The sequence below is a fragment of the Streptomyces sp. NRRL F-5727 genome (assembly GCF_000719555.1).
In the GTDB taxonomy this organism is placed as follows: domain Bacteria; phylum Actinomycetota; class Actinomycetes; order Streptomycetales; family Streptomycetaceae; genus Streptomyces.
The window spans coordinates 280,077-337,747 of sequence record NZ_JOGX01000001.1 but is presented as its reverse complement, the minus strand read 5'-3'; the positions used below and the strand labels follow the sequence as shown (position 1 = coordinate 337,747).

General features: G+C 72.0%; 45 protein-coding genes (2 of these 45 cut by a window edge). 25 read left to right on the top strand and 20 right to left on the bottom strand.

All coding sequences use genetic code 11. From position 1 onward, the window contains the following. The 3 genes from IF73_RS0101555 to IF73_RS0101545 all read left to right on the top strand — a co-directional run. Positions 1-276: the end of an ABC transporter permease gene (locus IF73_RS0101555; protein WP_031002555.1), read on the top strand. It extends 840 nt beyond the left edge of the window; the window shows 276 of its 1,116 coding nt (coding positions 841-1,116); its start codon lies beyond the left edge, outside the window; the stop codon is at positions 274-276. Continuing rightward, positions 273-1,271, top strand: a complete 999-nt coding sequence (gene yjfF / locus IF73_RS0101550) for a galactofuranose ABC transporter, permease protein YjfF (protein WP_031002553.1) — start codon at positions 273-275, stop codon at positions 1,269-1,271. The genes IF73_RS0101555 and yjfF overlap by 4 nt, the downstream gene beginning before the upstream one ends. A 77-nt stretch (positions 1,272-1,348) precedes the next feature. Further along, positions 1,349-2,416, top strand: coding sequence for an aldose epimerase family protein (locus tag IF73_RS0101545; protein ID WP_078867891.1), 1,068 nt, complete (start codon positions 1,349-1,351; stop codon positions 2,414-2,416). A gap of 71 nt (positions 2,417-2,487) precedes the next feature. Here the strand turns inward: IF73_RS0101545 and mmsB are convergent, their stop codons facing one another. From mmsB to chvE, 3 genes are read right to left on the bottom strand one after another with little or no spacing between them, the layout of a single operon-like run. After that, positions 2,488-3,732, bottom strand: a complete 1,245-nt coding sequence (gene mmsB / locus IF73_RS0101540) for a multiple monosaccharide ABC transporter permease (RefSeq protein ID WP_031002549.1) — start codon at positions 3,730-3,732, stop codon at positions 2,488-2,490. Next, positions 3,729-5,300 carry a multiple monosaccharide ABC transporter ATP-binding protein gene (gene mmsA / locus IF73_RS0101535; protein ID WP_037878038.1) on the bottom strand — a complete coding sequence of 524 codons (1,572 nt, stop codon included), beginning with the start codon at positions 5,298-5,300 and terminating at the stop codon, positions 3,729-3,731. The genes mmsB and mmsA overlap by 4 nt, the downstream gene beginning before the upstream one ends. A 14-nt stretch (positions 5,301-5,314) precedes the next feature. Beyond that, the gene (gene chvE / locus IF73_RS0101530; RefSeq protein WP_031002545.1) at positions 5,315-6,424 is read right to left on the bottom strand and encodes a multiple monosaccharide ABC transporter substrate-binding protein; all 1,110 of its coding nucleotides are present in this window, start codon (positions 6,422-6,424) and stop codon (positions 5,315-5,317) included. 223 nt (positions 6,425-6,647) lie between these two features. On the opposite strand from chvE, the gene IF73_RS0101525 reads away from it, so the two are divergent. The 4 genes from IF73_RS0101525 (at position 6,648) to araD (ending at position 12,994) form a co-directional block, all read left to right on the top strand. Beyond that, positions 6,648-7,694, top strand: coding sequence for a LacI family DNA-binding transcriptional regulator (locus IF73_RS0101525; RefSeq protein ID WP_031002542.1), 1,047 nt, complete (start codon positions 6,648-6,650; stop codon positions 7,692-7,694). 1,271 nt (positions 7,695-8,965) lie between these two features. Next, positions 8,966-10,672, top strand: coding sequence for a ribulokinase (gene araB / locus IF73_RS0101520; RefSeq protein ID WP_031002540.1), 1,707 nt, complete (start codon positions 8,966-8,968; stop codon positions 10,670-10,672). Positions 10,673-10,736: 64 nt separating this feature from the next. After that, positions 10,737-12,245 (top strand): L-arabinose isomerase, encoded by a 1,509-nt coding sequence (gene araA / locus IF73_RS0101515; RefSeq protein ID WP_031002539.1) that lies wholly within the window; start codon positions 10,737-10,739, stop codon positions 12,243-12,245. A gap of 35 nt (positions 12,246-12,280) precedes the next feature. Continuing rightward, the gene (araD, locus tag IF73_RS0101510; RefSeq protein WP_031002537.1) at positions 12,281-12,994 is read left to right on the top strand and encodes an L-ribulose-5-phosphate 4-epimerase AraD; all 714 of its coding nucleotides are present in this window, start codon (positions 12,281-12,283) and stop codon (positions 12,992-12,994) included. A 73-nt stretch (positions 12,995-13,067) separates the two neighbouring features. Here araD and IF73_RS0101505 read toward each other — a convergent pair whose 3' ends face one another. The 3 genes from IF73_RS0101505 to IF73_RS0101495 form a co-directional block, all read right to left on the bottom strand. Next, positions 13,068-14,525 (bottom strand): endo-1,4-beta-xylanase, encoded by a 1,458-nt coding sequence (locus IF73_RS0101505; RefSeq protein WP_031002535.1) that lies wholly within the window; start codon positions 14,523-14,525, stop codon positions 13,068-13,070. A gap of 403 nt (positions 14,526-14,928) precedes the next feature. Beyond that, a complete protein-coding gene (locus IF73_RS0101500) occupies positions 14,929-16,392 on the bottom strand; it encodes a glycoside hydrolase family 43 protein (protein WP_031002533.1) in 1,464 nt (487 codons plus the stop codon). A 149-nt stretch (positions 16,393-16,541) separates the two neighbouring features. Next, the gene (locus IF73_RS0101495) at positions 16,542-17,555 is read right to left on the bottom strand and encodes a LacI family DNA-binding transcriptional regulator (RefSeq protein WP_031002521.1); all 1,014 of its coding nucleotides are present in this window, start codon (positions 17,553-17,555) and stop codon (positions 16,542-16,544) included. A gap of 233 nt (positions 17,556-17,788) precedes the next feature. Between IF73_RS0101495 and IF73_RS0101490 the strand changes: the two genes are divergently transcribed. The 12 genes from IF73_RS0101490 (at position 17,789) to IF73_RS0101435 (ending at position 34,414) form a co-directional block, all read left to right on the top strand. Next, a complete protein-coding gene (locus IF73_RS0101490) occupies positions 17,789-19,081 on the top strand; it encodes an extracellular solute-binding protein (RefSeq protein ID WP_031002519.1) in 1,293 nt (430 codons plus the stop codon). Positions 19,082-19,157: 76 nt separating this feature from the next. Then, a complete protein-coding gene (locus tag IF73_RS0101485; protein ID WP_234338132.1) occupies positions 19,158-20,066 on the top strand; it encodes a carbohydrate ABC transporter permease in 909 nt (302 codons plus the stop codon). After that, positions 20,063-20,893: a carbohydrate ABC transporter permease gene (locus tag IF73_RS0101480; RefSeq protein ID WP_031002515.1), complete on the top strand. Its 831-nt coding sequence runs from the start codon at positions 20,063-20,065 to the stop codon at positions 20,891-20,893. Before IF73_RS0101485 ends, IF73_RS0101480 begins: the two co-directional genes overlap by 4 nt. Before the next feature lie 37 nt (positions 20,894-20,930). Beyond that, positions 20,931-22,316, top strand: a complete 1,386-nt coding sequence (locus IF73_RS0101475; protein ID WP_031002513.1) for a glycoside hydrolase family 30 protein — start codon at positions 20,931-20,933, stop codon at positions 22,314-22,316. Between the two features lie 26 nt (positions 22,317-22,342). Further along, positions 22,343-23,383, top strand: coding sequence for an endo-1,4-beta-xylanase (locus tag IF73_RS0101470; RefSeq protein WP_031002511.1), 1,041 nt, complete (start codon positions 22,343-22,345; stop codon positions 23,381-23,383). Beyond that, complete coding sequence (locus tag IF73_RS0101465) at positions 23,380-24,426, top strand: Gfo/Idh/MocA family protein (RefSeq protein ID WP_031002509.1); 1,047 nt, start codon at positions 23,380-23,382, stop codon at positions 24,424-24,426. Before IF73_RS0101470 ends, IF73_RS0101465 begins: the two co-directional genes overlap by 4 nt. Further along, entirely contained in the window at positions 24,423-25,283 is an 861-nt protein-coding gene (locus tag IF73_RS0101460) for a PmoA family protein (RefSeq protein ID WP_031002508.1), read from the top strand. The genes IF73_RS0101465 and IF73_RS0101460 overlap by 4 nt, the downstream gene beginning before the upstream one ends. Beyond that, positions 25,280-25,987, top strand: a complete 708-nt coding sequence (locus IF73_RS0101455) for a cupin domain-containing protein (RefSeq protein WP_031002506.1) — start codon at positions 25,280-25,282, stop codon at positions 25,985-25,987. Before IF73_RS0101460 ends, IF73_RS0101455 begins: the two co-directional genes overlap by 4 nt. Next, positions 25,987-27,465: a non-reducing end alpha-L-arabinofuranosidase family hydrolase gene (locus IF73_RS0101450; protein ID WP_031002504.1), complete on the top strand. Its 1,479-nt coding sequence runs from the start codon at positions 25,987-25,989 to the stop codon at positions 27,463-27,465. Before IF73_RS0101455 ends, IF73_RS0101450 begins: the two co-directional genes overlap by 1 nt. A gap of 140 nt (positions 27,466-27,605) precedes the next feature. Beyond that, positions 27,606-29,180 carry a sigma-70 family RNA polymerase sigma factor gene (locus IF73_RS0101445; RefSeq protein ID WP_031002502.1) on the top strand — a complete coding sequence of 525 codons (1,575 nt, stop codon included), beginning with the start codon at positions 27,606-27,608 and terminating at the stop codon, positions 29,178-29,180. Positions 29,181-29,338: 158 nt separating this feature from the next. Beyond that, the gene (locus IF73_RS0101440) at positions 29,339-31,747 is read left to right on the top strand and encodes a non-reducing end alpha-L-arabinofuranosidase family hydrolase (RefSeq protein WP_051716468.1); all 2,409 of its coding nucleotides are present in this window, start codon (positions 29,339-29,341) and stop codon (positions 31,745-31,747) included. Between the two features lie 39 nt (positions 31,748-31,786). Further along, on the top strand, positions 31,787-34,414 hold the full coding sequence (locus tag IF73_RS0101435) for an RICIN domain-containing protein (RefSeq protein WP_031002499.1): 2,628 nt from the start codon (positions 31,787-31,789) through the stop codon (positions 34,412-34,414). 96 nt (positions 34,415-34,510) lie between these two features. On the opposite strand, the gene IF73_RS0101430 is transcribed toward IF73_RS0101435, so the two are convergent. Both IF73_RS0101430 and IF73_RS0101425 read right to left on the bottom strand, forming a co-directional pair. Continuing rightward, positions 34,511-35,167 (bottom strand): DUF1326 domain-containing protein, encoded by a 657-nt coding sequence (locus IF73_RS0101430; RefSeq protein WP_031002497.1) that lies wholly within the window; start codon positions 35,165-35,167, stop codon positions 34,511-34,513. Positions 35,168-35,316: 149 nt separating this feature from the next. Next, positions 35,317-36,153, bottom strand: a complete 837-nt coding sequence (locus IF73_RS0101425) for a DUF2182 domain-containing protein (RefSeq protein ID WP_031002495.1) — start codon at positions 36,151-36,153, stop codon at positions 35,317-35,319. A 160-nt stretch (positions 36,154-36,313) separates the two neighbouring features. Here IF73_RS0101425 and IF73_RS0101420 point away from each other — a divergent pair, with 160 nt between their 5' ends. Beyond that, complete coding sequence (locus IF73_RS0101420; RefSeq protein WP_234338129.1) at positions 36,314-37,498, top strand: carboxylate-amine ligase; 1,185 nt, start codon at positions 36,314-36,316, stop codon at positions 37,496-37,498. A gap of 37 nt (positions 37,499-37,535) precedes the next feature. Here the strand turns inward: IF73_RS0101420 and IF73_RS0101415 are convergent, their stop codons facing one another. Genes IF73_RS0101415 through IF73_RS0101405 form a run of 3 tightly spaced genes read right to left on the bottom strand, consistent with a single transcriptional unit; the run spans position 37,536 to position 40,094 of the window. Next, positions 37,536-38,531: a PHP domain-containing protein gene (locus IF73_RS0101415; RefSeq protein WP_031002491.1), complete on the bottom strand. Its 996-nt coding sequence runs from the start codon at positions 38,529-38,531 to the stop codon at positions 37,536-37,538. Continuing rightward, positions 38,528-39,421, bottom strand: a complete 894-nt coding sequence (locus IF73_RS0101410) for an SDR family oxidoreductase (protein WP_031002489.1) — start codon at positions 39,419-39,421, stop codon at positions 38,528-38,530. The genes IF73_RS0101415 and IF73_RS0101410 overlap by 4 nt, the downstream gene beginning before the upstream one ends. Positions 39,422-39,458: 37 nt before the next feature. Further along, positions 39,459-40,094, bottom strand: coding sequence for a flavodoxin family protein (locus IF73_RS0101405; RefSeq protein WP_031002487.1), 636 nt, complete (start codon positions 40,092-40,094; stop codon positions 39,459-39,461). A 507-nt stretch (positions 40,095-40,601) separates the two neighbouring features. Here IF73_RS0101405 and IF73_RS0101400 point away from each other — a divergent pair. Further along, positions 40,602-41,801 carry a S8 family peptidase gene (locus IF73_RS0101400; protein WP_031002486.1) on the top strand — a complete coding sequence of 400 codons (1,200 nt, stop codon included), beginning with the start codon at positions 40,602-40,604 and terminating at the stop codon, positions 41,799-41,801. Between the two features lie 128 nt (positions 41,802-41,929). On the opposite strand, the gene IF73_RS0101395 is transcribed toward IF73_RS0101400, so the two are convergent. Both IF73_RS0101395 and IF73_RS0101390 read right to left on the bottom strand, forming a co-directional pair. Further along, positions 41,930-43,330, bottom strand: coding sequence for a chloride channel protein (locus IF73_RS0101395; protein WP_031002484.1), 1,401 nt, complete (start codon positions 43,328-43,330; stop codon positions 41,930-41,932). A gap of 34 nt (positions 43,331-43,364) precedes the next feature. Continuing rightward, positions 43,365-43,937, bottom strand: coding sequence for a potassium channel family protein (locus IF73_RS0101390; protein WP_031002482.1), 573 nt, complete (start codon positions 43,935-43,937; stop codon positions 43,365-43,367). A gap of 1,031 nt (positions 43,938-44,968) precedes the next feature. Here IF73_RS0101390 and IF73_RS0101380 point away from each other — a divergent pair. Further along, positions 44,969-46,006, top strand: coding sequence for a permease (locus IF73_RS0101380; protein WP_031002480.1), 1,038 nt, complete (start codon positions 44,969-44,971; stop codon positions 46,004-46,006). Further along, entirely contained in the window at positions 46,003-46,833 is an 831-nt protein-coding gene (locus tag IF73_RS0101375) for a TIGR03943 family putative permease subunit (RefSeq protein ID WP_051716467.1), read from the top strand. The genes IF73_RS0101380 and IF73_RS0101375 overlap by 4 nt, the downstream gene beginning before the upstream one ends. Before the next feature lie 64 nt (positions 46,834-46,897). Here the strand turns inward: IF73_RS0101375 and IF73_RS0101370 are convergent, their stop codons facing one another. The 5 genes from IF73_RS0101370 to IF73_RS0101350 all read right to left on the bottom strand — a co-directional run bounded on the left by IF73_RS0101370 (position 46,898) and on the right by IF73_RS0101350 (position 51,748). Then, on the bottom strand, positions 46,898-47,632 hold the full coding sequence (locus IF73_RS0101370; RefSeq protein WP_051716466.1) for a class I SAM-dependent methyltransferase: 735 nt from the start codon (positions 47,630-47,632) through the stop codon (positions 46,898-46,900). Positions 47,633-48,357: 725 nt separating this feature from the next. Continuing rightward, positions 48,358-48,528: a hypothetical protein gene (locus tag IF73_RS0101365; protein WP_158821894.1), complete on the bottom strand. Its 171-nt coding sequence runs from the start codon at positions 48,526-48,528 to the stop codon at positions 48,358-48,360. A 184-nt stretch (positions 48,529-48,712) separates the two neighbouring features. Continuing rightward, the gene (locus tag IF73_RS0101360; RefSeq protein WP_031002471.1) at positions 48,713-49,897 is read right to left on the bottom strand and encodes a lanthionine synthetase C family protein; all 1,185 of its coding nucleotides are present in this window, start codon (positions 49,895-49,897) and stop codon (positions 48,713-48,715) included. Between the two features lie 4 nt (positions 49,898-49,901). Beyond that, positions 49,902-51,464 carry a protein kinase domain-containing protein gene (locus IF73_RS37360; protein ID WP_031002469.1) on the bottom strand — a complete coding sequence of 521 codons (1,563 nt, stop codon included), beginning with the start codon at positions 51,462-51,464 and terminating at the stop codon, positions 49,902-49,904. Between the two features lie 59 nt (positions 51,465-51,523). Further along, positions 51,524-51,748, bottom strand: coding sequence for a hypothetical protein (locus IF73_RS0101350; RefSeq protein WP_031002467.1), 225 nt, complete (start codon positions 51,746-51,748; stop codon positions 51,524-51,526). A 509-nt stretch (positions 51,749-52,257) separates the two neighbouring features. On the opposite strand from IF73_RS0101350, the gene IF73_RS0101345 reads away from it, so the two are divergent. Together IF73_RS0101345 and IF73_RS37355 are read left to right on the top strand one after the other, a co-directional pair. Continuing rightward, complete coding sequence (locus IF73_RS0101345) at positions 52,258-52,512, top strand: hypothetical protein (RefSeq protein ID WP_031002465.1); 255 nt, start codon at positions 52,258-52,260, stop codon at positions 52,510-52,512. 285 nt (positions 52,513-52,797) lie between these two features. Then, the gene (locus tag IF73_RS37355) at positions 52,798-55,194 is read left to right on the top strand and encodes a SpoIIE family protein phosphatase (RefSeq protein WP_078867890.1); all 2,397 of its coding nucleotides are present in this window, start codon (positions 52,798-52,800) and stop codon (positions 55,192-55,194) included. An 86-nt stretch (positions 55,195-55,280) separates the two neighbouring features. Here IF73_RS37355 and IF73_RS0101335 read toward each other — a convergent pair whose 3' ends face one another. Both IF73_RS0101335 and IF73_RS0101330 read right to left on the bottom strand, forming a co-directional pair. Beyond that, positions 55,281-56,372 carry a PP2C family protein-serine/threonine phosphatase gene (locus tag IF73_RS0101335; RefSeq protein WP_051716465.1) on the bottom strand — a complete coding sequence of 364 codons (1,092 nt, stop codon included), beginning with the start codon at positions 56,370-56,372 and terminating at the stop codon, positions 55,281-55,283. A gap of 166 nt (positions 56,373-56,538) precedes the next feature. Beyond that, positions 56,539-57,671: the 3' portion of a cation:proton antiporter gene (locus IF73_RS0101330; RefSeq protein WP_031002459.1), read on the bottom strand. It continues 94 nt past the right edge of the window; 1,133 of the gene's 1,227 nt are visible here — the last part of the coding sequence; its start codon lies off the right edge, out of view; its stop codon occupies positions 56,539-56,541.

Here is a 57,671-nt window from a genome sequence, read left to right as displayed (position 1 = left end):
GTCATCGGCGGCACCGCGCTGACCGGCGGCCGCTTCTCCCTCGGCGGCACCGTCCTCGGCGCGCTGATCATCCAGACCCTGTCGACCACCATCTACACCCTCGGCGTACCGCCGGAGACCACCCTCGTCTTCAAGGCCCTGGTCGTCATCGTCGTGTGTCTCGTCCAGTCGCCCGCGTTCCGCGCGCGGCTCTCACGCCGTCGCCGGACGGCCGCCCCGGACCCGGCCCCCGCGGCCGGCGACCTGACGGCCCGTCGGCAGGAGGTCCACTCGTGAGCACCACCCTCAGCAAGCCGCTCCACCGCTTCTCGGCACGCCACGCCGCCCGCCTCCCGCTCATGGTGACGGCCACGCTCCTGGTCGCGATGTTCACGGTCGGCTCCGTGCAGTACGAAGGCTTCTTCTCCGCGCAGGTCCTGCTCAACGTCCTGATCGACAACGGCTTCCTGCTCGTCGTGGCGATCGGAATGACGTTCGTCATCCTCACCGGCGGGATCGACCTGTCCGTCGGCTCCATGGTCGCCCTGTCGACCATGCTGACCGCCTGGCTCGTCGAACAGAACGGCCTGCCACTCGCCCTGGCGGTCCCGGTGGTCCTGCTCGTGGGAGCCGGCGGCGGCGCACTCATGGGCTGGGTGATCCACGCCTTCGAGATCCAGCCCTTCATCGTCACCCTCGCGGGCATGTTCCTCGCCCGCGGCCTCTGCTACATGATCAGCACCGAGTCCATCTCGATCACCGACCCGACGACCACCCGGATCGCGCAGACCCGGGTGCTGCTGCCCGGCGGCCTGTTCGTCTCGCCCGCCGTGGTCATCGCCCTGGTCGTGCTGGCGCTCGCCTTCGTCGTCCTCCACTACACCCGCTTCGGCCGCACGGTCTACGCCCTGGGCGGCAACGAGTCCTCGACCCGTCTCATGGGCCTGCCGGTGGGACGCACCAAGGTCATGGTGTACGCCGTGAGCGGCCTGTGCTCCGCCCTCGGCGGCCTGCTGCTGACCTTCTACATGCTGTCCGGCTACGCCCTGCACGCCGTAGGCATGGAACTCGACGCCATCGCCGCCGCCGTCATCGGCGGGACGCTGCTGACCGGCGGTTCCGGCTTCGTCCTGGGCACCGCGCTGGGCGTGACGGTCCTCGGTCTGATCCAGACCGTCATCAGCTTCCAGGGCACCCTCAGCTCGTGGTGGACCCGTATCGTCATCGGCGGTCTGCTGTTCGTCTTCATCCTCCTCCAGCGCCTCTTCGGCGGCTCCCGCCAGGCGGAATAGCCCCCGGGCCACCGAGGGGGCAGGGTTCTCTCCCTGCCCCCTTTTCGGCTGCGCCCCCTCGCGACCAAGGAACCCCCATGAACCCAGCCCCGTCCGCTCTCACCGGAGTCCCCCCGCTCCGCCACGACGACCCGCACGCCGGCGAACGATGGACCTTCGGCTTCCCCGGCGGGCTCACGGCGGAGGTGCACACCCGCGGCGCCCGCCTCCACGGACTGTGGGCGCCGGACCGCCACGGCACCCCGGCCGACGTCGTCCTCGCTCCCCGCGACCCGGCCGAGACGGCCACCACCGCCCGGTACTTCGGCTCCACCGTCGGCCGCTACGCCAACCGCATCGCCCACGGCCGCTTCACCCTGGACGGGACGCCGTACCAGCTGACCACACAGGAGAACGGCCACTGCCTGCACGGCGGGACCGACGGCTTCGACACCCGGCTCTGGGAGGCCGAGAGCGTGCACACCCCGGAGTGGACCGGTGTGCTCCTGCGCCTCCACAGCCCGGACGGCGACCAGGGCTTCCCCGGGAACCTGGACGTCACCGTCAGCTGTCTCATCGGGCGCGACGACGAACTCGCCTTCTCCTACACGGCGGTCACCGACACCGCCACCCCCGTCAACCTGACCAACCACGCCTACTTCAACCTCGACGGCGAGGACGCCGGCGACGTCCTCGGCCACGAACTGACCGTCGACGCCTCCCACTACACCCCGGTCGACGGCGACCTCATACCCCGCGGGGACCACCTCCCCGTCTCCGGCACCGCCTTCGACCTCCGCCGGCCGCTCAGGCTCGCCGACGCCCTGGCCCGCCCCGGCGCGCCCGGCGGATACGACCACAACTTCGTCCTCGACCCGCACGGCGCCGGGCCGCTGCGCCGGGCCGCCGTCCTGTACGCGCCGGCCACGGGCCGCCGGATGGAGGTCCTGACCACGGAGCCGGGCATCCAGGTCTACAGCGCGGGGCAGTTCGACGGAACGGTCCTCGGCAAGAGCGGTACGCCCTACCGGGCGGGCGCCGGCATCGCGCTGGAGACCCAGCACTTCCCGGACTCCCCGAACCGTCCCGGCGACCCGTCCACGGTGCTGCGACCGGGGGAGGAGTACACGTCGAGGACGGTCCTGCGGTTCTCCACGCGCGACTGACCGCGTACGTACGCACACGGCTGTGCCCGCCGGCGGGGATGCCGGCGGGCACAGCCGTGTCAGGAGCGGCGTCAGGCGCCCGCCCTGCGCTTGTTCCACACGTCGAAGCCGACCGCCGCGAGCAGCACGAGGCCCTTGATGACCTGCTGCCAGTCGGTGCCCACGCCGACGAGGTTCATGCCGTTGTTGAGCACGCCGAGGACCAGGCCGCCGATGATGGCGCCGAGGACGGTTCCGACGCCCCCGCTCATCGACGCCCCGCCGATGAACGCGGCGGCGATGGCCTCCAGTTCGAAGTTCACGCCCGCCTTCGGCGAGGCCGCGTTGAAGCGCGCCGCGAAGACGAGTCCGGCGAGCGCCGCCAGCATGCCCATGTTGAGGAAGACCGCGAAGGTCACCTTCCGGTCCTTGACCCCGGACAGCTTCGCGGCGGGCAGGTTGCCCCCGATCGCGTACACATGGCGGCCGATCACCGCGTTGCGCATCACGTAGCCGAAGCCGACGAGCAGGACGGCCAGGATCAGCAGGACCACGGGGGCGCCCTTGTAGCTGGCGAGCAGCAGGGTGGTGAGCAGGACCGCGGCGACCAGCGCGGTCACCTTGAGCGCGAACAGGCCCGTGGGGAGCGTCTCCAGGGCGAACTCCCGCTGGCGGCGGCGGTCCCGGACCTCCTGGAAGACCACGTAGGCGATCAGGCCCAGGCCGAGGAGCAGGGTCAGGTTGTGGTAGTTCGTCCGCGGCCCGACCTCCGGCAGGAAGCCGTTGGCGACCTTCTGCAGCCCGTCCGGGAACGGGCCGAGGGTCTGCCCCTTGAGGAAGATCTCCGTGAGCCCGCGGAAGAGCAGCATGCCGGCGAGGGTCACGATGAACGACGGTATGCCGACGTACGCGATGAAGAACCCCTGCAGCGCGCCGGCGACGGCTCCCAGGAGCAGGGTGAGGAGCACCGCGACCGGCCAGGAGACGTGGTGCTCGACCATGAGCACCGCCCCGACACCGCCCACCAGGGCCATCAGCGAGCCCACCGACAGGTCGATGTGCCCGGAGATGATGACGATCATCATGCCGATGGCCAGGATGAGGATGTAGCTGTTCTGCAGGACCAGGTTGGAGACGTTGCGCGGCAGCAGCAGGTCGCCGCCCGTCCAGATCTGGAACAGCAGCACGATCAGACCGAGCGCGAAGAGCATGCCGTACTGGCGCATGTTCCGCCGGACGCCGTCGAGGAGCGTCCGGAGCACCGGTGTCCCGGTGGACGGGGAACCGCCGCCCGGGGGTGCCGGGGTGGTCGTCTTTGTACCGACTTCGGTGCTCATGCCTGGTGTCCTTCGGTGGAGGCGGTGCCCGCGGTGGCCGCCGGCGGTGCGGGGGAGCTCTGCGTCATGTGCCGCATCAGCACTTCCTGGGTGGCGTCCGCGCGGCCGACCTCGCCGGTCAGCCGCCCGGCGGCCATGGTGTAGATGCGGTCGCACATGCCGAGCAGTTCGGGCAGTTCGGAGGAGATGAGGAGGATCGCCTTGCCTTCGGCGGCGAGCCGGTCGATCACGGTGTAGATCTCGTACTTGGCTCCCACGTCGACCCCGCGCGTGGGCTCGTCGAGGACGAGGACGTCCGGTCCGGCGAGGATCCACTTGCTGAGGACGACCTTCTGCTGGTTGCCGCCGGACAGGCGGCCGACCGGTTCGAGGACGTTCGGAGCCTTGATGTTCATGGTCCGCCGGTACCGTTCGGCCACCCGGCGCTCCTCGTGCCCGTCGACGATCCCGCGGCGGGCGAGGGAGCCGAGCGACGCGAGCGAGATGTTCCGGCTCACCGAGTCCCCGAGGTCGAGACCGTAGTGCTTGCGGTCCTCGGTGACGTACGCGATGCCGTGGGCGACCGCCTCGGGAACCGTACGTGTCGCCACCTCGCGCCCGTCCTTGAGCACGGTGCCCCGCTCGTAGCGTCCGTAGGAACGCCCGAAGACGCTCATGGCGAGTTCGGTCCGGCCGGCCCCCATGAGTCCCGCGACGCCGACGATCTCCCCGCGGCGGACCTGGAGCGACACGCCGTCGACGACCTTGCGGCCGCGGTCGAGCGGGTGGCGCACGGTCCAGTCGCGCACCTCCAGGACGGGGGTGGCGTCGGCCGGGCCCCGGTACGGCGTGCGGTCGGGGAAGCGGCTGTCGAGGTCCCGCCCCACCATGCCGCGGATGATGCGCTCCTCGGTGGTGGCCGGGTCCCGGACGTCGAGGGTCTCGATGGAGCGCCCGTCGCGCAGGATGGTGACGGAGTCGGCGATCCGGGCGATCTCGTTGAGCTTGTGCGAGATCAGGATCGAGGTGATGCCCTGGCCCTTCAGCTCCCGCATCAGCCCCAGGAGCTTCGCGCTGTCCTCGTCGTTGAGCGCCGCCGTGGGCTCGTCGAGGATCAGCAGGCGGACGTCCTTCGCCAGCGCCTTCGCGATCTCGACGAGCTGCTGCTTGCCGACGCCGATGTCGGCGACCCGGGTCTCGGGGTGTTCGTCGAGCCCGACCCGGCGGAGCAGTCCGGACGCGCGGCGCAGCGCCTCGCGCCAGTCGATGATCCCGCGCCGGGACGGTTCGTTGCCGAGGAAGATGTTCTCGGCGATCGACAGGTGGGGGACGAGCGCCAGCTCCTGGTGGATGATGACGATGCCGTGGCGCTCGCTGGCCCTGATGTCCCTGAAGCGGCACGGCTCGCCGTCGAAGAGGATCTCGCCCTCGTACGTCCCGTGCGGGTGGACTCCGGACAGGACCTTCATCAGGGTCGACTTGCCGGCGCCGTTCTCCCCGCACAGGGCGTGCACCTCGCCGCGCTCCACGGAGAGGGTCACCTCGTCGAGCGCCCTGACACCGGGGAAGGTCTTGACGATGGACCGCATCTGGAGAAGGGCGGTCACTTCAGTGCCCCGGCGTCGATGTAGCCCGACTCGACCAGGACCTTCTGGTAGTTCGACTTGTCGACGCTGACCGGGTCGAGCAGGTAGGCCGGGACGACCTTCTTGCCGTTGTCGTAGGTCTTGTCGTCGTTGGTCTGGGGCTTCCTGCCCTCGAGGACGGCGGTGACCATGTCCGAGGCGACCTGCGCGAGCGCGCGGGTGTCCTTGTAGACGGTCTGCGTCTGCTCGCCCGCGATGATGGACTTCACGGAGGCGACCTCCGCGTCCTGGCCGGTGACGACCGGCAGGGGCTTGGCGGCGCTTCCGTAGTCGTCGGACTTCAGCGCGGACAGGATGCCGATGGAGATGCCGTCGTAGGGGGAGAGGACGGCGTCGACGCGGGCCGTGGAGTACGTCGAGGTCAGCAGGTCGTCCATGCGCTTCTGCGCCGTCCCGCCGTCCCAGCGCAGGGTGGTGACCTGGTTGAGCTGGGTCTGCCGGGAGCGCACGACCAGCTGCTTCTTGTCGAGGTAGGGCTTCAGCACGTTCATGGCGCCGTTGAAGAAGTACTTGGTGTTGTTGTCGTCGTTGGAGCCGGCGAAGAGCTCGATGTTGAAGGGGCCCTTCTTCGCGCCGGACTTCAGCCCCAGCTTCTCCACGATGTACGTGGCCTGGAGCTCGCCGACCTTCTCGTTGTCGAAGGAGGCGTAGTAGTCGACGTGGGGGGAGCCCAGGATGAGCCGGTCGTAGGAGATCACCGGGATGTCGGCGTCCGCGGCCTGCTGCAGGACGTTGGACAGGGCCTCGCCGTTGATGGCGGCGACGACGAGGGCGTCGACGCCCTGGGTGATCATGTTCTCGATCTGGGCGACCTGCTGGTCGGGGTCGTCCTCGCCGTACTGCAGGGTCGTGGCGAAACCGGCCTTCTTCAGGCTCTCGGTCATGTTGCGGCCGTCGGCGATCCACCGCTCGGAGGACTTGGTGGGCATGGCGATGCCGATGGTGCGCTGCTCCTTGTCCTTCGCCTCCTGGCTGCCGCCCTCGGCGGTCTGTCCGCAGGCGGTCAGCAGCAGGGCGCAGCCGGTGGTCACGGCAAGGAGAGCGGATGCGGATCGGAACTTCTTCATGGGCGTTACCCATCCCGTCGTCGAGGGCGGCTCCGACCGGGGACGGGCCCGACGACGGCGCGGGTCCTCGCACCGCCGGGACGGCGCCGTTCCGGTGGGGTGGCCGGGGCGTCGGCACCCCGGTCGAGCTAGATTGTTAGCGCTCACAACGGCGTGATACAAGAGGCGCTAAGGTTTTTCCCGTATCGATACACAGCCGTGAGCACGGAGAAGGGAGGCGAACGTGGCCCATCCCGCGGAAGACGTCCGTCCGCCGACGATGGCCGACGTCGCACGGGAGGCCGGGGTCTCCCACCAGACCGTCTCCCGGGTGCTGAGCGGTCACCCCAACGTGCGCGCGGCCACCCGCGAGCAGGTCACGCTGGCCATCGAGCGGCTCGGCTACCGCCGCAACTCCGCCGCCCGCGCCCTGGTGACGCGCCGCACGAGGACGCTCGGCGTCATCGCCGTCAACACCGCCCTGTACGGCCCCGCCAGCACCCTGACCGGCCTGGAGGAGGCGGCACGGGAAGAGGGCTACCTCGTCTCGACCGTCAGCCTGCGCAGCGGAGGCGGGCAGGGCCTCAGGGACGCCATCGACCACCTCGCGGCCTGGGGCGTGGAGGGCGTCGTCGCCATCACCCCGCAGCGCTCGCACGTGCAGGCGCTCGCCGAACTGGACGCGCCCTTCCCCGTCGTCACCGTCGAAGGCGGCCACCAGCTCGACCTGCCCGGCGTCTCCCTCGACCAGGAACGCGGCGCCCGCATGGTCACCGAGCACCTGCTCGCCGCCGGCCACGCCAACGTCTGGCACGTCGCCGGCCCCGGCGACTGGCTGGAGAGCGAGGCCCGCACGGCGGGCTGGCGCGCCGTGCTGGAGGAGAGCGGCATCCGGCCCCCGCGCGTACTGACGGGGGACTGGAGCCCGCTGTCCGGCTACCGGGCGGGCCAGGAACTCGCCGGCCTCGCCCTGGCCCGCCGGGGGACGACCCCGGTCACGGCCGTCTTCGTCGCCAACGACCAGATGGCGCTCGGCGTCCTGCGGGCGCTGCGCGAGGGCGGCATCCGCACCCCCGCGCAGGTGGCCGTCGCCGGCTTCGACGACATCCCCGAGGCCGAGTACTTCCCGCCGCCGCTGACGACGGTCCGACAGGACTTCGCCGCCATCGGCCGCCGAAGCATCCGACTCCTGGTGGACCACATCGAGGGCCGCGCCAAGAAACCCGAGCACCTCCTGGTAGAACCCCAGCTCATCATGCGCGCAAGCACCCGCCCGCCGGGCGAGGCCTGACGGGCTGGGCGGTGCGTGGCGGGTGGGCGGTGCGTGGCGTGCTGGGCGGGTCCATGGTTCGCCCAGCGACGACCTGACCGCCGGGCGGTGCCTGGCTCGCCGTCCGGCGCCTGACCGCCGGGCGGCGCTGGGCCTGCCGGGCGACGCCTGGCCCACTGGACAGGCGGATGTCCGCCGGGAAGGCGGGTGTGCGCGGCAGGGAGTTGCCCGCCGGGGCGGGCGTCCGAACTCGCAGGCGGCGTCTGGCTGCCGGGTGACTCCTGGTACCGCCTGCCGGCGACCGGTCACGGGTGCTTCTGCCGTCCGTTCCGCGCCCGCCGGAGTGGCGGCGCGGGTCCGCCGCGGCGGCCGCTCCGCGCCCTCGCGCGCAGCCCGCTGCGCGGGCGATGGCGGCAGTCTGGGCTGCCCGCGAGAGGGAGTGCTCACTCGCGGACGCGGCTGTCGCCGGACGCCTGAACTACCAGGGGCGTCTGCCCGGCAGGTGGCTGCCTGAACTGCGGGGCGGCTCTCGGACCCGCCTGTCGGCGGCCGGGTCACAGGCGCTTCTGGCTTCCGTTCCGCGCCCGCCGGCGTAGCGGCGCAGGTCCGCGTCATCGGCCGCTCCGCGCCCTCGCGCGCAGCGCCCTGCGCGGGCGATGGCGCCATTCCGGGCTGCCCGCAAGCGAGTGAGCGCTCACTGCTCGCGGGGCGTGGACGTTCGCCGGGCAGGAGCTCGCCGGGCGCGCCCGAACTGCCGGGGGCCAGACCGGTGGGCGGGTGTCCGAGCTGCGGGACTCCTGACGCCCGTACCGCGCTCGCCGGGGCGGCGGTGTGGGTCCGTGGCGGCCTCCGCGCGCTCGCCGCGCCGCCCGGGTGGCTGCGCCTCTCCCGGCTGCCCGCGAGCGAGTGACCGCCCGCTGCCCGGGCGTGGACGTTCGCCCGGGCAGCGGGCGTCCGCCGGGCAGGCGTCCGAACTGCCTGCCCCGTGTGCGGGCGCCTGAGCTGCGGCGCGGCTCTCGGCCCCGCCTGCCGGCGGCCGGTCACGGGCGCGTCTGCCGCCCGTTCCGCGCCCTCGCCCCGCCGTCGGCGGCCGTCCCGCGCCCTCGCCCCGCCGCGCGGGCGGCGGCGCCACGCCGGGCGGTCCCGCAGAGGAGTGAGCGCTCACTTCATGGGACCCGATTCCGGTCCGAAGTTCGACAGAACCGCACCCAGCTCTTGTCCAAGTGAATTGTGAGCGTTAACAATCAGAGGGCTCCTCCGCCTTCCCACTCCCGACGAGAGAGACCGCATCCGTGACCGCACACGTTCCTCCCGGTCCCGCAGCCCGCCCTCACCCCGAGGCGTGCACCATCGGAGTCGACTTCGGCACGCTCTCCGGGCGTGCCGTCGTGGTCAGGGTCCGGGACGGCGCCGAGCTCGGCTCGTCGGTCCACGAGTACCGCCACGCCGTCATCGAGGACCGCCTTCCGTCCACCGGAGCGCCCCTGCCGCCCGACTGGGCCCTGCAGCACCCCGAGGACTGGCGCGACGTCCTGCGCACCGCCGTTCCCGCGGCGCTCGCCGCCGCCGGGGTCGCACCGGACCGTGTCATCGGCATCGCCACCGACTTCACCGCCTGCACGGTCCTGCCGACCACCCAGGACGGCACTCCGCTCGCCCTGACGCCCGAGTGGGCCGACCGCCCGCACGCCTGGCCCAAACTGTGGAAGCACCACGCCGCCCAGGGGCAGGCCGACCGCATCAACGCCCTCGCGCACGCCCGGGGCGAGAAGTGGATCGCACGGTACGGCGGCAAGATCTCCGCCGAGTGGCAGTACGCGAAGGCCCTCCAGGTCCTGGAGGAGGACCCCGCCGTCTACGCCGCCTGCGCCCGCTGGATCGAGGCGGCCGACTGGATCGTCTGGCAGCTCACCGGCACCGAGTCCCGCAACACCTGCACCGCCGGCTACAAGGGCATCCACCAGGACGGCACCTACCCCTCGCCGGAGTACCTCGCCGGGCTCCACCCGGACTTCGCCGACTTCCCCGCCACGCGCCTGGAGCACCCGCTGTCGCCGCTGGGCTCCCGCGCCGGCGGACTGAGCGCCCCGGCCGCGCTCTGGACCGGCCTCCCGGAAGGCATCGCCGTCGCCGTCGGCAACGTCGACGCCCACGTGGCCGCGCCCGCCGCGGGCGCCGTCGAGAACGGCCGGATGCTCGCGATCATGGGCACCTCCACCTGCCACGTCCTCAACGGCGCCACCCTCGCCGAGGTCCCCGGCATCTGCGGCGTCGTCGACGGCGGCATCGTCGACGGCGCCTACGGTTACGAGGCCGGCCAGAGCGCGGTCGGCGACATCTTCGCCTGGTGGCTCCGGCAGGGCGTCCCGGAGCACTACCGCGCCGAGGCCGAGGCGGCCGGCGAGGACCTCCACCAGCTCCTGACCCGCAAGGCCGCGCAGCAACCGGTCGGCGCGCACGGGCTCGTCGCCCTGGACTGGATGAACGGCAACCGTTCCCCCCTGGTCGACCACCACCTCTCCGGCGTCATCGCGGGCTTCACCCTCGACACCCGGCCCGAGGACGTCTACCGGGCCCTCCTCGAAGCCACCGCCTACGGCACCCGGCTCATCGTCGAGGGCTTCGAGACCGCGGGAATCCCCGTCGAGGAGTTCATCGTCACCGGCGGCCTGAAGAAGAACGCGCTGCTCATGCAGATCTACGCCGACGTCCTCCGCCGCCCCGTCTCCCTCGGCACCTCCGAACAGGGGCCGGCCCTCGGTTCGGCCATCCATGCCGCCGTCGCCGCGGGCGCCCACCCCGACGTCCGCTCCGCCGCCGCCGTCATGGGCGGCGTCCAGCGCCACGCGTACGTGCCCGACCCCGCACGGGCGGACGCCTACGACGCGCTGTTCGGCGAGTACCGGGCCCTGCACGAGCACTTCGGCACGGGCGCGGACCTCCTCCTGCACCGCCTGCGGCGTATCCGCAACACCGCACGCGCCGCCAACGCCGGCTGAACCGGCCCGACCTCCCCGACTCCCCACCCTCCCCGCCCCAGCACCTCCGAGGAGCACACCCGACATGACCCCCGCCCAGCCCGAGCGCGAGATCTGGTTCCTCACCGGCAGCCAGCACCTCTACGGCGAGGACACCCTGGCCCAGGTCGCCGACCAGTCCCGGGCCATCTGCGACACCCTCGCCGACCAGCCCCAGCTGACCGTCCGCCTGGTGTGGAAGCCGGTCCTCACCGACGCGGCCGCCATCCGCGCGGTCTGCCTGGAGGCCAACGCCGACGACCGCTGCGTCGGCCTGATCGCCTGGATGCACACCTTCTCCCCGGCCAAGATGTGGATCGCCGGCCTCGACGCCCTGCGCAAGCCCCTGCTGCACCTGCACACCCAGGCCAACCGCGAACTGCCCTGGTCCACCATCGACATGGACTTCATGAACCTGAACCAGGCCGCCCACGGCGACCGCGAGTTCGGCTTCGTCCAGACCCGTCTCGGCGTCCCGCGCAAGACCGTGGCCGGCCACGTCTCCGACCCCGAGGTCGTCGACCGCATCGCCGGGTGGGCCCGCGCCGCCGTCGGCCGCGCCGAACTCACCACCCTCAGACTCGCCCGGTTCGGCGACAACATGCGCGACGTCGCCGTCACCGAGGGAGACAAGGTCGAGGCGCAGCTGCGGTTCGGGGTCTCGGTCAACACCTACGGCGTCAACGACCTCGTGGCGGCGGTCGACGCCGCCGACGAGTCCACCGTCACCGCCCTCGTCAAGGAGTACCAGGACCTCTACGCCCTCGCCCCCGAGCTGCGGCCCGGCGGCGAGCGCCACGACTCCCTGCGCTACGCCGCCCGCATCGAGGCCGGACTGCGCGCCTTCCTCACGGAAGGCGGGTTCCGTGCCTTCACCACCAACTTCGAGGACCTCGGGGGCCTGCGCCAGCTGCCCGGGCTCGCCGTGCAGCGCCTGATGGCGGACGGGTACGGCTTCGGCGGCGAAGGGGACTGGAAGACCTCCACCCTGCTGCGCACGCTGAAGGCGATGGCCCACGGGCTGCCCGGCGGCACGTCCTTCATGGAGGACTACACCTACGACCTGACGCCCGGTCAGGAGCTCATCCTCGGCGCCCACATGCTGGAGGTCTGCCCCTCCCTCACGACGGCGACGCCCTCCTGCGAGATCCATCCGCTCGGCATCGGCGGACGCGAGGACCCGGTCCGTCTCGTCTTCGACGCGGAGCCCGGTCCGGCCGTCGTCGTCGGACTCGCCGACATGGGGGACCGGTTCCGCCTCGTCGCCAACCGCATCGACGTCGTCGCCCCGCCCGAGCCGCTGCCCCAGCTCCCCGTCGCCCGGGCCGTCTGGCGGCCCCGCCCCGACCTGCGCACCTCCACCGAGGCGTGGCTGACGGCGGGAGCACCCCACCACACCGTCCTGACCACGGCGCTCGTCGGCGAGGAGCTCGACGACCTCGCCGAGATGCTGCGGACCGAACTCGCCGTCATCGACGAGGACACCACCGTCCGCCGGTTCACGCGCGAGCTGCGCTGGAACCAGGCGTACCACCGTCTGGCCCAGAGCCTGTGACCGCCCCCACCGCCCCCACCAGGAGGGAGCCCTCCGTGAGCACCGCCGTCTCCAGGGAACTGCGCCGGGAGGTGCTGGAGGCCAACCTCCGCATTCCCCGGGCCGGTCTCGCCACCCTCACCTGGGGCAACGTGAGCGGGGTGGACCGGGCGGCCGGCGTCTTCGTCATCAAGCCCTCGGGCGTGACCTACGACGTCCTGACCGAGGAGGACCTGGTCGTCGTCTCCCTGGCCGACGGGAGCGTGGTCGAGGGGCACCTGCGGCCGTCCACCGACACGGAGACGCACCGGAGCCTCTACCTGGCCTTCCCGTCGATCGGCGGCGTGACCCACACGCACTCCACCCACGCCGTCGCCTTCGCCCAGGCCCGGCGTCCGATACCGGTGCTCGGCACGACGCACGCGGACACCTTCAACGGCCCCGTGCCCGTCACCGACGTCCTCACCCCCGAGCAGTGCGCCACGGACTACGAGTACAACACCGGCCAGGTCATCGTGGACCTGCTGGAGCGCGACGACACCCGGGCCCGGGAGGTCCCCGGCGCCCTGGTCGCCCACCACGGCCCCTTCACCTGGGGCGCCGACGCCACCAGGTCCCTGGAGCACGCGATCATCTGCGAGGCGGTGGCCGAGATGGCCCTCCGCACCATCGCCCTGGGCCCGGTCGACCCCCCGCAGCACCTCCTGGACCGCCACTTCACCCGCAAGCACGGCCCGGATGCGTACTACGGCAACCCTGCCGCCACCTGACCGCACCGAGGGGAGCCGGGATCGTCCCGGCTCCCCTCCCTGGTGCGAGTGGTGCGAGGTGTCGCGGCGACGGTCAGCCGCGGGTCCAGCGCTGGTTGGTGCCGTTCCAGCACGAGTAGAGCTGGATCAGCGTGCCGTTGGCGGTGCCGCCGGCGGCGGCGTCGAGGCAGAGCCCGGACTGGACGCCGACGATGGATCCGTCGGAGCCGAGCCGCCACTTCTGGTTGTCGCCGCCCCAGCAGCTGTAGATCTGCACCTTGGCGCCGTTGCCGGTGCCGGCGGCGTCCAGGCACTTGTCGCCGTAGACCCTGAGCTCACCCGCGGCGGTGTAGGTCCACTGCTGGTTGGTGCGGCCGTTGCAGTCCCACAGCTGGACCTGGGTGCCGTCGGTGGTGACGGCGCCGGGCACGTCCAGGCAGCGGCCGGAGGCGACGCCCTTGATCTGGCCGGCGCCGGGGGTCGGCGTGGGGGTCGGGGTCGGAGTCGGGTTGGGGTTGGGGGAGGCGGCGTTCAGCGCGTTGAGGACGGAGGTGTACGCCGGCTTCTTGCTGCCGTCGCCGTTGAACAGCAGCGGCGTCTGGTCCGCCCGCCAGGAGTCGGTGTCGCGCACGCCCCAGACGGTGATGCCGAGGCAGCGCGGGACCGCCAGGCAGTCGTTGGTCACGTTGGCGTAGGTCGTGGGCGAGGCACCCTGGATGTCGAGCTCGGTGATGGCCACGTCCACGCCGAGGGCGGCGAAACTCTGCAGCGTGGTGCGGTAGTTGCTGTTGTAGGGGCTGTCGTTGTTGAAGTGCGACTGGAACCCGACGCAGTCGATCGGCACGCCACGCTGCTTGAAGTCCTTGACCATGGCGTACACGGCCTGGGTCTTGGCCCAGGTCCAGTTGTCGGTGTTGTAGTCGTTGTAGCAGAGCTTGGCGGCCGGGTCGGCGGCGCGCGCGGTGCGGAAGGCGACCTCGATCCAGTCGTTGCCGCTGCGCTGCAGGTTGGAGTTGCGCCGGGCGCCCGAAGTGCCGTCCTCGAATGCCTCGTTCACGACGTCCCACTGGGCGATCTTGCCCTTGTAGTGGCCCATCACGCCGTTGATGTGGTTGATCATCGCCTGGCGCAGCGTGCTGCCCTCGAGCGCCTGCATCCAGCCGGGCTGCTGCGAGTGCCAGGCCAGCGTGTGGCCGCGCACCTGCTTGCCGTTCTGCACTGCCCAGTTGTAGACGCGGTCACCGGCGGTGAAGTTGAACTGCCCCCGCTGTGGCTCGGTGGCGTCGATCTTCATCTCGTTCTCGGCCGTCACCATGTTGAACTCGCGGTTCGCGATCGTCGTGTACGTCGAGTCGCCGAGCCGCCCCGAGGCGATCGCGGTGCCGAAGTAGCGGCCGCTCTGCGCCGCGGCGCGACCCAGCGTGCTCTCGGCGGCGTGCGAGGCCGGCGCCACCAGCACGGTGGTGGCGCCGACGGCGCCGACGATCAGCGCCGCGCACAGGCCGCCTATTCTCCGGCGGGCGGTGGACAGGGAAAGCGTGGGGGAACGCATCGGGAAACCTCCAGGACGGAAATCACGGAAGTGCGGTGGGCGCGGCAGAGGAATTCTGGGTCTGCGGCGTCGGCGTCCGTCGGCGAAAGAGTGCGCGTGCTGCCGGGACGCGATGATTCGAGGCCGGCTGAGTGGCACGCGAGAAAGAGAGCGAGCGGCCTCGGGAATCAGTGTGGAAACGCAGCGGAAACGTGTCAAGACTTTCGAAGGTATTTCGGAGTCGAGCGTGCGGGGTGACCCGGCCCGGAGGAATCGAGAAGGGCGTTCCTCATCGAAAACATTTCGATGAGGAACGCCCCTGAACTGCGTCTTTCTCCGCGGTATTCACCGATTTCGGAAAATCGGACAAACGGAGGTAAATCTGAGATCCGGTCGGAGATTCCCTTTCCCGCGCCCGTCGGCGTCACCGCTGCCCGGACGGCTTCGGCCGTTGCGGATACGCGATGTCGAACCACGCGAATCGGGCTTCGCCGGCGGACGGACGGCCGTTGGACGTGGCGTAGACGCCGAGCTGGACGCCGGTGAACAGCGGGGTGAGGAACGTGGCGTCGACGGTGGCCAGGTCGTGCCAGGCGCCGTCGGGCGCCGCGTAGCCGAAGACATGGTGGAAGCCGCGGACGCGGACGCCCAGACGCACGGGACCCGGAGGGGCGGGAGCGCGGGCCAGGACCTCGGGCCCGCGGCGGAGCGCGACCCCTCTCGTGGTGCGCAGCAGGAGCAGGTGCGCGTCATCGTCCAGGACGACGGCCAGGCCGGCCTCCTCGCCCGGTGCCGCGGGAGCGAAGTGCAGTTCCGTGGTGACGTCGCAGTCGGGCTGCTCCTGGGGGCGGACCAGGAGGGAGGGGTTCGTGCGCTCACCGAGGCGTTCCGGACGGAGCCGGAGGCGCAGTCCGTCGCCGGTGGTCCAGAACCGCTCGCGTGGGGTGCGCAGGGTGCTCCACTCCGGGGAGAGGGCGGCGAAGTCGTCGTGGACGCGCCGGCGGTCCGGCGGGTGGGCGACGGGGGAGAAGACCGGCCGGCCGTCGTCCCAGGCGACCCGGGCGAGGAAGGTCTCGCGGCCGATGGCGGAGCCCGGGCGGACGCCCAGGAGCACGGCCCGCCAGTCGCCGGACGGGGTACGGACGAGGTCCGCGTGCCCGGTGCAGGTGACCGGGCCCTCGGCGGGAGGGAGCACCGGATTGCCGGGGTCGCCCCGGTAGGGGCCGGTCACCCGGTCGGCCCGGGCGGCCACCACGCTGTGGTCCTCCGCGGTGCCGCCCTCCGCGGTGAGCAGCAGGTAGGTGCCGTCGACCTTGTAGAGGTGCGGGGCCTCGGACCAGCGGGCGCCCGGCCGGCTGCCCGACCACAGGACGTACTCGGGTCCCGTGAGCCGGTGTTCTCCGGGAAGGTACTCGCGCATCCAGATCTCGGTGCGGCCCGCGGTCTCGTCCAGGACGCGGGCGGCGGTGAACCAGGCGCGGCCGTCCCCGCCGTCCGGCCCGTCGTCGAAGAAGAGCGACGGGTCGAAGCCCTCGCCCTCCAGCCCGTACGGCTGCGACCACGGTCCCGCCGGGTCGGTCGCCGTGACGACGAAGTGGCCGGGGCCGTCCATCAGCGTGCACACGAGATGGAACACCCCGTCGTGATGCCGGATCGTCGGCGCGAAGAGGCCGCGTGAGGGCCCGCATCCGTCCAGGTCGAGCTGCGACGGGCGGTCGAGCGCGGCGCCGATGCGCCGCCAGCGCACGAGGTCGCGGCTGTGGAAGACGGGAAGGCCGGGGAACCACTCGAAGCTGGAGGTCACCAGGTAGTAGTCCGTCCCCACCCGGCAGACGGACGGGTCGGGCCGGAACCCGGGCAGGACGGGATCACCGAACGGCGTGCTCATGGCGCCGGGACGCCCGCGACCGGCAGGGACGTCCCCGGGCCGGGGCCGGGGCCGGGATCGGGGCCTGGGCCGGAGGCGTACGGAGAGGTGGAGCCGCGCCCGGAGGTGGGCGGGTGGGGGTCGCTCCAGGGCTCGTTCAAGGGGTGCTCCTAGGGACGGGGCGGGGCGGTGGAGAGCCGGACCTTGAGTTCGGTCGACAGCTCCATCCGGGGGCTGACCAGCGGCTGGCCCTCCAGCAGCTGGAACAGGGTGCGGGCGGCGACCCGGCCCATCTCCTCCAGCGGCTGACGCACCGTCGTCAGCGGCGGAGAGAGCCAGTCGCACATCGGCAGGTCGTCGAAGCCGACCACGCTGAGGTCCCGCGGGATGCTCAGTCCGGCCTGCCGGGCGGCTTCGTAGACGCCCATCGCCTGCTGGTCGCTGCCGGCGAAGACGGCGGTCGGCGGCTCGGGGAGGCCGAGCAGCTCCTGGGCGCACCGGAATCCGCCCTCGTGCTGGAAGTCGCCGTACCGGATCAGCTCGCGGTCGACCTCGATCCCGGCCCGCTCCAGGGCGGCCCGGTAGCCGTCGATGCGGGCCTGGCTGCAGAGCATCTCCTTGCGTCCGCCGATCGTGGCGATCCGGCGGTGTCCGAGCTCCAGCAGGTGTTCGGTGGCGGCCAGGCCGCCGGCCCAGTTGGTCGCCCCGACGCTCGGCACGCCGTGGCCCGGCATGTCGATCGGGTCGATGACGACCAGCGCCGCCCCGGCCCGTTCGACCTGGGCGCGCTGGGCCTGGGTGACCGAGGCGGTGACGAGGATGACGCCGTCGCTGCGGTGCAGGGCCGGCAGCGCGGTCCAGCTGGACGGCGTGGCCTCGCCCGGCGGGACGAGCGACACCACGGTGCCGACGGTCCGGTGGGCGCACTCGGCCTCGACGCCGCGCAGGATCTCCACCGCCCACGCGCTGTCCAGACCGCCGATGATCAGGTCGACGAGACCCGATCTGCGGGCTCTGCCCTGCCGGCCGGGCGGCAGGTAGTTGTGGGTGTGCAGGAGTCCCTCGATCCGTTCGCGGGTCGAGGGTGCGACGTCGGAGCGGCCGTTGATCACCTTGGACACGGTGGCCTGGGACACCCCGGCCGCCGCGGCGATGACGGCCAGGGTCGGGCGCTTCTCGCTCAACTTATCTCCTCTGCGCGGATGCCTCGGCCGACAGGTATCGCAAACTTTCGACGAGTTTCCGGGCGCCCCGACCTGCTTGTCAACCCTGCGAACAGCCGTTGACCGCAAATAAATTGACGCGGGGTCTTGACCGATAAGCCTCACGTTCCTAGTTTGTGGCAGCGCAGAATTCGAGAGTATTTCGAAAAATTTTCGGGCGCGTCACGCCCCGGCATTCCCATCCCGGAGGTCCCATGGCCAGCACCCTGCCGAGCCGACGAAGCTTCCTGGCACTCTCGGGCTTGACCGCCCTGTCCGCCTCCCTGACCGCGGCCTGCGGATCCGGGGGATCCGGCGGCTCGCCGGCCGCCGACGGCAAGGTCTCCTTCGCCTGGTGGAACATCGCCACGACGGAGCCCGGCAAGTCCCTCTTCCCGCAGATCTCCTCGGCGTTCACGTCCGCCCACCCGAACGTCGTGATCAACACGACCTCGTTGGAGAACGAGGCGTTCAAGTCCAAGCTGACCGCCACCACGTCGTCGGGCAAGCTCCCCGACGTCTTCCAGACCTGGGGGGGCGGCGTGCTGCGGCAGCAGGTCGACGCGGGTCTCGTCGAGGACCTCACCGACATCCTCGACTGGTCGTCCGAGCTCACCCCGGTCTCGCTGCAGGCGTACCAGTTCGAGGGCCGGACCTACGGAGTGCCCTACGACATCGGCATGGTCGGCTTCTGGTACAACAAGAAGCTCTTCGCCAAGGCCGGGATCACGACCCCGCCGGCCACCTGGGCCGAACTCCTCGACGACGTCAGGAAGCTCAAGGCGGCGGGCATCACCCCGATCGCCCTCGCGGGCAAGGAGAAGTGGCCGGGCCACTACTACTGGGCCTATCTCGCGATGCGCGTGGCCGGCCTGCCCGCGCTGCAACAGGCCGCCACCACCAAGGACTTCACGGGTGCCGGCTTCGTCCAGGCCGGCGTCCACCTCAAGGAGCTGGTCGACCTCCAGCCCTTCCAGCCCGCCTTCCTCGGCGCCGGCTACGCCACCCCCGGCGGGCAGGCCGCGACCATGGGCAACGGCAAGGCCGCCATGGAGCTCATGGGGCAGTGGGGGCCGTCGGTGCAGAAGGACGCCGGCGCCGACCTCGGAGCGGACCTGGGCTTCTTCCCCTTCCCCACGGTCGACGGCGGCGCCGGCCAGGTCACCGAGGTGTTCGGCGGGGGCGGCGGCTTCGCGCTGCGCAAGGGAGCCCCGAAGGAGGCACTGGACTTCCTGAGGTTCTTCGTCCTGGAGAACGAGTCCAAGCTGCTGGCCTCCAACGGCTACCTGCCGGTGGTCAAGGGCGCGGAGAGCCAGCTCACCGACGCCAACAAGAAGGTGGTGGCCGAGAGCCTGGTCAAGGCGACGGGCTTCCAGCTCTTCCTCGACCAGGCGTATCCGCCGGCGGTCGGCCAGGAGGTCAACGACAGCGTCGCCGACCTCATCGCGGGCAAGAAGACGCCCGAGCAGGTCACCGCGTCGATCACCGAGGCTGCGAAGAGTGCCTAGTCCCGTGTCCACCCTGACGAAGGAGCGGACGGAGGACGCCGGGCCGACAGGCCGCCCGCCCGCCCCGGTCCGGTCGCTGCTGCGCGGGTGGCGGGACTGGGCCTCGGTCGCCTGGTTCCTCGTCCCGGCCCTGGTCCTCTTCCTCGTCTTCGTCCTCGCCCCGATCGTCGTCGCCGTCTTCACCGGCTTCTTCAAGTGGGGCGGGATCGGCCCCATGGACGACTTCGTCGGCTTCGCGAACTACACCAGGCTCTTCGAGGACCAGGTGTTCCTCGGCGATCTGGGCCGCGGGCTGTACCTGATCGTCCTGTCGGTCACCGTGCAGTTGCCGTTCGCGCTGTTCACCGCGGTCCTGCTCAACCAGCGGCTGCGCGGCCGGGCCGTCTACCGGATGCTGTTCTTCGCCCCGTACATCCTGTCCGAGGTCGTCACGGCGGTCCTCTTCACGATGATCTTCCTGCCCGGCGCCGGCATGGCCGACCACCTCGTCGGCCTCCTGGGCCTGGAGGGCCTGCAGGGCAAGTGGCTCGCCGACCCGTCGACGGTCATGCCGACCCTCTTCGTGGTCATGATCTGGAAGTACTTCGGCTTCCACATGATGCTCTTCCTCGCCGGGCTGCAGAGCATCCCGGCGGAGGTCCTGGAGGCCGCCTCCATCGACGGCGCCGGCGCCTGGCAGCGCTTCCGGCACGTGACGCTGCCGCTGCTCGGCCCGACGATCCGGATCAGCGTCTTCCTCTCGGTCATCGGCTCCATCCAGCTCTTCGACCTCGTCTGGGTCATGACCGCGGGCGGGCCCAACCACTCCTCCGAGACGATGGCGATCGCGATGTTCCAGTTCGGGTTCAAGCGGTACCAGGTCGGCTACGCCAGCGCCATCAGCGTGGTGCTGTTCATGATCAGCCTGGTCTTCTCCCTCTTCTACCAGCGCTATGTGCTCCGCCGTGACCTGAGCGGGGCCGTCACCTCGGGAGGCGGCCGGTGAACGCCCGCCGGACGGCACGCGGACTCTCGCTGCACACCGTGATCTGGCTGATCGGCGCCTTCGTCGTCGTCCCGCTGGTCTACGCGGTGATCTCCGGGTTCAAGAGCACCGGCGAGCTCACCAGCAACCCCTTCGGGCTGCCGGAGCAGTGGAAGGTCGGCAACTACACCGGCATCCTCGGCGACGGGATGTTCTGGCGGCAGATCGCCAACAGCGCGGGCATCGCGATCGGCACCACGTTCTTCACCGTGGCGGCCTCCGCGATGGCGGCGTTCGTCCTGGCCCGCTACGCCTTCCGGGGCCGGGAGCTGTTCTACGGACTGTTCACGATCGGGCTGATGTTCCCGTTCGCGGTCGCCGTGCTGCCGCTCTTCCTGATGCTGCGCACCTTCGGTCTGCTCGACAACCCGCTCGGCGTGATCCTCCCGCAGGCGGCCTTCGGACTGCCCATGACGATCATCATCCTGCGCGGCTTCTTCCGGACCATCCCGGCGGAGATCGAGGAGGCCGCCATCATGGACGGCTGCGGCAGGCTCCGCTTCTTCTGGAAGATCCTGCTGCCGATGGCACGGCCGGCCCTGGGCACGGTCTCGGTCCTGGCGATCGTCGCGAGCTGGAACAACTTCTTCCTGCCGCTGCTGGTCTTCAACGACCCGAAGTGGCAGACGATCCCCGTCGGCGTCCAGCAGTTCCAGGGCCAGTACTCGACCGACTACGCGCTCGTCCTCGCCTACATCGTCCTCGCCATGGTCCCCGCCCTCGCCTTCTACGCCGTCGCCGAGCGGCAGCTGATCGGCGGCCTCACCGCGGGCGCCACCAAGGGCTGACCCGTCCACCCCGCCCTCCCTTTCCGAGGAGACCCCCGTGAAACGACTGACCGCGCTGACCGCCGTCATATTGTTAGCGCTAACAACCCAGGCCGCGGCCGACACCGCCGCCCCCGCGCGCCCCGGCATCGACTTCCGCGCCGCACTCCAGCCCATCGACGGATTCGGCTTCTCCATGGCCTTCCAGCGGGCCGACCTGCTGCACGGCGCGCGCGGACTCAGCCCCGCCAAGCAGCGCGAGGTGCTCGACCTGCTGCTCAGCAAGGAGAAGGGCGCCGGCCTGTCCATCCTGCGCCTCGGCATCGGCTCCTCGACCGACCGGGTCTACGACCACATGCCGACGATCCTGCCGACCGACCCCGGCGGACCGGACGCCCCGCCGACGTACGTCTGGGACGGCTGGGACGGCGGCCAGGTCTGGCTCGCCAAGGAGGCCAAGGCGTACGGCGTCGAACGGTTCTTCGCCGACGCCTGGAGCGCACCGGCCTTCATGAAGACCAACAGCAGCGAGAACGACGGCGGCGAGCTCAAGCCCGAATGGCGTCAGGCGTATGCGAACTACCTCGTCCAGTACGCGAAGTTCTACGAGCGGGAAGGCATCCGGATCACCGACCTGGGGTTCACCAACGAACCCGACTGGACGGCCACCTACGCCTCGATGCGCTTCACCCCGCGGCAGGCCGTCGACTTCCTCAAGGTGCTCGGGCCGACCGTCCGCGCCTCCGGACTGAAGACGGAACTGGTCTGCTGCGACGCGGCCGGCTGGGACCGGCAGGTCGCCTACACCGAGGCCATCGAGGCCGATCCCGCGGCCGACCGGGCCGTACGGACCATCACCGGCCACCGCTACAGCGGCCCCACCACGGTCCCGCAGCCCACCGACAAGCGCGTGTGGATGTCGGAATGGTCGCCCGACGGCACCACCTGGAACGAGAACTGGGACGACGGCAGCGGCTACGACGGCCTCACCGTCGCCGCCGACATCCAGACCACCCTGACCACCGGCAACGCCAACGCCTACGTCTACTGGACCGGCGCGTCCCTCGGGGCCACCCGGGGACTCATCCAGCTCGCCAACCCCGGCGACGCCTACCGGGTCTCCAAGCGCTACTGGGCGCTCGCCGCCTTCAGTCGCTTCATCCGCCCCGGCGCCGTCCGCGTACCGGTCACGCACGCCGACCCGGCACTCAAGATCACGGCCTTCCGCAACACCGACGGCAGCCGCGTCATCGAGATCCTCAACACCGGCACCACCGAGACCTCCGCCGCCTTCACCCTGCGCGGCGGGCACGACCGGCACCCCGACGCGTACGTGACCGACGAGACCCGCTCGATCACCCCGTCCGACGTGGCCTCCGTCCACGGCACCACCCTCACGGCCACGCTCGCCCCCCGCGCGCTCACCACCATCGTCCTCGACTGAACCGTCACCCGACCGAGGAGACACCCGTGTCCCTGTCCCGGCACCTCATCGCCCTGTCCGCCGCCGTCTGCGTCGCGGCCGGCCTCGCCGCCACCCCCGCGACCGCCGAACCCCGCCCCAGGACGCTCGGCGAACTCGCCAAGAAGCACCACAAGTACTTCGGCTCCGCCACCGACAACCCCGAGTTCACCGACGCCGCCTACCTGAAGCTCCTCGGCAGCGAGTTCGGACAGACCACCCCCGGCAACGCCATGAAGTGGTACGCCACCGAACCCGAGCCCGGCGTCTTCGACTTCACCGCCGGCGACGAGGTCATGGCCTTCGCCAAGGAACACCACCAGAAGGTCCGCGGCCACACCCTCGTCTGGCACAGCCAGCTCCCCGCCTGGCTCACCGAGCGCAGCTGGACCGCCGAGGAACTGCGCCCCGTCCTCAAGAACCACATCCAGACCGTGGCCCGGCACTACAAGGGCCAGGTCATCCACTGGGACGTCGTCAACGAGGCGTTCAACGAGGACGGCACCTACCGCGAGTCGGTCTTCTACAAGAGGCTCGGACCCGGCTACATCGCCGACGCCCTGCGCTGGGCCCACGAGGCCGACCCGCACGCCAAGCTCTACCTCAACGACTACAACGTCGACGGCGTCAACGCCAAGAGCGACGCCTACTACAGGCTCATCAAGCAGCTGAAGGCCGACGGCGTCCCGGTCGAGGGCTTCGGCCTCCAGGGCCACCTGGCACTCCAGTACGGCTTCCCCGCCGGCGTCCGGGAGAACATCCAGCGCTTCGCCGACCTCGGCGTCGAGGTCGCGGTCACCGAACTCGACATCCGGATGGAGCTCCCGGCCACCCCCGAGAAGCTCGCCACCCAGGCCACCTGGTACGCCGACTACGTCAAGGCGTGCCTGGAGGTCGAGAAGTGCGTCGGCGTCACCATCTGGGACTACACGGACAAGTACTCGTGGATCCCCTCCGTCTTCCCCGGTGAGGGCGCCGCACTGCCCTACGACGAGAACCTGGCGCCCAAGCCCGCCTACCACGCGCTCCGGAAGGTGCTCGGCGGATGATCAGGACGGCGATCGTCGGAACGGGCGGGATCGCCGGCGTCTGCCACGTCCCCGCCCTCCGGGCACAGGCGCACCGGGCCGAGATCGTGGCGGCCGTCGACGTGGACGCCCTGCGCGCCGAGGAGTTCGCGGCCCGGCACGGCATCCCCGCCGTCTACACCGACCTGCACACGATGCTCCGGGAGCAGCGCCCCGACCTCGTCCACCTCTGCACACCGCCGTACCTGCACGCCCAACAGGCCGTGGCCTGCCTGGAGTCGGGGGCGTGGGTGTGGTGCGAGAAGCCGGTGGCCCTGTCCCTGGCCGAACTCGACCGGATCCAGGCCGCCGAGGGCCCCGCCGTCGCCGGCGCGGTCTTCCAGCACCGGTACGGCTCGGGGGCCCGCCATCTGCGCGAGCGGATCGCGGCCGGGGCCCTCGGCCGCCCCCTGGTCGCGCAGTGCGTCACGGCGTGGTACCGCGACGACGCCTACTACGAGGTGCCCTGGCGCGGCACCTGGCGGAGCGAGGGCGGCGGCCCGACCCTGGGCCACGGCATCCACCAGATGGACCTGATGCTGGACGTGCTCGGCCCCTGGGCCGAGGTCCGGGCGATGGCCGGCCGCCTCGACCGCGACGTCCAGACCGAGGACGTCTCCGCCGCCCTGGTCCGCTTCGAGAACGGAGCCGTCGCCACGGTCGTCAACAGCGTCCTCTCCCCGCGCGAGGAGAGCTACCTGCGGTTCGACCTCACCGACGCCACGGTCGAACTCCGCCACCTGTACGGCTACTCCAACGCCGACTGGACCTTCACCGCCAGGTCCCCCGGCGCGACGTGGGAGCCGCCGGACGACCTGCCCAGCTCGCACACCGCCCAGCTCGCCGCCTTCCTCGACGGCTACGAGAAGGGGATCCGGCCCGACCTCGGCAGGCCGACCATGGAACTGGTCACCGCCCTGTACAAGGCCGCGATCACCGGCCTGCCGGTCCGGCGCGGAGAGATCGACGCCGCCGACCCGTTCTACGACTCGCTCAACGGAGGACGCCCGGAGGTGTTCCGATGACGTTCGAACTCCTGCGGGACGAGGACGCGCTGACCGTCCGCACCCGCGACGTCGACCTCTTCCGCTACGTGCACCGGCCGGTCATGGACCCCTTCGAGGCGCCGAAACCCTACCTGCACCCGGTGCGGACGCTCGCCGGCGACGTCGTCACCGGCTACCGGCCGCACGACCACCGCTGGCACAAGGGCATCCAGTTCACGGCGTCCTGGCTGTCCGGGCAGAACTTCTGGGGCGGCGGCACCTACCTGCGCGGCCGGGGCTACGTCGACCTGCCGAACCTCGGCACGATGCGCAGCCTCACCGTGTCCGCCGAGACCGGCCACGGACACGCCGTGATCACCGAGGACCTGGCCTGGCACACCATGGCGGGGGAGCACTGGATCGACGAGCGCCGCACCCTGACCGCACGCGACGTCGAGACCGACTGCTGGACCCTGGAGATCACCACCGCGCTCACCAACGTCCACGACACCACCCTCACCTTCGGCAGCCCCGGCACCCAGGGCCGGGAACTCGCCGGATACTCCGGCCTGTTCTGGCGCGGCCCGCGCGCCTTCACCGGCGGCGCGGTGACCGGCCCCGCGATGGGCGAGAAGGGCGACTGGCTCGCCTTCGCCGGCACCCACGACGAGGTCGACCGCGCCTCCACGCTCCTCTTCCTGGACGATCCGGACGCCCCCGGCCGCTGGTTCGTCCGCAGCGAACCCATCCCCGCCGTCAACCCCTCGCTGGCCTTCGACGAGGAGCTGCCACTGGCCCCGGGCGACACCCTGTCGCGCCGCTACCGGATCGTCGTCGCCGACGGCGCGTGGACCCCCGACCGCCTGTCCCGGCACGTCACGGAGCACCCGTGGTGACACCGCTCCCCGGCGGCGTGGGCGTCTCCGGCCTGACCGTGTACGACTGGGAGGCCGCCGACGGGCTCTGCGGCGGCACCCCCCACATGCACCTCGCCTGCTCGGAGGCGTACATCGTCATCGAGGGCACGGGCAGCGTGCAGACCCTCACCACCAGCGGCTACGCGGAGACCCCGCTGCGCCCCGGCGACGTCGTCTGGTTCACCCCCGGGACGATCCACCGCCTCGTCAACTCCGGCGGCCTGCGCCTCGTGGTGCTCATGCAGAACAGCGGGCTCCCCGAGGCCGGCGACGCCGTCTTCACCTTCCCCGCGCCCGTCCTCGCCGATCCCGACGCCTACCAGGCGGCGGCCGCCCTGACCGGCGACCATGCCGCGGCGGCACGCCGCCGCCGCGACCTGGCACTCGAAGGCTTCCTGCTGCTGCGCGAGGGCGGACTCCCGGAGTTCCACGCCGCTGCCCACCGCCTGAAGCGGGACCTCCTCGACGCCTGGTGGGTCCGCTGGCGCGACGGCCCCCTGTCCGCGGCCCTCGCGACCGGCGGCCAACTGGCGGCGCTGCGGACCGGCGACCTCTCCCACCTCGACCACGGCGCGGTGGCGCGACTGGAGCGCCCCGAGCACACGCGCTTCGGCATGTGCGGCCACCTGCACCCCTACCCCGTACCCACCTCTCACCCCCATCCCCCGAAGGAGCAGTCCTGATGAGATTCCGCCGTCCACCCCTGATCCTGAGCCTCGTCCTCGCGGTCCTGTCGTCCCTGCTGCTGGGGGCGAGCCTCCTCACGGCCCCGCCCGCCGCCGCGGCGACCGTCGACACCAACGCCTGGTACGTCCTGGTCAACCGCAACAGCGGCAAGGCCCTGGACGTCTACAACCTCGCGACCGGCGACGGCGCCCGCATCACCCAGTGGTCCAGGAACGACCAGAACCAGCAGCAGTGGCAGTTCGTCGCCTCCGGCGACGGCTACTACCGCGTCAAGTCCCGCCACTCCGGCAAGGTCCTGGACGTCCAGAACAGCTCCACCGCCAACGGCGGCGCGGTCGTCCAGTGGACCGACCTCAACCGCACCAACCAGCAGTGGCGGCTCGCCGACAGCGCCGACGGCCACGTCAGGCTGATCGCCCGCCACAGCGGCAAGGCCCTCGAAGTCCAGGGCGCCTCCACCGCCGACGGCGCGAACATCGTCCAGTACGACGACTGGGGCGGCGCCAACCAGCAGTGGCAGCTCGTCAAGGTCGCCGGCGGCACCACCCCCGGCACCTGCGCCCTTCCCTCGACGTACCGCTGGTCGTCCACGGGCCCGCTGGCGCAGCCCAAGACCGGATGGGCCTCGCTCAAGGACTTCACCGTCGCTCCCTACAACGGAAAGCACCTCGTCTACGCGACCACGCACGGCTCCGCGGGGACGGGAGTGGGCTGGCGCTCGATGAACTTCACCCCCTTCACCGACTGGTCGCAGATGGCCACGACCGGCCAGAACGAGATGTCGAACTCCGTCGTGGCGCCCACGCTCTTCTACTTCGCGCCGAAGAACATCTGGGTGCTCGCCTACCAGTGGGGCCGGACCGCCTTCTCCTACCGGACGTCGACCGACCCCAGCAACCCGAACGGCTGGTCGGCGGAGCAGGAGCTCTTCTCCGGAACCATCGCCGACTCCGGAACGGGCCCCATCGACCAGACCCTCATCGCCGACGACCGGAACATCTACCTGTTCTTCGCCGGTGACAACGGCAAGATCTACCGGGCGAGCATGCCGATCGGGAACTTCCCGGCCAGCTTCGGCTCCTCCTACACGACCGTCATGAGCGACACCGTCAAGAACCTCTTCGAGGCGCCGCAGGTCTACAAGCTCAAGGACCAGAACCAGTACCTCATGATCGTCGAGGCGCGGGGCGCGACCGAGCAGCGCTACTTCCGCTCGTTCACGGCCACCAGCCTGAACGGCACCTGGACGCCCCAGGCCGCGACGGAGAGCAACCCCTTCGCCGGCAGGGCCAACAGCGGCGCCACCTGGACCAACGACATCAGCCACGGCGAACTGATCCGCACCAGCGCCGACCAGACCTTCACGGTCGACCCCTGCAACCTGCGCTTCCTCTACCAGGGACGCGACCCCAACTCCGGCGGCGACTACGGCCAGTGGCCGTACCGGCCGGGCCTGCTGACGCAGCAGCGCTGACGACGCCGGACGAGCACTCGGCGGCCACCGTACCCCCTCAGCCGGAGGGGTCGCGGTGGCCACCGGTCTCGGCCGTATATCTTTGCGGGCGCCGCGGTACGCAGCCGTACCGGGCGGATCGCATCCCGAAGAAGGCAGGAATGGGGACCATCGCCGTGCATCACGCGGGACTGGTCGTCGCGGCGCAGGCCGGTGACGACCGGGCACGCGAGGAGCTGATCGCCGCCTACCTGCCGCTGGTCTACAACATCGTCGGCAGGGCGCTGAGCGGGCACGCCGACGTCGACGACGTCGTGCAGGAGACCCTGCTGCGCGTGGTCCGCGACCTGCCCGCCGTGCGCACCCCGGAGAGCTTCCGGTCCTGGCTCGTGTCGATCACGCTCCGCCAGATCAACAGCCACCTGCACCGGAGGCTCGCCCTCGCCGACCGGACCACGGCCCTCGACGAGGCGGGCCGGATACCGGACCCCGGAGCCGAACCCGTGGACGCGGCGATCCTGCGGCTGCACGTCTCGGACGAGCGCCGCCGGGTCGTCGAGGCCGGCCGGTGGCTCGACCCGGACCACCGGCTGCTGCTGTCCCTCTGGTGGCAGGAGTGCGCCGGTCTGCTGAGCCGCGACGACATCGCCGCCGCGACGGGGCTCTCGGTCGCCCACGTCGGAGTGCGCCTGCAGCGGATGCGCGAGCAGCTGGAACTGTGCCGGACGATCGTCGCCGCGCTGGAGGCCGACCCGCGCTGTCGGCAGCTCGACGAGGCCGTCGTCGGCTGGGACGGCCACCACGCGTCGGTGTGGCGCAAGCGGCTGGCGCGGCACACCCGTGACTGTCCCGTCTGCACGGGGTCGACGGCGGAACGCGTTCCGGCCGAACTGCTGCCCCTCAGCCTCACCACGCTGACCGTCCCCGCCGCACTGGTCTCCGCGCTCATCGCCAAGGGACTGCTGTCGGGCACCGCCGCGAGCGCCGCCGGGCTGGCCGCGGCACCCGTCGCCGCGACCGTCGGCACGGCGGCGGGAAGCGCCGCTCCGCACGGCGTACTGATCGGCAAACTCCACGCGGCGGTGACCGCACACCCGCTGGTCGGCCTCGTCGCCGGCGCGGTGCTCGTCGCCGGGACCGCCACCTACGCCACCTGGCCGGAGTCCGCGCCCAGGCCCCCCGCCGTCACCGCCGCTCCCACCGCCGGCACCGCCACGGCCACCCCGTCGCCCACCGCCCCGCCGGCCACCACCCCGCCGACCGCGCCGTCCCCGGCCGCTCCGTCCGCGGCCACCGGCACCGTCCCGCTGGGCGCGCGGTCGCTGGAGTCCGTGGACCGACCCGGCCTGTTCGTCACCTACGCCGGCGACCACGCGACGCTCGGCCCGGTCTCCGCCACCAGCGGCCCGCAGGACCGGCAGCGGGGCACCCTCACCGTCGTCGAGGGGCTGGCCGACGCCCGATGCGTCACCTTCCGCGCCGCGGACGGGCGGTATCTCCGCCACCACTACCTCCGGCTGCGGCTGAGCGCCGACGACGGCAGCGCACTGTTCCGCGAGGACGCGACGTTCTGCCCGCGCCCCGGCGCCGCCGCGGGGTCGGTGACCCTGCACGCGCACAACTACCCCGACACGGTCCTCCGCCATCGTGACGGCGGCATCTGGCTCGACGGCTCCGACGGCACCCGGACCTTCGCCGGCCAGGCGTCCTTCCTCGTGCGCGGAGCCTGGGCCTGAGCACCGCTCCCGGCTGACGCCGTCCGCCCGCGAGACGCGGCACCGAAGATTTTTTCCGGACGGCGCGGATTTTCTGTTACGCGGCCGTGTGCCCGGCAGCCTCCACTTCAGGGGTGACCTTCGCCCCCGCTGACGCATCCCCTGAAGAAAGCTCTCCCATGACGCGACACACCCACGAACCCCGGGCGACCGGTACGCGGAGACGGCGGCGCGCGCTGCACCGTCTCAGCCGGCGCCGCCGCACGCTGACGGTCGGACTGTCGGCCGCGGCGGTGGTGGCCGGGGTCGTGACGTTCCTTCCCGGTTCCGCCGGAGCGGCGGGCCTGGGCACGCAGGCGGCGCCCTCGGGCCGGTACTTCGGCACGGCCGTGGCCGCCGGCAGGCTCGGCGACTCGGCGTACACCGCGATCTCGGACCGCGAGTTCACCATGATCACCCCGGAGAACGAGATGAAGTGGGACGCCGTCGAGCCGTCCCGCGGCCGTTTCGACTTCGGCCCCGCCGACCGCATCGTCGACCGCGCCCTGGCGCGCGGCCAGCGCGTACGCGGCCACACCACGGTCTGGCACTCGCAGCTCCCCTCCTGGGTCCGCTCCCTCCGCGACGCGAAGACGCTCCGCAGCGTCATGAACCACCACATCACCACCCAGATGAGCCACTACAAGGGCAAGATCTACGCCTGGGACGTGGTGAACGAGGCGTTCGCCGACGGCGGCAGCGGCCGGCTCCGCGGCTCGGTCTTCCAGGAGGTGCTGGGCGACGGCTTCATCGAGGAGGCGTTCCGCACCGCCCGCGCGGCCGACCCCGCGGCCAAGCTCTGCTACAACGACTACAACATCGAGAACTGGTCGGACGCCAAGACCCAGGGCGTCCACCGCATGGTCAAGGACTTCAAGTCCCGTGGCGTGCCCATCGATTGCGTCGGGTTCCAGAGCCACTTCGGGACGAGCGGCCCGCCGGCGAGCTTCCGGACCACCCTGGACGCCTTCGCCGCCCTCGGCGTCGACGTCCAGATCACCGAGCTGGACATCGCCCAGGCGTCACCCACCCACTACGCGAACGCGGTCGGCGCCTGTCTGTCCGTGGCCCGGTGCACCGGCATCACCGTGTGGGGCGTCCGCGACAGCGACTCGTGGCGCAGCGACGAGAGCCCGCTGTTGTTCGACAGTGGTGGCAGGCCCAAGCCCGCGTACGGCGCGGTGATGAAGGCCCTCGGCTCCGGCACCACTCCGGCCAGGCCGACGGAAGGCGGCGGCGAGATCAAGGGGGTGGCCTCCGGCCGCTGCCTCGACGTCCCCGGCTCCGCCCCCGTCGCCGACGGCACCCGCGCGCGCCTGTGGGACTGCGGGGGACAGGCCGGCCAGCGCTGGACCCACACCGCCGCCAAGCAGCTGAAGGTCCACGGGAACAAGTGCCTGGACGCCAAGGGCAAGGGCACCGCCAACGGCACCCCGGTGGTCGTCTGGGAGTGCAACGGCGGCGCCAACCAGCAGTGGACCGTCCGCACCGACGGCACGATCACCGGCGTCCAGTCCGGCCGCTGCCTCGACGCCGTCGGCGCGGCCACCGCGAACGGCACCACGCTCCAGCTGTACACCTGTGCGTCCGTCGGCAACCAGAAGTGGACCGCCCCGTCCGGGACGGGCGGCGACACGTGCGCGCTTCCGTCGACGTACAGGTGGAGTTCCACGGGCCCCCTCGCGCAGCCGTCGCAGGGCTGGGCCGCGCTGAAGGACTTCACGCACGTGACGCACGACGGCAAGCACCTCGTCTACGCGTCGACCGCGACGGGAACCTCGTACGGCTCGATGGCGTTCCGCCCCTTCACGAACTGGTCGGACATGACAGCGGTCGGCCAGACCCGGATGAGCCAGAACGCGGTGGCGCCCACCCTGTTCTACTTCGCGCCGAAGAAGATCTGGGTGCTGGCCTACCAGTGGGGTGCCTCACCCTTCAGCTACCGCACGTCCAGCGACCCCACCGACCCGAACGGCTGGTCCGCGCCTCGGCCGCTGTTCACCGGCAGCATCCCCCGCACCGACTCCGGCACCGGCCCGATCGACCCGACCCTGATCGCCGACGACACGAACATGTACCTGTTCTTCGCCGGTGACAACGGCAGGATCTACCGGGCGAGCATGCCGATCGGGAACTTCCCCGGCAGCTTCGGCGCCACGTACACGACGGTCATGAGCGACACCGTGAAGAACCTCTTCGAGGCGCCGCAGGTCTACAAGGTCAAGGGCCGGCAGCAGTACCTCATGATCGTCGAGGCGCGGGGCGCGAACGAGCGGCGCTACTTCCGCTCGTTCACGGCCACCAGCCTGAACGGCACCTGGACGCCCCAGGCCGCGACGGAGAGCAACCCCTTCGCCGGCAAGGCCAACAGCGGTGCCACCTGGACCGACGACATCAGCCACGGCGACCTGGTCCGCAGCGACCCCGACCAGACCATGACCATCGACCCCTGCAAGCTGCAGTTCCTCTACCAGGGCAAGTCCCCGACCGCGGGCGGCCCCTACGACCGGCTGCCGTACCGGCCGGCCCTCCTCACCCTGCAGCGCTGACCTCCCCTGATCCACGGTTCCACAAGGAGAACACCCCCCATGAACAACCCCACGAACGGCGGGCGCCGCGGCCGGCACCGCCGTCGCTGGAGCGCGACCGCCCTGCTGATCGGAGCCCCCGCCGCCGTCGTGCCGTACCTGCTGCTGACGCAGGACGACTCGCAGGCCGCGACGGTCGACGGCAACGCCTACTACCGGCTGGTCTCCGTGCGCAGCGGCAAGGTGCTGGACGTCAGCTCCTTCTCCACCGCCGACGGCACCCGCGTCCAGCAGTGGACCGACCAGAACACCGCCAACCAGCAGTGGCGACTGCGGTCCACCGGCAACGGCTACTACGAGCTCGTGAACCGCAACAGCGGCAAGGTGCTGGGCATAGCCGGCGGATCGACCGCCCGGTCGGCCGCCGCCGAGCAGCAGAGCGACAGCTCCTCCACCGCCCAGGAGTGGCGGATCGACGACGTGAGCGGTTCCGGCGCCGTCACCTTCACCTCCCGCAGGAGCGGCCTGGTGCTGGACGTCTCCGGTGGTTCCACGGCCCAGGGCGCGGCGGTGATCCAGTATCCCGGCCGGGGCACCGCCAACCAGCAGTGGAGGCTGGTGAAGGTGACCGCCCCCCAGGCGGCCGCGACCGGACCCTATGTGTGGAAGAACGCCCAGGTGGTCGGCGGCGGTTACGTCACCGGACTGGTGTTCAACCCGCGGGAGAAGGGCCTGCTGTACGCGCGTACGGACATGGGCGGCGCCTACCGCTGGGACCCGGCGGCCGAGCAGTGGATCCCGCTGACCGACGGGCTCGGCGAGAAGGACTGGAACCTGCTGGGCATCGACGCGCTGGCCACCGACCCGGTCGCGCCCGACCGGCTCTACCTCGCGGCGGGCACGTACACCAACGAGTGGGCCGGGAACGGCGCGATCCTGCGCTCCACCGACCGGGGCCGCACCTTCCGGCGCACGGACCTCCCCTTCAAGCTGGGCGGCAACGAGGACGGCCGCGGGGCGGGCGAACGGCTCGTGATCGACCCCTCGGACAACCGCACCCTGCTGCTGGGGACCCGCAAGAACGGCCTGTGGCGCAGCACCGACAGCGGTGCGACATGGCGGCAGGTCTCCTCGTTCCCCGTCAAGGACGGGGCGGGCAGCGGCGCCGGCGTCTCCTTCGTGACCTACGGCCCGGCCGGCAGCAGGACGATCTACGTGGGCGTCGCCGACAAGTCCACCTCCCTGTACCGCTCCACCGACGGCGGCGCCACCTGGCAGGCCGTCCCCGGGCAGCCCAAGGGCCAACTGCCGCAGCACGGCGTGGTCTCCGGTGACGGCTCGCTGTACCTGACGTACACCGACGCCCTGGGACCCAACGGCGTGACGGCGGGCTCCGTGTGGAAGCACACGCCGAAGAGCGGGGCGTGGAAGGACGTCTCCCCCTCCCGGGGCGGCTACGGCTTCTCCGGCCTGGCCGTCGACCCGCGCAAGCCCTCCACGGTGATGGTCACCACCCTCGACCGCTGGTGGCCCGAGGACGAGATCTACCGCTCCACCGACGGTGGCACCACCTGGAAGGCGTTGTCGGAAAGGTCGGTACGGGACGCCGCCGCCGCCCCCTACGTCGGCACCCACACCGGCCACTGGATGACCGCCCTGGCCATCGACCCCTTCGCCTCCGGACACGTGCTGTACGGCACCGGCAACGGCATCTGGCGCAGCAAGGACGCCACCGCCACCGACAGCGGCGGCACCAGCCACTGGACCGTGGGGGCCCGGGGCCTGGAGGAGACCGCGCTGATGGACGCGATCGCCCCGCCCGGCGGCGCCACCGTCGTCACCGCCATGGGCGACCAGGGCGGCTTCCGCCACGACTCCCTGACCAAGGTGCCCGCGGGGCGGCTCGCCAACCCGACCATGACCAACAGCACCGACATCGACTTCGCCCAGTCCAAGCCGTCGATGATGGTCCGGGTCGGCCGGGGCGGCGCCCAGGACGGCGCCTACTCGACCGACGGCGGCATCAACTGGAAGGGCTTCGGGTCGGAGCCGGTGGCCGACGCCCGGGACGGCCGGATCGCGCTCGCCGCGGACGGCTCCACCCTCGTCTGGACCCAGGCCGGCCAGGCTCCGTACCGCTCGACCGACAAGGGATCGAGCTGGTCGAAGGTCCGCGGCCTGGGTACCGGCGCCGTCGTCGTCGCCGACCGCTCCTCGGCCAGGACGTTCTACTCACTGTCCGGCGGCACGCTCCACGCCAGCACCGACGGCGGGGCGACCTTCGCCGCCCGGGCGACCGGCCTCCCCGCCGACGGCCGGCTCACGGCCGTCCCCGGCGTCGCGGGGCACCTGTGGATCGCCGGCGGCGGCCAGGGGCTGCTGCACTCCACCGACGGCGGCCGGACCTTCACCAAGGTCGCCACGGTGAAGTCGGCGTCCGCCCTCGGCTTCGGCAAGGCCGCACCCGGCGCCTCCTACCAGGCCCTGTACCTGATCGGCACGGTCAAGGACGTCACCGGCGTCTTCCGCTCCACCGACAAGGGCGCCACCTGGCTCCGGGTCAACGACGACGCCCACCAGTGGGGCAGCATCGGCGGTGTCGGGGTCGTCACCGGCGACCCCGACACCTTCGGCCGGGTGTACATCGGCACCAACGGACGCGGCCTCCAGTACGGCGACCCGTCCTGACCCCCACCCCCGAGCCGGTCCGCGGGCGTCGTGCCCGCGGACCGGCCCGGGCGGCCGGGCCGGTCCGCCGGGGCCGGGCCGGTCGGTCGGGGCCGCTCAGTCGGGGCCGCTCCAGTCGAAGGGGAAGTACTTGCTCGACTTCCCGGTGCGCTCCCAGGAGAAGCCGAACGCGTCGGCACGGTCGACGGTGGCCCGCCCCCAGGTGGCGACCTGGCCCGGGCCCACCTCGGCCCCCGGCGCGTTGAGGACCTGCACGCGAGCGCCGTCCGGGGTGGTCGGGCCGGTCAGCGCCTCGGCGGCCGCCGTGACGCGGCCCGGGATCTCGGCTCGCCACGTGGCCAGGTCCTCGTCGACCTCCACGTGGATCGGAGCCACGTCCATGCCGCGCATCTCGGGGTGGAACATCGCCCCGAACTCCGCCGGCCAGCCGCCCGCCTCACCGCCGAACACGGCCCCGAGCGCGGCCCGCTGCCGTTCGTCGGCCCGCTCGTCCAGGAAGACCGCGGCGAACGGCTCGGTGTGGGTGCCCGCCCACGGGTTGCCCTCGAAGGAGCCGAGCATCAGGACGTTGAGGTCGTCGAGCCGTACGTCGCCGAAGTGGCCCTCCCGGATGTGCCAGACCAGGACGCCCTCGCAGTCGCCGTAGGTGGGGGGCTGGGCGAACGTGCACGGGCAGGGAATGGCGCATTTGCACACGTCGAACCAGTCGCCGGCCAGATGCCAGCGCGTGCCGTCGGTGGCCTGCTGTGTCATCTCGCTGCCTCCAGCCGAGCTCCGAGGAGCTCACTCGGAGTGGCGAGACCGCGTGTCCCGAGCCCGTTCCCGGGATCGGGGGGACGGTCTCCCTTCCAGCTTGCACCTCATGTCCCGGCGAGGGAACCGGGGGCCGCGTCCGTGGGGCGTCACATGTCGTCCATGGGCGGCATCGAGCCCTCGAGCCCCGGCAGCATCCAGTCCTGGAAGGGTGCCAGTACGGCCAGGACGAGGAAGGCGACGCCCACCACGCCGCTGAGGAGGACGCCCCGGGACCACAGCTTCTCCACGAAGACCACCAGGGCCAGTCCCGCCATCGCCGCCACGTTCATCACGCCCAGCGGCACGAAGACGACCATCAGCCCCGCACAGCAACCGACGCAGTACACACCGTGGTGGAGGCCCACCCGCAGATCGCGGGCCGGCCCCCGGAAACCGGCGTACCGCACCAGATGGCTCAGCGGGTCGCGGCAGTGCCGCAGGCAGACGTTCTTGAGGGGACCGAGCTGGTACAGGCCGGCGAGCAGGAAGGCCACCGCACCGATCCAGCGTCCGGCGGTGGGGTGGTCGTCCACCAGGTCGCCGGTGAGGGCCAGGGCCGCGTAGACGAGCAGCCCGAAGGCGGTCCACACCAGCAGGTATCCGGCCACGAACTCGGCGGTGCGGGCGGTACGCACCCAGCCGGAGGACCGGCGGCCGATCCCGCGTACCCAGGAGAGGGCCACCGGCGCCATGGACGGCAGCATCATGGCCGCCATCATGATCACCCAGAGCAGCAGGAACAGCGGCAGCGCCATCCCCATGGTGCCCGGCTCGACGCCCATGTCCCGGGCCTGACCGACGGTCAGCACCCAGGCGGGCACCGTGATCAGGACGACGACGCCCCAGGCGGCCGCGAGACTCCGCGTGGACCGCAACCCTCCGCCGGCTCCGGTCGGGGCGGTCGGCCGGGCGGGTGCGAAGGCGGGAATCCGGCTGCGGCGCATCGGGGTGTCTTCCTACGGCTGCTTCCAGCACAGCACACGTCCCCCCGCGATGCGACCGGGTCCGCCGGGGCCGCCACCGGGGACCAGGATCTGCGTCCGCTCGCGCACGTCACTTCCCGGCAGAGGTTTGGGCATCGCCGTCGGTGACAGGATGATGACCGTGACCAGTGAAGGGCAGACACCCGCGGCACCGGAAGGAGCCGGTTCGGCCACCGGCCACGGCGTCCCCGCGGCGGGCCGGCGCAGACGGCCCCTGACCGTGGGGGCCGAGGAGGAGTACCTGCTGGTCGACCCGGTCACCCGGGAGCTGAGACCGGAGGCCCCCAAGGTGGTGTCCGCAGCGGCCGCCGAACTGGGCGAGCGGGTCACCACGGAGATCACCGGCTACCAGGTCGAGGCGCGCACCGACCCGCACACCAGTCTGGCCGCGTTCGCGGAGCAGGTGCGCACCATGCGGCGGGCCGTCGTGCGCGCCGCCGCCCGGTACGGCCTCGGGGTCGTCTCCAGCGGCACCCCCGTCCTGCCGCAGCCCCATCCCCTCGCGGTGACCGACGGCCTCCGGTACGCCCGCAGCGTGGCCATGTTCGGCGCCCTGGACGACGAACAGACCATCTGCGCCTGCCACGTGCATGTCGGCATCCCCGACGTGGACCTGGCCCTGCAGGTCAGCAACCATCTGCGCGGCCGGCTGCCGCAGTTGATCGCGCTCGCCGCCAACTCGCCGTACTGGCAGGGGCGGGACACCGGATACGCGAGCTGGCGCACCCTGGCCTGGGCCCGCTGGCCGGCAGCCGGACCACCGCCGCACTTCGCGTCGAGGGCGCACTTCGACGCACTCGTCGAAGACCTCACGGAGACCGGCACCATCATGGACCGCGGCGGACTCTACTGGGACATCCGCCCCTCCCACCACGTGCCCACCCTGGAGATCCGGGCCTTCGACGCCGCACCCACCGTCGCCGACACCGTGCTGCTCGCCGTGGTCACCAGGGCCCTCGTCGCCACCGCCCTCGCGGACATCGAGGCGGGCAGGACCGCCTGCCGCCCGCCCTCGGGCCTCCTGCGGACCGCGTGCTGGCGCGCCGCCCGCGACGGTCTGACCGGAGACGCCGTGGACCTGCGGACCCGGCGCCTCCGGCCGGCCGTCACGCTCGTCGAACGGATGCTGGAAGAGCTACGCCCCGCCCTCCTGCACCACGGCGACCTGGAGACGGTCACCGCCGGCTGGGCCCGCCTGCGCGCCCTCGGCAACGGCGCCGAACGCCAGCGCGCCGCCCACCGGAGCCGCGACAGCCCCGTGGACGTCGTGGACGCCCTGATGCGTTCCTTCGACGCGGACGAGTGAGCGGAGCGCACGCCGACGCCCGTCGAGCCGCGCACGCTCAGCCGCTCCTGTCGGCCAGCAGCCGTTCGAGCGGCCAGGTCGTGATCAGCCGGTCGGCTCCGAGTCCGATCCGGGCCGCCCGGGCGTAGCCCGAGCTCTGCCAGCGCAGCTGGTCGGGGGCGTGGGCGTCGGTGTCCACGGCGAACCGGCATCCCGCGGCGGCGGCCTGGAGCAGCAGGTCGTCCGGCGGGTCGCGGCGCTCCGGCCGGCAGTTGATCTCCACCGCGGTGCCGGCCTCCGCGCAGGCGGTGAACACGGCCTCGGCGTCGAAGCGGGACTGCGGCCGCCCCCGGCCGGTGATGAGCCGTCCCGTGCAGTGGCCCAGCACGTCGACGTGCGGATCGCGCACCGCGGCGAGCAGACGGGCGGTCATCGGTCCGGGTTCCGAGCGGAGCTTGGAGTGCACGGACGCCACGACGATGTCGAGCCGGCCGAGCAGGTCCTCGTCCTGGTCGAGCGAGCCGTCCTCGAGGATGTCGCACTCGATGCCGGTCAACAGCCGGAAGCCGTCGCCCCGTTCGGCGTTCAGGGCGGCCACGGCCCGCAGTTGGCTTCTGAGCCGGTCCGGGCTCAGCCCGTGCGCGATCGTCAGCCGCGGCGAGTGGTCGGTCAGAACGGCCCACTGGTGGCCCAGCGCGCGGGCCGCCGCGGCCATGTCCTCGAGCGGGCTCCCGCCGTCCGACCAGTCGGAGTGCAGGTGGCAGTCCCCGGTGCTCGCGGCCGCGAGGGCCCACCCGGCCTCGGCGTCCGGGCCGGCCTCGGCCTGCAGGCGGGCCAGGTAGCGGGGCACGGAGCCGGTCGACGCCTGCGCGATCACCTCGGCGGTGACCGGTCCCACCCCGCGCAGCCCGCGCACCCGCTCGGCGTCCACGGGGCCCGGGGGCAGGTCGCGGGCGGCCTCGGCCGCCGTGTGGAAGGCCCGTACCCGGTAGGGGGAGGCCCCGCGCCATTCGAGGAGGAAGGCGATGCGGCGCAGGGCCTCGTCCGGGGTCATGGCAGGGGGGTTCCGCCGGTGGCGTTGACGATCTCGCCGGTGATGTACGAGGCCGGGTCGGAGGCGAGGAAGACGTACGCCGGTGCCATTTCGGCCGGTTGCGCGGGCCGTCCCCACAACGACTGCTCGCCGAACGTCGTCGGATCGGGCATCGTCGCGGGGATCAGCGGCGTCCAGACCGGTCCGGGGGCCACGGCGTTGACCCGGATTCCGCGCTCGGCCAGCATCTGGGCCAGGCTGTGGGTGAAGGAGACGATCGCGGCCTTGGTCATGGCGTAGTCGAGCAGCGGCGGGCTGGGCTGGTACCCCTGCACGGACGTGGTGTTGATCACGGAGGCCCCGCGCGGCATGTGGGGCAGCGCGGCCTTGGTGAGCCAGAACATCCCGTACAGGTTGGTCTTCATCACCCGGTCGAACTGCTCGGTGCTGATCGCCTCGATCCCGTCCGGCTGCGCCATCTGGTAGGCGGCGTTGTTGACGAGTACGTCGATGCCGCCCAGTTCGCCCGCCGCCCTGTCGACGAGGGCGGTGCACTCGCCTTCGTGCCGGATGTCGCAGGCGACGGCCACCGCCGTGCGGCCGGCCTCGCGGACGAGCCGGGAGGTCTGCTCGGCCTCCTCCGCCTCCTCCGCGAGGTGGGTGAAGACGACGTCGGCCCCTTCGCGTGCGAAGGCGAGGCAGACGGCCCGGCCGATCCCGGAGTCCCCGCCGGTGACCAGCGCCCTGCGGTCGTGCAGCAGGGCGTGCCCCCGGTAGGTGTCCTCCCCGTGGTCGGGGCGGGGGTCCATCGCCTCCGTCGAACCGGGGTGGTCCTGGTCCTGCTCGGGAAACGGCGGCCGGGGGTACGGCTCCGCCGGATCGGTCGGCTGGGACTGCTCGCGTGAGGACATCGTTCTCTCCTTCCGGCTCGGTCGGCCGGGGTGCCGGTCAGGACGAGGGCGGGTAGGGGGCGGCCTTGAGGCGGCGCGCGAGGTGCGCGGTGTTCGCGGCGAGGGTCCTGGTCGTCGCGGCGGTCTTCTCGGGGGTCTCGTCGAGGTCCTGGTAGTCGGTGCCCCGCATGGCTTCGCCGACCCAGTAGGTGACGGCGTTGGGGGCGAGGGAGAACCCGACGTCGTTGAGGCCCTGGAAGAGTTCGGCGCTGACGTGGTGGGCGCCGTCCTCGTTGCCGACGACGCACACGGCCGCGGCCTTCCCGTAGGTGAGCATGCGCCCTTCGTCGTCGCTCTCGCCCAGTTCGGCGTCGAGGCGTTCCAGGACTCGTTGGGCGTGGCTGGAGGGGTGGCCGAGCCAGATGGGTGTGGAGAGGACCAGGATGTCGCAGCGGAGGATCGTGTCGCGGATCTCCGGCCAGGCGTCACCGTCTCCCATGTCGACCTCGACGCCCGGTCTGACGTCGTGGTCGGCGATCCGGATCACCGTTCCGGTGACGCCGTGATCGGCGAGGGCGGCCATGGTCTGCTCGGCCAGCAGCTGAGAGCTCGACCGCTTCGGCGACGGCGAGAGGGTGCAGACCAGCGCGACGGCACGCAGCGGCGTGGTCTCGGTCGTGGTGTCCGTGTCCATGTGATCCGGCTACCCCGATGTCTCTCCGGTATCCGGTGTCTCTCCCGTATCCGGGCGTTCCCGCCGGCAGGGGCGAGCACCTCCTCCTTCACCTGACGGGCGCCCGCTGCTCGGCGGACGCGGGCTCGCCCGTCCGGGGGCGCGACTACCCGCCCCCGGCGAGGTCATGCCCGCCCCTCGCCGCCTCGCCGCCTCGCTGCCTCGCCGCGTCCGCCACCGCGGACGCGGCCGCAGCTCGTCCGCGTACTCCTCGAACTCCACCCCGCCCGCATCGCTGATCCCACGTCAACTCTCCCTGCGCCGCCGGTGGTCGACGAACGTGACCATTTCAGGGAGGAGTCGGCGGGGTGGCGTGTGCGAGGTGGAGGCGATGCGGAGGGCTTATTAAGAAACCTTGTTGAATAACGGCTTACCTCCGGTCGCTCTTGATTTGCTCCTGTCAACCTGCACAGGGTTCTCTCGAACGTTTGACGCCCCACACGTCAACACGAGGAGAGATCCCCCTTCATGGCAACTCACAAGCGATCCCACGGTCTTCGCAACGCGGCCATAGCCACAGGTGTGGCAGGTGCCGCCGCCGCGGCGCTGTTCGCCGGCAACCTCGCCGGGGCCGCCGCCCCGGCCGAGGGGACCGTGTACGGGCTCGGCGCCCCGGGCGCCGTCGACGGCAGCTTCGTCGTCATCCTCGACGCATCCGCGAACAAGGCGGAGCTCGCGAAGAAGTACGGCGGAACCCTCCAGCGCGCCTACGGCTCGGAGGTCAACGGCTTCTCGGCTTCGGGTCTGACCGTCCAGGAGGCCAAGCGGCTCGCCGCCGACCCGGCCGTCGACACGGTCGTGCAGAACAAGCGGTTCAGCATCAAGGAGACGCAGGAGAAGCCCCCGTCCTGGGGTCTGGACCGGATCGACCAGACCGGGACGGCCGGCGACGAGAAGTACACGTACCCGGACGGCGGGGGAGAGGGCGTCACCGCGTACGTCATCGACACCGGCGTCCGGATCTCGCACCAGGACTTCGGCGGCCGGGCCACGCACGGCTTCGACGCCGTCGACAACGACGACTCGGCCGACGACGGCAACGGCCACGGCACCCACGTCGCGGGCACCATCGCGGGCACCTCCCACGGTGTGGCCAAGAAGGCCAAGATCGTCGCCGTGCGGGTGCTCGACGACAGCGGCTCCGGCACCACCGAACAGGTCGTGGCGGGCATCGACTGGGTGACGCAGAACCACGCCGGCCCCTCGGTCGCGAACATGAGCCTCGGCGGCGGCGCCGACGAGGCGCTCGACGCGGCGGTCCAGCGCGCCATCGCCTCCGGCGTGACCTTCGCGGTCGCCGCCGGGAACGAGTCCTCCGACGCCGGTCAGGGCTCGCCGGCACGGGTGCCCGAGGCGATCACCGTGGCCTCCAGCACCAAGGACGACGAGCAGTCGGACTTCTCGAACTTCGGTGCGGTGGTGGACCTGTACGCCCCCGGCTCGGAGATCACGTCCCCCTGGAACGACAGCGACACCGGCGTCAAGACGATCTCCGGCACGTCCATGGCCACGCCGCACGTGGCGGGGGCCGCGGCCCTCTATCTGGCGGCCAACCCCTCGGCGACGCCCGCCGACACGGCCGCCGCGCTGACCGGGGGAGCCACACCGGACGCCATCAAGAACGCCTCCTCCGGCACGGCGAACAAGCTCCTGAAGGTGGCGCCGTAAGCGCACACGAGTAGCAGAGGCGAATGGCCCCCACGGCGTGGGGGCCATTCCCGTTCCGGCCGGGAATCCGGTGCCGCACGGTCCCCGCCGCGGCCCCGGCCGCGCAGGTGGCCGACCGGCTGCGGCTGTCACCCCTGGACGGCGCCCCGGCCCCGTACGGCCCCGTCGCCCGCGTCCTTGTCCCCGGGCGCTCGGCGGCGCATCGCCGGCAGGCGGGCCGGGAGCAGCTCGCCGACGACGAAGGCGGTCACGGCACCCAGGATCACCACCGGGATCGTCTCGGCGTTTCCGAGCACCAGGACCACGAGGGCGACGCTGCTGACCGGCAGCCGCAGGGCGGCCGCCGAGGCGGCGGCCATGCCCGCGGCGACGGCGGGGATGACCCCGAGGCCGGGCAGCGGCGCGAGCAGCACGCCCGCCGCCGCCCCGAGGAAGAGCACCGGGAACACCAGGCCGCCGCGGAGGCTGCCCAGGCAGAGGGCGTACGCGGCGGACTTGAACAGCACGACGGCCAGGAGCGCGCCCACGCCCCAGGCGTGCGGGTCCTCGGCGAGTGCGGCCAGGGTGGCCTGTCCCGACGAGGCCACGTCGACGGGGGTGCGCCCCGTGACGACCGTGTAGAGGGCGGCGCAGCCTCCGGCGGCGACGGCGCAGATCACCGTCCGGACGAAGGGGGAGGCGGCCACGAAGCCGGCGACCAGCCGGCCACTCAGGATCACCAGGTGCACCAGCGCGCCGATCCCCGCCGCGAGCACGATCGACCAGACCACGTCCCCGGTGTCCAGGCGCGGGGGAGCGGTGGGGAAGTGAAGGGAGAGGCTGCCCGTCTCCAGGCCCGTCCAGCGGCCGAAGCCCGTGAACACCACGGCTCCGACGCCGCTCGAGAGCAGGGCGGGAAGCATGATGACGAACAGCTGGGGACCGCCGACGCCCGCCACCTCGATCAGGAGGATCGCGGCGATGAGCGGGTTGCCGAAGATGGCGGCGATGGCCGCCGCCGCGCCCGCCGCGCCGAGCAGGGCGGTGCTCTGCGGGGTGGCCGGGGCGCGGACGAGACTCCGGAAGAGCAGGGCCAGACCGCCGCCGAGCGCGATCAGGGGCGCCTCGGGGCCGAGGGCGGCGCCGAGCGGGAGGCTGGCGAACGCCGCGATGATCACCCCGGGCACGGCGGCGGCGGAGGGCTGGTCGGCGTGCAGGCCGTACGCCGGGACGTGACCGCCGGCGCCGGGCAGACGCGTCACCACCAGCCCCACGACGAGGCCGGCCACGGCAAGCAGGGGCAGCGGCCACCAGGCCGGCGGGGTGTCCCAGCCCAGTGCCTGCGGCAGGTCCGCCCACATCACGTGTTCGAGCTCGTGCAGACCGGCGAGGAACCAGAAGGCGGCCAGGGAGATCGGGACGCCGATGAGCGCGCTGAACACCAGCACCTTGCGGTAGGCGGGGTTCCGCAGGAGGTCCCGCAATCGGTCGGCCTCCGCGGAGTCGACGGGCTCTTCGGAGGGGGCCTGGCCGGCGTGCGACGCCGTCATGGATTCCGTCCTTCCGGACCTGGGGGCAGAGAGGTCATGGTTCGGGCTCCTCCGGTGCCGCGGAGGACTGGCGTCGTTCCAGGCCGATCCGGACGGCTCCGACGATGGCCTTCGCGATCACACCCACGAGGACGAGGTCGGCCACCATCTGGCCCGTGGTCAGCACCCGGGCCGTCGGCGAGACCGGCACGATGTCACCGAAACCGACGGTGGCGAAGACGGTCACCGTGAAGTACAGGGCGTCGTTCCTGCTGAGCGGTTCGGAGAAGGCGGGCTCCGCCTGTCCTCGCGCGTAGAGGTAGTAGGTTGCCGAGAAGAGCAGCAGAAACAGCGGGACCGCGGTGGACAGGGCTTCCACGGCCCGCAGCCGCGGGTAGGGCGAACCGACGATGCTGACGGCCTGCAGGGCGAGCAGCGCGCCGATCCCCAGGATCCCCAGGACCAGCACCGTGCCCGTGTGCCCGTCGAAGTCCCTGTCCAGGGGCAGCAGGAAGTACGCCGCGGTGGCCGCCGTCACCACGACCGCCGAACGCAGGAGGGGCAGGAGCAGCCGAACGCGCCGGGGACGGGTCCGCCGGCCCCGATGGCCCTCCCGCGGTGCGCTCATGGGGACGACGGCTCCTTCCCGGCGCGGAGCCCCGCTACGGGCCCGGCCACGGCGAGCGCCGGCGACACCGACCGGGGCTGGGCGTCCATACGGATCTCCTGCAGAACAACGGTCCGCGGGTGGCCGCGAGCGGCGGAGCACCCGCCGCCCGTCCAGCAAAGGCCCTCCCGCCGGGTCTCGCGACCGGAGCGCCGCCCCCTGCCCTCGTCCGGCGGTGCCCGCGCCCCGGAGTTCGCGCTGGGGATCCCGCCGGTGGCGCCGGTGGGCGGTGCGCCGAGGAGTTCCGCCATACGGGGGTACGGGGGGCACGGGCAGCCCGCCATCCGCTCCTCGCACCACCCCGTCAGGGCCGGCGCACCCCGCCGATGCCCTGGAAGTCGGCCTGCTGGGCGATCGCCCGCCGGTCCGGGTCTTCGAACGCCCGCTCGACCGCCTGCCCCAGCAGGGTCAGCTCGGCGCGCACCGGCGGGTGTTGCCCCGGCGGAAGGGCCTCGAGCAGCCCTTCGGGCATGGTGCAGTGGGTGGAGGTACCGGCGGGCCACCCGCCCTACCGCGCCGTCCTCGACGTGGCTCCGGGCGAGCGCCGCGACGGACAGCGGCTACAGCGTGAAGAACGAGATCATCCGGGCGTACGGCCTGCGATGAAGCCATGACCGAACCGGGCGCGGGTGCGCGGAGGGGGCGATCCCCCTCCGCGCACCCGTTGCGAGCTGGTCTTCGTGTGCCACCTGGGTACCTCGGACGTCCGCGTGCGGTCCCGCGGTCCCCCTCGCGGGCCCGCGGGATCCGCACGCGGACGAGAGCGACCCTAAACGCTCATGGCATCCATTTTCAATGGGTGGTCCAGAGGTCGGCTCGCGCCCGTTGGGAAGCCGGCGTGCGCCTGCCCGCGACCATGGGGGGGCGGCCTGAAGCCGGCGTAGATGAACATGGTTATCGTCGGCTATGGTGTGCCCGCCCGTGCCGGGTGACCTCCGGAACGGGCTCGACCGTTCCGCCGAACACGGCGGACCAGAGCGAGGGGGCGCGGCATGGCCGAGGTCTCGGCGACGGCATCACCACCACAGCACCTCGGGCCTCCGGGCGGCGGTATCGGCGCGGAGAAGCCGCTCAGGCGGAACGGCACGGTCGGTTCCGTGCTGGTCTGGGCCGTGGTGGTCGCGGTGCTCGCCGGGCCGTGGCTGGAGCGGCTGTTCGACCTCGCGGCGTTCGGGGCCTGGCGTACGTTGCTCGTCGCCATCGTCGTCCAGGGCGTGCCGTTTCTGCTTCTCGGTACCGTCGTCTCGGCGGCCATCGGAGCCTTCGTCCCCGCCCGGGTCTTCGCCAAGGCGCTGCCCCGCAACCCGGTGCTCGCGGTGCCGGTCGCCGGTGCCGCCGGGGTCGTGCTGCCGGGGTGTGAGTGCGCCTCGGTGCCGGTCGCGAGCAGCCTGATGCGGCGGGGCGTGGCCCCCGCGGCGGCCCTGACCTTCCTGCTCGCCGCACCCGCGGTCAACCCGGTGGTGCTCGTCTCGACGGCCATCGCGTTCCCCGGCAGTCCGGAGATGGTGGCCGCGCGTCTGGCCGCCTCGCTGGTCACCGCGGTCGTCATGGGCTGGCTCTGGATCAGGCTGGGGCGCGAGGAGTGGCTGCGGCTGCCGACGGGGCACGCGGAGCAGGCGCCGGGCGCGGGCCGATGGGGTGCGTTCCGGCGTGGGCTGCAGCACGACTTCCTGCACGCGGGCGGATTCCTCGTGGTCGGCGCCATGGCCGCGGCGACCTTCAACGTCCTCGTACCGCCCTCCGTCCTGGAGGCGTTCTCCGATTCGCCGTGGCTGGGCGTCCTCGTGGCGGCGACGCTCGCCGTGCTCCTGTCGGTGTGCTCGGAGGCGGACGCCTTCGTCGCGGCCTCGTTCACCGGCTTCTCGCCCACCGCCCGCCTCGCGTTCATGGTCGTCGGGCCCATGGTCGACATGAAGCTGATCGCCCTGCAGTCGGGGGCCTTCGGGCGGGCGTTCGCGTGGCGCTTCTGCGCCGGCACGTTCGTCGTGGCCGTCCTGTGCTGCGTACTCGTCGGAGGCGTACTCCTGTGACCGGACTTCCCCCCACCCGCGCGCGACAACCGCGCCCGCTGGGCGAACTCGCCCTGCCCCTCCTGCTGGTGCTGACCGGTGCGAGCCTGCTGCGCGCCACCGTCGGCAGCGACATGTACCTCCGGTACGTGAAGGAAGGGCTGCGGCCCTACCTCGTCGCCTCCGGCATCCTGCTGGTCCTCCTCGGCCTCGCGGGTATCGGTGCCGAAGCGGCGCGACGCCTGCGACAGCCGGTTCTGCGGCGTGACGCCTCAGGCCGCCGACACTGGCACGATCCCGCGGACGACCACACCGCGGGGCACGACGGGCACGGGCACGACCACGGCGGTGCCACGCGCGTCGCCTGGCTCCTCGCCGTACCTGCCCTCACCCTCCTCTTCGTCGCCCCGCCGGCGCTCGGCTCCTACACGGCCTCGCGGGACGGCGCGGCGGCGCGCGTCGAGCAGACCGCCTACGAGGAACTGGCCGACGCGCCGACCACCCCGATGGCTCTGGAGGAGTTCATCGGACGCTCCGTGTACGACTCGATGAGCCTGCGCGGCCGCAAGATCCGGCTGCTCGGATTCGTCACCGCCGGCAAGAGCCCGGACACCTGGTACCTCAACCGCCTGAAGCTCAACTGCTGCGCCGGTGACGCGAGGACGTTGCGCGTGGAGATCCACGGCGTGAAGGCACCGGGCAACGACACCTGGGTCGAGGTCACCGGTGTCTGGCGGGCCGCTGACGTCACCGCCGAGCACCCCGTCCCGATCATGGACGCCGGAGCCCTCAAGCCTGTGGCCCCGCCACGCAACCCCTACGAGGACGCACCACCCAAGGACAGCTGACTCCGCGGGCCCGCTCGGCGAGCAGCTCCGCGAAGCCGTCGTGGGCGGCGGCCGCCGCCCACCATCACGCGCTGCGACCTCCCTGCGGTACGCGAGCACCGCCGATCCGTCGACCCGGGCGGCGTGCCGCGTACAGCCGGTACGACAGCGGACGGTCGGCCTGCGGGGAGTCGATCGTCGCGACGGTCTCCATGATGAGGCCGTGGTCGACGAGGAGCTCCTCCCACAACCGTGGCTCGAGGACCCACATGTGCATCCGGTGCTCCGTGCTTGTGCCGGGGAGCCGCTGGGTCTCGGGGCGGGCGGTGACGGTGTCGGAGGGGCCGTCGCCGTGGGAGTTGGTGTGCAGGGCGCTGAACACGAGCCGGCCGCCGGGCGTGAGGCCGTCGGCCAGCGAGGGCAGGAGGCGGTGCGGATCGATGAAGGGGACGCCGCTGACGGAGTAGACCAGGTCGTAGGGGTCGGCCTCCCGCAGGTGGTCGACCGCGTCCGCGCACACGAGGCGCAGGCCGGGCGTGTCGGGGTAGCGGGCGAGGGCGCGCTGGTGCTGGGTGGGGGAGGCGTCGACGGCGGTGACGGCGGCGCCGCGGGCGGCCAGGTGTGCGGCGTGCCGGCCGACTCCGGCTCCCAGGTCGAGAACGCGCAGGCCGGCGACATCGCCGAGTACATCGATGCCGGGCCCGGCCTGCGGGATGTCCCAGGCCCAGTCGTCCAGCTCCGGCAGGTCGAACGAGCGGCCGAGCTGATGACGGCCGTAGAGGGTCCAGATCTCGCCGATGTGCTTCTCGACGTCCAGCACGGGGTACTTCCTTCCGTTCGCGGGGCGGGTGATTAGGGGCGCAGGGCGTGGCAGCGCAGGACGCCGAGGTCGGCGGTCCGTACGACGGACCAGCCGGTCGTGAGGAGTCCGGCCTCCGCCGGCGAGATGCCGAGTCCGAGGAGGGCCGGGTCGGTGGTCGTGCGGCGGCCGGCGATCTCGGTGACGACCCAGAAGGCACCTCCGGGCGCGAGGAGGCGGCGCCTCCGCCCTCGCCTTCGCTCGCCTGTGTGGTGCTGTCCACGGTCAAGCTGTCCCCCTGTCTCGTGGGCGGGGTGGGTTCGCGAGGCTCAACGAGCCAGCCGGAGTATCGAACGTGTGTATTTCGGTCGAGCGTCGAACCCCGGGATGGTGCGGGCGGAGGAGTGTGGAGAATGCATCGACCCGCTTCCCGCAACAGGATTGCGGAGAAGGGGGGTTGGCCGAAACGCCGACGGAGCTGCTGCGGGTGTCGCGACTTCGCACCGGCTCACAGAGCGCTGACTTCCCCTGGCGCCGTTCCCCTTCGCCGGCGCCGGCGTGCTCGTCGCCCACAGCTGGGCGGCAGCGTCCCTCCCCGGCCGTCACGGAGACGGCCCGTGTCGATCACTGACTCCGACATCTCGGACGCTCCATGCCTGCCGGGAGCGCTCCCCGGACGAGGCCGGACACTGCCCGAGCCCCGGAGCCCGGCGTGAGCTCGCGGTAGGGACCAGCGTCGATCCCCGTCAGGTCTCCGTGGTCTCGCCGACGCCGGCCCACGTCGCGTACGGCCGGGTGCCGGCCCCGCCGCAGAAGGACGAGCCGGAGCACTGCCACCTGGACAGCGGATACGCCTTCGCCACGCTCCGCATGAGGTGGACCGCGAACGGCGCCCGCTCCGGCCGGGTCGAGGTCATCGACCCCATGTCCCCGGCCACGACACGTGGTTCAGGACCGAGCGCACCGCGGGTGCCGGCCGGCCGGGGGCACGCGGCCCGACAGCGGCCGGGCCGGGGAGGAGTCGCCCCTGCTACCACCGAGGCTGTCGAGGCGTGCCATGGTCGCGGGGTTCGGCGGGCCTCCGCGGCGCCCGCCGCGCCCTCACAGATCCACGAAGGCGCGTTCGCCGGGGGCGACCAGCCGGGACAGGAACATGCCGATGCCCGCCGAGCCGGTCGCGTAGTCGTGGGCGATTCGGTTCAGCCAACGGCCAGGGAACGCGATCCCGCCCTCCTCCTCGACCCGGAACCACAGGACGGTCCTGGCGATGGCACTGGCCCTGTCCCGGTACACCTCGTCACCGGTGCAGCGGTACATGTCCAGCATGAACTCGCCGATCCCCGCCAGGCCCTCGAACAGACCGGGCGCGTAGGAGTACGTGACGAAGGTGTCGTCAGCCACCCGCCGGGCGAGTTCGCCGTACCGCTCGTCGCCGAGCAGCTGGTGGAACCGGACCAGCACACTGCCGACCCCCGCGCCTCCGTGGATCCAGTACGGGTACACCACGGGGTCGCCCTCGACCCGCTGCCACTGCAGGCCGAGGCTGCTCTCGCTCGCACGGCCCAGGTCGAACTCCAGACCCCGTACGGCGTACGAACGGAAGCGCTCCTCACCGGTCGCAAGATGCAGGTGGAGGAGGAAGAGGGCGATGCCGCTCGCCCCGTAGCCGTACCCGTAATGGACGAGACCGTCGAGAGACGACCGCCACGAGCAGGTGTCGCCCTCGCGCTCGGCCGTTCTGAGCAGGTGCTCGCCCGCCTGCACGGCACGGTCGAGATGGAGCTGCCGCCCGGTCCGCGCGTGGAAGCGCAGCGAGGCGAGTCCCCATCCGGCGACGCCGAGGAACACGCTCGGATCGTCGTAGAGCAGGGGCGAGGAGCGCAGCAGGGTCATCACGGCCTCGCCCCGCTCCTCCCAGCCCAGGTCGTGGAAGGCCCATGCGATGCCGGCCAAGCCGACGTACAACCCCGGCGGGTAGGTGTCGTTGTCCAGTGGCCGGCCCAGCATCCAGGCCGCCACCTCGGGCGGCAGCCCGGCCGCCGGCGCCGCCCCGCCGCGCATCCTCGAACCGAGCAGGAGCGCGGGCCCGCAGGCGCCGTAGGCCACGCTCAGGGGGTTGGTCGCGAAGACCGTGTAGTCGGCGGGCCAGAGGCGGTCGGTGCGCCGCTCGTCGAAGGTACGGAGCAGCAGGCCGGCGATCCCGTCGACGGTGCGCCGGACCTCCGCTTCAGGGCAGGCCGGGACACCGTCCCCGGAGCCGCGCCTCTCGGTCACCAGGGGCGTCATGGCGTCATCCGTCCTTCCAGTCGGCCAGGACTCTCTTCGCCTCGTCGACCCGGGCGGCGGCCAGATACGACACGACGGACCTCACCTGCGGGGGGACGCCGAGGGCGACGAGTTCGTCGAGGAAGAGGTCCTTCGCCGCGGGGTTGAGGCCGAAGAACGCGGTGGCGGGCACGACGGTGCTGTAGAGGAGCATGGCCGCGGCGTACCAGTCGTCGCAGGGGAGGAGCCGGCTGCGCGAGGAGCGGTCCGGGTGAAGGAAGCCGGGCGTGCCCCAGCGGGTCCCGTAGGACAGCATCGCCGCCTCGTCGTCCTCGTGGACGGCGCTCTCGAAGTCGATGAACCGCATCCGCAGCGTGTCGGCGTCGATCAGGACGTTGTTCGGCGAGAGGTCGCCGAGGACCACACCGCGGGCGTGCACCTCTTCGACCATGGGGACCAGGCGGCCGGCGACCTCCCGGAACAGGGGCACGAACCGGTCCACCCTTCCCTCCCGTCGGATGTACGGGGCGAGGATGACCTCGTCGCGCGCCCAGAAGTCGTGGAAAGCGACACCCTCCAGCCGTTCCTCCACCAGGAACGTGTGTTCCCATTCCCGGAACAGGTCCACCGCCCGGGGGACGGAGTCCAGGCCCTCCAGCCGGCGCAGTACCTCGTACTCGTGGCGCAGCATGTCGACCGCGTCGACCGTGCGGTCTCCGCTCTGCCAGCAGTTGGTGAGCCGCCGGGCCTCCTTCACGACGACCCGATGCCCGGTGAGCCGGTCGGTGCCGTGATAGACGCCACCGGCGTTGGAGAAGGCGAGGGCGCCCTCGACGAGATAGCGGTCGTGGAGGAGTGTGCCGTCGGATTCCGTGCCGGACCGCGCCGCGGCCGCGGACGCCGGTCGCTCCGCCGGCTCCTCGGCGAAGGGGTCGCGGACCCAGGGCGGCAGCCGGAAGAGGGGCAGCCGTTCGTCGGCCACGTACGAGCCGTCAGGCGCCACCAGAAACGTGCTCTGCGTGCCGTCGATGTTGAGTCGCCGTGGCGGCCGGAAGCCCCCGTACCGGTAGAACAGCACCCTGCTGTCCCGGTAGCGGCGGTCGGAGAGGATGTACGGCCCCTCGACGGCTTCGTCGGCCGTGCGCTGGTACAGGGTCTCGATCAGCTCGGCGAAGACGTGCTCGTCGGGTGGGTACAGCGTCATGAACTTGCCGGAGAAGCCACGTTGCTGTGTCTTCGAGTTGAGCACGGCCAGCATCCCCGGGTCTGCGGCGGCCTTGAACTCGACGCGGTACGACACGCACACGGGGACCACGAGCTCGAGCAGGCGGACGGCGTGCACGGGGGCGGAGGAGACATGGATCTTGAAGCCCTGGGTGGGCGGCGGAGCCGACCGCCCGCTGGATCCCGGCGCCCTCCGCGCGTGCAGCCAGACGTCCCCGCGCTCCAGAACCCAGGCGTCCGGCAGCAGCCGGCACAGCGCGTCGCGGTACTCAGGGGTGATGGCTCTGCGGGACAGAGGCTCGTAATGCCGGGGATCGGCGAGGCCGAAGAGGTGGTGGGCAGCCAGGGCCGCCTGGCGGTCCACGGGCGCTCATCCGCCGGGGCCCCGCGAGGGGCCCCGGCGGTCTCGTGATCCTTCCGCGGTCACATCTGCACCGTTCCGCCGCCGCCACCGCCGCATGCCACGCTGTACGTGCTGCAGCCGATCGACTGGGTGCTGTGGAAACCTGCGACGGCGGGCGTGGCAGCACCTCCCTCGGGCTGCATACCCTGCAGCCCCAGCACACGGTCGACGTCGGCGGAGGCCCGGTCCAGGCTCGCCTTGACCTCGTTCAGCGAGGTGGACCTCGCCTTGCCCTGCTTGGCCATGAGTTCCTCCTGTCTCCTGGCGGACGTGCTGCCAGGAAACGGCCGGTCATCGTGCGCTGCCAGCCCGCAAGGCACCCACCAGCCCTTCCTGACGGCTTCGCCACCTGGCCTGACCTGGGAGGACTCCGCTGTGTGCCCCCGCCGCGGGCCTGGTCCGAACGGGTTGTCGGTCCGAGCTTCGGTGAAGACACGGGGAGACCGCGTCGGCCGGCCAAGGGTTTCGCCCCTGCCGGTTGTCCGGAGGTTCGGGGCGCCTGCCCGAGGGAAGCGGCAGGGGCCGCGGCCGGCCCGGGGGCAGCCCCCGGAACCGGCTCCGGCCCCCCGAACCGGCTCCGGCCCCCGGAACCGGTTCCGCCCTCGTTGTCAGACCCGTCCCGTAGAACGGGACTCGTCGCAGTCGAGCCGTGAACCAGGACTCCTTTCCGTGCCGACGGGTAGGCGACGGCAAGACCGAATTCCCGGGACGACCTCGACGCCGTCCTCCGCCGAACTGAGGAGATCGCCCCGCCATGAGTACGACCCTCACGCCACGCCGCGCCCCGTCCTTCGGAGACGGGATCGCCGACGCGGTCCTGGACGCCGTGTACGAGACGCAGCGGCTGTACGGGCACGGCGCGTTCGGTGTTCCCTGCCCCACCTGCGGAGTGCCGGCCGGGACGCTGTGCCTGGCCCGTCGCAGCGTGCACGCCGAGCGGCGCGGGGCGTACCGGCAGGCCCTGGAGGGCCGCACGCTCGTCCCGCTGCTCGTAGCGGCCGGCCGCTGACATGGTGCGGCCCGGTGGTGGTACATGGCCTTGACCGGTGGGCACCACGGACGTCGACCACGACGGCTACCCCAGCCGGGCGGACCACCGGACGCCCGGCGTGCGCGTCATCGAGGCGTGCGGGCTCGGCAGGCAAGACGACCACCGGGCGGCGTCCGGGACCGTGCGCGTGCCGTATGTGACGCAGGAACCGCACGCGCCCCGTCCCCCGGAGCGCCATCGGGCCGGGTCGCGGGCCGGACCGAGTGCGCTGCGGTCGCGATCGCAGGGAAGGATGATGGGGGCATGGAAGGGCTACCGTTCATTCCTCCCGCCGAGGTGGACGGAGGCGAGGGCCTCGGCCCGCCCCCGGCCGGCTTCGCCCTGCTCTCCGCGGACGGAGTGCTCGTCGGGTGGAGCCGTGAGGCGGAGGCCCTACTGGGGTATGCGGCTTCGGAGGTGCTGGGGCGCCGGGCGCTGGACCTGGTAGCACCCTCACAAGCCGATCGCGGCAGATCGGAGAAACCGGGGCCGGGCCAGCGGCTGCGGCTCGGCGGGACGCGCAGTGCCGTCGTGGACGTGCGCCACCGCAGCGGGGAAACCGTCCGGGTGGCGGTGACCCTGCACCCCCTCACCCCTGCCTCCGACGGGCTCTCTTCCCGTCAGGCCCCCTCCGCCGTCCTCATGGCGGCTGAGCTGGAGGGCCTGCGCTGGTGGGAGACCCGACTGGCGATGCTGCAGGGGCTCGTGACCCAGTCGCCGGTGACACTGACCATCTACGGTCCCGGCGCGCGCCTCCTGTGGGCCAACGCGTCCAGTGTCCGGGAACTCGGCGGCGACCTCACGGCGTCGCTCGGCCGCTCCATGACCGAACTCTTTCCCGGTGACGTCCTCACCGCCCAGCACATGGCGCCCCCGGAGGAATTCGTCCAGCAGATCCTCGAGACCGGTGAGCCGGTCATCGACGTGCATTTCCGAGGGCGCTCCCCGGCCGACCCGCGGCGCGAGCACGTCTGGTCCTCCTCCTATTTCCGGCTGCTGGACGGCCGGGGAGAACCGGTGGGCGTGTGCGAACAGTCCATCGACGTCACCGACCACTACCGTGCGCGGCAGCGCCTCGCGCTCCTCGCCGAGGCGGGCGCGAGGATCGGGTCGACGCTCGACCCGTCCGGAGCGGCGGCGGAGCTCGCCGAGGTCGCCGTGCCGCAGTACGCCGACGCCGTGCTCGTCGACGTGGCGGCAGAAGTGCTCGAGGGAGAGGAACCGAAGCCGGTCACGGCAGGGGACCTCGTACGCGTGGCGGATTCCGGCGGGGGGCCTTCCCGCGTGGGCGCGGGGGTCTCGTACGCCGCCGGATCACCGCAGGCCGAGAGCCTGGCCAGGGGCGGGTCGACCGCGGACGCCGTGGTCGCGCCGACACGGCTGTACGTCCCGCTGATCGTGCGGGGGACGCCCCTGGGCCTCGTCACCTTCACGCGGGGCGAGGGCTCCGAACCCTTCGACGACGGCGATCGGTCCGTGGCCGAGGAACTGGCGTCGCGGACCGCCGTGTGCATCGACAACGCCCGGCGGTACCGCCGGGAGCGTACCGCCGCGCTCGTGCTCCAGCGCAGCCTGTTGCCGCGATCGCTCCCCGAGCTGAGCGCGGTCGAGGCGGCGAGCCGCTACCTGCCGGCCGACAGCCACCTCGGCGCCGGCGGCGACTGGTTCGACGTGATTCCCCTGTCAGGGGCACGCGTCGGACTCGTCGTGGGGGACGTGGTCGGCCACGGCCTGGGGGCCGCCGCCACCATGGGGCGACTGCGCGCGATGGTGCGTACCCTGGCCGAGCTGGACCTCGCGCCCGACGAACTCCTGGCCCGGCTGAACGATCAGGTCGGCAAGGACGGGTCGGAGCAGAACGGGAGAATCGCGGACCGCGGTGGCGCCGTCGGAGCGACGTGCGTCTACGGGATCTACGATCCGGCTTCCCGGACGAGCACCTGGGCGGCGGCGGGACACCTGCCGCCGGCCGTGCTGCAGCCGCACGGCCCCGTCAGCTTCCTTCGTCTGCCGCCGGGGCCTCCTCTGGGCGTGGGACGGCTTCCGTACGAGGCCGCGGAAGTGGAGCTCGCCGAGGGAAGCCTGGTCGTCCTGTTCACCGACGGCCTCGTGGAGGCCCGGGGAAAGGGCACCGACGTGGGGTTGGACCGGTTGGCGGCCGTACTCGGCGAGCAGCGAGGATCGTCGCCCGATCGCCTGTGCGCCCAGATCGTCGCGGAGCTGGCATCGGGCCAGGCACAGGACGACGCGACGCTCCTCGTGGTGCGCACCCGTGCGCTGGGGGCACGGCAGGTGGCGACCTGGGAGCTGCCCTCGGACCCCGCCCTCGTGGCACACGCGCGTGCCACGGCCGCGGAACAGCTTGGGCGGTGGGGACTGGACGATCTGGTCTTCACCACGGAACTGGTGGTCAGCGAGCTGGTCACCAACGCGATCCGCCATGCCTCCGGACCGATCGGCCTGCGGTTGATCCGGGACCGTTCCCTCATCTGCGAGGTCTCCGACTCGCAGCACACCTCACCCCATGCCCGTTACGCGGGCAACGACGAGGAGGGCGGACGTGGACTGTTCATGGTCGCCCAGCTCACCGAGCACTGGGGGACGCGCTACATGCCGGACGGGAAGACGATCTGGGCGGAACAGGCCCTGCCCGTGGCGTGACGGCCTTGCGACACCGCCGGACCCGGTGGACGGTCGGCTCGGGGCCCGAGCGGCGTGGGGGTGAACGGCCTCTCCGTGCGCACGGCTCATGAAGGTCGCAGGCGTACGGCCAGGGCGGCCACGTCATCGTCGAGGCTGCCTCGGCTGTGACGGAGGAGGTCGCGGTGCAGGGCCGTGAGCAGATCACCGGGAGGCGTGGGGGGCTGTCGGCGCATCCACTCCGTCAGCGGGAAGAACTCACCGTCCCGGGCGCGGGTTTCGGCGATCCCGTCCGTGTAGAGGAGGAGAAGCTCGCCGGGAGCGAAGTCGAAGGCGTCCGCACGGTACTGGTCACCGAGCAACTCCGCCAGGCTGAGCAGGGGCGACGGGGCGGACGACTCCAGGACGCGCACGTGGTCCGGGCTGTGGACCAAGGGCGGGGGGTGTCCGCAGTTGACGATGGTGATGCGGTTGCCGCGAGGTGGGATCTCGACGAGCAGCGCGGTGGCGAAGCGTTCCATCGGTGCCTCGGGCGGATGGGCGGCGTTGTGCCGGGCGCAGCCGGCGTCCAGCCTGCGAGCGACGTCGGTCATGGACGCCTCGCCGTGTGCCGCCTCCCGGAAGGCGTTGACGATCGCTGCGGCCGCCCCCACTGCCGGCAGGCCCTTGCCCCGTACGTCTCCTATGAGCAGCCGTACCCCGTACGGCGTATCGACCACCTCGTAGAAATCCCCGCCGATACGGGCTTCCGCGGCGGCCGCGAGGTACAGCGATTCGATCTCGACGTTCCGGAAACGGTGCGGCAGGGGCCGCAGCACCACCTGCTGGGCCGCGTCGGCGACGAGCCGCACCTGGAAGAGAGTGCGCTCCCGCTGAAGCCGGACATGGCTTCCGTACGCGGCGGCCACGGTGACCGCGACGATCCCCGCACATGTCCACCACGTCCCCAGATCGGGGAAGACGAGGCTGAGGCCGATCATCAGAAGGAGGCAGACGGTACCGAGCAGGACGGTCGGAAGGACCGGCCACATGGCGGCGGCCAGAGCCGGTGCCGCGGGCAGGAGGCGGCTGAAGGCCATCTCCGGCGGGGTGGCGTAGGCCAAGCAGGCGATCACGATGGTCAGGATCACCGGCGACAGCCGCACAAGCCTGCCGTAGCCCTGGCTTCGTCGAAGCCGCGGCCGTCCGGGCTCGATCATGGATCCCACAGTATCCGCGAGGGGCCCGCTCAGCGACGCGACCGCGTCGTTCGCCGGTGACGCGCAGGACCCGGGAAACGCCACGGACGGTGAGAGCCGAAGGGGGACGGTGTGCCTGTCGCCGTGAGGGCACGGGCCCGTCGAACACCCACACGCCGCCACGCCCTCATCCCCGGATCCGGGGTTCTGGCGAGGGGCGCCGCCCTCGGGCGTAGCGGCGGCCGAGGGGCTCGGCGCTCAGGCCGTGCAGGACGATGCTGACCATGACGGTGATCACCATCACCCGCGCGATGAAGTCGCCGCCACCGGAGCCACGCAGCTCGATGGCGGCGAGGAGCCCGAAGACCACCGAGGCCACTCCTCTGGGCCCCATCCACCCCAGGAACAGCCGGTCGGACAGGGACAGGTCCGTACCGACGAGGGCGATCATCACGGGCACCAGGCGTACCAGGGTGCAGACGAGGAGGGCGTAGAGGACGACGGACAGGTGGAAGCCGTCCCAGAACTCGTCGCTGACCATCTGGCCGAAGAGGAACCACAGGGCGAGGCTCGACAGGGTGACCAGGTCGTCCGTCATCCGCACGGTGTCCTCGGGGAGGTGCCGCATCGCCGGGGCGACGCAGACGCCGGCGACGAACGAGGCGACGAAGCCGTTGCCGCCCAGGAAGACCGACAGGGAGTACGCGGCGAGGGGCACGCTCAGCACCGCGAGTCTCGCCGCGGTGGGCAGGGTCCAGCCCTTCGCCCAGGACCGGCGGAGCAGCCATCCGGCCAGGTAGCCGACGAGCGATCCGGCTCCGACGGCCCAGCCCGCCGCTCCGACCGCGTCGAGGAGCGCCTCGGCGTAGTCGGAGCCGACCGTGCGGTACTCGGCCGCGGCGGCGACGCAGATCAGGAACACCGGCGAGACGATCCCGTCGCTGAGGCCGCCCTCGACGTTGAGCACCTCCCGGAGACGCGCCGGGATGCGTGCGTCCCGCACGAGGGCCGCGGCGGGCGCCAGATCGAGGGGCACGACGACCGTCGCCAGGGTCGCGAGCACCCATCCGGGCCGGTCGGGGAAGAAGGCGAGCGCGGACAGGAAGGCGGCGCCCAGGGTCAGCGGCAACGCGGCGCCCAGGAGACGGGCGACGACGCTCCGCTCCCGTCGGATGCCTCCCGCCGGAACCTCGGTCGCGTCGACGAAGAGCAGCAGGGCGAGGACGACCTCCACGGCGCGTTCGAAGCCGGCCAGGTCGCCGAAGTCGAACACGAGCGGCGGGTCCGAGCCGCTGGTGAGGGCGATGCCCGCCACCATCA

Excerpts from the sequence above, each read along its gene's own strand:
- IF73_RS0101545 (WP_078867891.1), top strand. The coding sequence starts at position 1,349 with ATGAACCCAGCCCCGTCCGCTCTCACCGGAGTCCCCCCGCTCCGCCAC.
- mmsB (WP_031002549.1), bottom strand. The coding sequence starts at position 3,732 with ATGAGCACCGAAGTCGGTACAAAGACGACCACCCCGGCACCCCCGGGC.
- mmsA (WP_037878038.1), bottom strand. The coding sequence starts at position 5,300 with ATGCGGTCCATCGTCAAGACCTTCCCCGGTGTCAGGGCGCTCGACGAG.
- chvE (WP_031002545.1), bottom strand. The coding sequence starts at position 6,424 with ATGAAGAAGTTCCGATCCGCATCCGCTCTCCTTGCCGTGACCACCGGC.
- araA (WP_031002539.1), top strand. The coding sequence starts at position 10,737 with ATGACCCCCGCCCAGCCCGAGCGCGAGATCTGGTTCCTCACCGGCAGC.
- IF73_RS0101505 (WP_031002535.1), bottom strand. The coding sequence starts at position 14,525 with ATGCGTTCCCCCACGCTTTCCCTGTCCACCGCCCGCCGGAGAATAGGC.
- IF73_RS0101500 (WP_031002533.1), bottom strand. The coding sequence starts at position 16,392 with ATGAGCACGCCGTTCGGTGATCCCGTCCTGCCCGGGTTCCGGCCCGAC.
- IF73_RS0101490 (WP_031002519.1), top strand. The coding sequence starts at position 17,789 with ATGGCCAGCACCCTGCCGAGCCGACGAAGCTTCCTGGCACTCTCGGGC.
- IF73_RS0101465 (WP_031002509.1), top strand. The coding sequence starts at position 23,380 with ATGATCAGGACGGCGATCGTCGGAACGGGCGGGATCGCCGGCGTCTGC.
- IF73_RS0101460 (WP_031002508.1), top strand. The coding sequence starts at position 24,423 with ATGACGTTCGAACTCCTGCGGGACGAGGACGCGCTGACCGTCCGCACC.
- IF73_RS0101450 (WP_031002504.1), top strand. The coding sequence starts at position 25,987 with ATGAGATTCCGCCGTCCACCCCTGATCCTGAGCCTCGTCCTCGCGGTC.
- IF73_RS0101445 (WP_031002502.1), top strand. The coding sequence starts at position 27,606 with ATGGGGACCATCGCCGTGCATCACGCGGGACTGGTCGTCGCGGCGCAG.
- IF73_RS0101440 (WP_051716468.1), top strand. The coding sequence starts at position 29,339 with ATGACGCGACACACCCACGAACCCCGGGCGACCGGTACGCGGAGACGG.
- IF73_RS0101435 (WP_031002499.1), top strand. The coding sequence starts at position 31,787 with ATGAACAACCCCACGAACGGCGGGCGCCGCGGCCGGCACCGCCGTCGC.
- IF73_RS0101430 (WP_031002497.1), bottom strand. The coding sequence starts at position 35,167 with ATGACACAGCAGGCCACCGACGGCACGCGCTGGCATCTGGCCGGCGAC.
- IF73_RS0101425 (WP_031002495.1), bottom strand. The coding sequence starts at position 36,153 with ATGCGCCGCAGCCGGATTCCCGCCTTCGCACCCGCCCGGCCGACCGCC.
- IF73_RS0101415 (WP_031002491.1), bottom strand. The coding sequence starts at position 38,531 with ATGACCCCGGACGAGGCCCTGCGCCGCATCGCCTTCCTCCTCGAATGG.
- IF73_RS0101410 (WP_031002489.1), bottom strand. The coding sequence starts at position 39,421 with ATGTCCTCACGCGAGCAGTCCCAGCCGACCGATCCGGCGGAGCCGTAC.
- IF73_RS0101405 (WP_031002487.1), bottom strand. The coding sequence starts at position 40,094 with ATGGACACGGACACCACGACCGAGACCACGCCGCTGCGTGCCGTCGCG.
- IF73_RS0101400 (WP_031002486.1), top strand. The coding sequence starts at position 40,602 with ATGGCAACTCACAAGCGATCCCACGGTCTTCGCAACGCGGCCATAGCC.
- IF73_RS0101395 (WP_031002484.1), bottom strand. The coding sequence starts at position 43,330 with ATGACGGCGTCGCACGCCGGCCAGGCCCCCTCCGAAGAGCCCGTCGAC.
- IF73_RS0101390 (WP_031002482.1), bottom strand. The coding sequence starts at position 43,937 with ATGAGCGCACCGCGGGAGGGCCATCGGGGCCGGCGGACCCGTCCCCGG.
- IF73_RS0101380 (WP_031002480.1), top strand. The coding sequence starts at position 44,969 with ATGGCCGAGGTCTCGGCGACGGCATCACCACCACAGCACCTCGGGCCT.
- IF73_RS0101365 (WP_158821894.1), bottom strand. The coding sequence starts at position 48,528 with ATGACCTCGACCCGGCCGGAGCGGGCGCCGTTCGCGGTCCACCTCATG.
- IF73_RS0101360 (WP_031002471.1), bottom strand. The coding sequence starts at position 49,897 with ATGACGCCCCTGGTGACCGAGAGGCGCGGCTCCGGGGACGGTGTCCCG.
- IF73_RS0101350 (WP_031002467.1), bottom strand. The coding sequence starts at position 51,748 with ATGGCCAAGCAGGGCAAGGCGAGGTCCACCTCGCTGAACGAGGTCAAG.
- IF73_RS0101345 (WP_031002465.1), top strand. The coding sequence starts at position 52,258 with ATGAGTACGACCCTCACGCCACGCCGCGCCCCGTCCTTCGGAGACGGG.
- IF73_RS37355 (WP_078867890.1), top strand. The coding sequence starts at position 52,798 with ATGGAAGGGCTACCGTTCATTCCTCCCGCCGAGGTGGACGGAGGCGAG.
- IF73_RS0101335 (WP_051716465.1), bottom strand. The coding sequence starts at position 56,372 with ATGATCGAGCCCGGACGGCCGCGGCTTCGACGAAGCCAGGGCTACGGC.